Source organism: Pseudomonas sp. X4 (genome assembly GCF_040784925.1).
In the GTDB taxonomy this organism is placed as follows: domain Bacteria; phylum Pseudomonadota; class Gammaproteobacteria; order Pseudomonadales; family Pseudomonadaceae; genus Aquipseudomonas; species Aquipseudomonas putida_Z.
On sequence record NZ_CP160798.1, the window covers coordinates 980,417 to 1,038,087 of the forward strand.

The 57,671-nt window shown below is 62.8% G+C and carries 43 protein-coding genes and 3 rRNA genes (2 of these 46 running past the window's edge); 20 read left to right on the top strand and 26 right to left on the bottom strand.

All coding sequences use genetic code 11. From position 1 onward, the window contains the following. The 3 genes in view from tssK to tagH are tightly spaced (at most 39 nt apart) and all read right to left on the bottom strand, a layout consistent with a single transcriptional unit that may run on beyond the window. Nucleotides 1–908: the 5' portion of a type VI secretion system baseplate subunit TssK gene (gene tssK / locus ABX298_RS04245; protein ID WP_317410306.1), read on the bottom strand. 427 nt of this gene lie to the left of the window's left edge; only the first 908 of its 1,335 coding nucleotides appear in the window; its start codon is at nt 906–908; its stop codon lies off the left edge, out of view. 15 nt (nt 909–923) lie between these two features. Beyond that, nucleotides 924–1,421, bottom strand: a complete 498-nt coding sequence (gene tssJ, locus ABX298_RS04250) for a type VI secretion system lipoprotein TssJ (protein ID WP_317410304.1) — start codon at nt 1,419–1,421, stop codon at nt 924–926. A 39-nt stretch (nt 1,422–1,460) separates the two neighbouring features. Then, nucleotides 1,461–2,807 carry a type VI secretion system-associated FHA domain protein TagH gene (tagH, locus tag ABX298_RS04255; protein ID WP_367394116.1) on the bottom strand — a complete coding sequence of 449 codons (1,347 nt, stop codon included), beginning with the start codon at nt 2,805–2,807 and terminating at the stop codon, nt 1,461–1,463. A 396-nt stretch (nt 2,808–3,203) separates the two neighbouring features. Between tagH and tssA the strand changes: the two genes are divergently transcribed. The 14 genes from tssA to ABX298_RS04325 all read left to right on the top strand — a co-directional run bounded on the left by tssA (nt 3,204) and on the right by ABX298_RS04325 (nt 21,291). Beyond that, on the top strand, nt 3,204–4,241 hold the full coding sequence (gene tssA / locus ABX298_RS04260) for a type VI secretion system protein TssA (protein ID WP_075046096.1): 1,038 nt from the start codon (nt 3,204–3,206) through the stop codon (nt 4,239–4,241). 72 nt (nt 4,242–4,313) lie between these two features. Beyond that, nucleotides 4,314–4,829 (top strand): type VI secretion system contractile sheath small subunit, encoded by a 516-nt coding sequence (tssB, locus tag ABX298_RS04265; RefSeq protein ID WP_025340314.1) that lies wholly within the window; start codon nt 4,314–4,316, stop codon nt 4,827–4,829. A gap of 11 nt (nt 4,830–4,840) precedes the next feature. Further along, nucleotides 4,841–6,337 carry a type VI secretion system contractile sheath large subunit gene (gene tssC / locus ABX298_RS04270; RefSeq protein ID WP_367394117.1) on the top strand — a complete coding sequence of 499 codons (1,497 nt, stop codon included), beginning with the start codon at nt 4,841–4,843 and terminating at the stop codon, nt 6,335–6,337. A gap of 71 nt (nt 6,338–6,408) precedes the next feature. Beyond that, complete coding sequence (locus ABX298_RS04275) at nt 6,409–6,897, top strand: type VI secretion system tube protein Hcp (protein WP_025340316.1); 489 nt, start codon at nt 6,409–6,411, stop codon at nt 6,895–6,897. Nucleotides 6,898–6,967: 70 nt separating this feature from the next. After that, on the top strand, nt 6,968–7,408 hold the full coding sequence (locus ABX298_RS04280; protein ID WP_025340317.1) for a type VI secretion system amidase effector protein Tae4: 441 nt from the start codon (nt 6,968–6,970) through the stop codon (nt 7,406–7,408). Then, entirely contained in the window at nt 7,405–7,845 is a 441-nt protein-coding gene (locus ABX298_RS04285) for a hypothetical protein (protein WP_075046098.1), read from the top strand. The genes ABX298_RS04280 and ABX298_RS04285 overlap by 4 nt, the downstream gene beginning before the upstream one ends. Beyond that, the gene (gene tssE / locus ABX298_RS04290; RefSeq protein WP_286100395.1) at nt 7,839–8,354 is read left to right on the top strand and encodes a type VI secretion system baseplate subunit TssE; all 516 of its coding nucleotides are present in this window, start codon (nt 7,839–7,841) and stop codon (nt 8,352–8,354) included. The genes ABX298_RS04285 and tssE overlap by 7 nt, the downstream gene beginning before the upstream one ends. Further along, complete coding sequence (tssF, locus tag ABX298_RS04295; protein WP_025340320.1) at nt 8,351–10,213, top strand: type VI secretion system baseplate subunit TssF; 1,863 nt, start codon at nt 8,351–8,353, stop codon at nt 10,211–10,213. Before tssE ends, tssF begins: the two co-directional genes overlap by 4 nt. Beyond that, a complete protein-coding gene (tssG, locus tag ABX298_RS04300) occupies nt 10,210–11,226 on the top strand; it encodes a type VI secretion system baseplate subunit TssG (protein WP_085619149.1) in 1,017 nt (338 codons plus the stop codon). The genes tssF and tssG overlap by 4 nt, the downstream gene beginning before the upstream one ends. Beyond that, the gene (tssH, locus tag ABX298_RS04305; RefSeq protein ID WP_367394118.1) at nt 11,219–13,894 is read left to right on the top strand and encodes a type VI secretion system ATPase TssH; all 2,676 of its coding nucleotides are present in this window, start codon (nt 11,219–11,221) and stop codon (nt 13,892–13,894) included. The genes tssG and tssH overlap by 8 nt, the downstream gene beginning before the upstream one ends. Before the next feature lie 11 nt (nt 13,895–13,905). Further along, the gene (locus ABX298_RS04310) at nt 13,906–15,843 is read left to right on the top strand and encodes a type VI secretion system tip protein VgrG (RefSeq protein ID WP_025340323.1); all 1,938 of its coding nucleotides are present in this window, start codon (nt 13,906–13,908) and stop codon (nt 15,841–15,843) included. Between the two features lie 11 nt (nt 15,844–15,854). Then, a complete protein-coding gene (locus tag ABX298_RS04315; RefSeq protein ID WP_367394119.1) occupies nt 15,855–16,289 on the top strand; it encodes a DcrB-related protein in 435 nt (144 codons plus the stop codon). A 9-nt stretch (nt 16,290–16,298) separates the two neighbouring features. Further along, nucleotides 16,299–20,699 carry an RHS repeat-associated core domain-containing protein gene (locus ABX298_RS04320; RefSeq protein ID WP_367394120.1) on the top strand — a complete coding sequence of 1,467 codons (4,401 nt, stop codon included), beginning with the start codon at nt 16,299–16,301 and terminating at the stop codon, nt 20,697–20,699. Between the two features lies 1 nt (nt 20,700). Then, complete coding sequence (locus ABX298_RS04325) at nt 20,701–21,291, top strand: hypothetical protein (RefSeq protein ID WP_204249906.1); 591 nt, start codon at nt 20,701–20,703, stop codon at nt 21,289–21,291. 1 nt (nt 21,292) lies between these two features. On the opposite strand, the gene ABX298_RS04330 is transcribed toward ABX298_RS04325, so the two are convergent. From ABX298_RS04330 to ABX298_RS04385, 12 genes are all read right to left on the bottom strand, one after another. Next, the gene (locus ABX298_RS04330) at nt 21,293–22,189 is read right to left on the bottom strand and encodes a LysR family transcriptional regulator (protein WP_075046102.1); all 897 of its coding nucleotides are present in this window, start codon (nt 22,187–22,189) and stop codon (nt 21,293–21,295) included. 174 nt (nt 22,190–22,363) lie between these two features. Further along, nucleotides 22,364–24,400: a pyridoxamine 5'-phosphate oxidase family protein gene (locus ABX298_RS04335; protein ID WP_367394121.1), complete on the bottom strand. Its 2,037-nt coding sequence runs from the start codon at nt 24,398–24,400 to the stop codon at nt 22,364–22,366. A 27-nt stretch (nt 24,401–24,427) separates the two neighbouring features. Then, a complete protein-coding gene (locus tag ABX298_RS04340; protein ID WP_367394122.1) occupies nt 24,428–25,057 on the bottom strand; it encodes a glutathione S-transferase family protein in 630 nt (209 codons plus the stop codon). 206 nt (nt 25,058–25,263) lie between these two features. Beyond that, on the bottom strand, nt 25,264–25,815 hold the full coding sequence (locus ABX298_RS04345) for a UPF0149 family protein (protein WP_075046105.1): 552 nt from the start codon (nt 25,813–25,815) through the stop codon (nt 25,264–25,266). Nucleotides 25,816–25,906: 91 nt separating this feature from the next. Then, nucleotides 25,907–26,896, bottom strand: coding sequence for an asparaginase (locus tag ABX298_RS04350; protein ID WP_367394123.1), 990 nt, complete (start codon nt 26,894–26,896; stop codon nt 25,907–25,909). Next, nucleotides 26,893–28,047, bottom strand: a complete 1,155-nt coding sequence (locus tag ABX298_RS04355; protein WP_286100401.1) for a hypothetical protein — start codon at nt 28,045–28,047, stop codon at nt 26,893–26,895. The genes ABX298_RS04350 and ABX298_RS04355 overlap by 4 nt, the downstream gene beginning before the upstream one ends. A 10-nt stretch (nt 28,048–28,057) precedes the next feature. Beyond that, the gene (locus tag ABX298_RS04360; protein WP_286100402.1) at nt 28,058–28,954 is read right to left on the bottom strand and encodes a nitrilase family protein; all 897 of its coding nucleotides are present in this window, start codon (nt 28,952–28,954) and stop codon (nt 28,058–28,060) included. 144 nt (nt 28,955–29,098) lie between these two features. After that, nucleotides 29,099–31,036 carry a flavin monoamine oxidase family protein gene (locus ABX298_RS04365; RefSeq protein ID WP_367394124.1) on the bottom strand — a complete coding sequence of 646 codons (1,938 nt, stop codon included), beginning with the start codon at nt 31,034–31,036 and terminating at the stop codon, nt 29,099–29,101. A 144-nt stretch (nt 31,037–31,180) separates the two neighbouring features. After that, on the bottom strand, nt 31,181–32,824 hold the full coding sequence (locus ABX298_RS04370; RefSeq protein ID WP_286100404.1) for an acetolactate synthase large subunit: 1,644 nt from the start codon (nt 32,822–32,824) through the stop codon (nt 31,181–31,183). 372 nt (nt 32,825–33,196) lie between these two features. Further along, nucleotides 33,197–33,312: ribosomal RNA gene (gene rrf / locus ABX298_RS04375) — 5S ribosomal RNA — on the bottom strand. 136 nt (nt 33,313–33,448) lie between these two features. After that, nucleotides 33,449–36,339, bottom strand: a 23S ribosomal RNA gene (locus ABX298_RS04380). A gap of 315 nt (nt 36,340–36,654) precedes the next feature. Further along, a 16S ribosomal RNA gene (locus ABX298_RS04385) occupies nt 36,655–38,191 on the bottom strand. The 16S, 23S and 5S rRNA genes sit together here, the layout of an rRNA operon. A 458-nt stretch (nt 38,192–38,649) precedes the next feature. Here ABX298_RS04385 and ABX298_RS04390 point away from each other — a divergent pair. Then, a complete protein-coding gene (locus ABX298_RS04390; RefSeq protein WP_075046107.1) occupies nt 38,650–39,546 on the top strand; it encodes a formate/nitrite transporter family protein in 897 nt (298 codons plus the stop codon). Nucleotides 39,547–39,549: 3 nt separating this feature from the next. Here the strand turns inward: ABX298_RS04390 and ABX298_RS04395 are convergent, their stop codons facing one another. After that, nucleotides 39,550–40,641, bottom strand: a complete 1,092-nt coding sequence (locus tag ABX298_RS04395; RefSeq protein WP_025340338.1) for an MBL fold metallo-hydrolase — start codon at nt 40,639–40,641, stop codon at nt 39,550–39,552. 130 nt (nt 40,642–40,771) lie between these two features. Between ABX298_RS04395 and ABX298_RS04400 the strand changes: the two genes are divergently transcribed. Together ABX298_RS04400 and ABX298_RS04405 are read left to right on the top strand one after the other, a co-directional pair. Continuing rightward, nucleotides 40,772–41,845, top strand: coding sequence for a diguanylate cyclase (locus tag ABX298_RS04400; protein WP_286101903.1), 1,074 nt, complete (start codon nt 40,772–40,774; stop codon nt 41,843–41,845). Nucleotides 41,846–41,896: 51 nt separating this feature from the next. Continuing rightward, a complete protein-coding gene (locus tag ABX298_RS04405) occupies nt 41,897–44,482 on the top strand; it encodes an EAL domain-containing protein (RefSeq protein WP_075046108.1) in 2,586 nt (861 codons plus the stop codon). Nucleotides 44,483–44,661: 179 nt separating this feature from the next. Here the strand turns inward: ABX298_RS04405 and ABX298_RS04410 are convergent, their stop codons facing one another. Then, the gene (locus ABX298_RS04410; protein ID WP_013973906.1) at nt 44,662–44,997 is read right to left on the bottom strand and encodes a DUF2025 family protein; all 336 of its coding nucleotides are present in this window, start codon (nt 44,995–44,997) and stop codon (nt 44,662–44,664) included. A 121-nt stretch (nt 44,998–45,118) separates the two neighbouring features. Further along, nucleotides 45,119–46,027, bottom strand: a complete 909-nt coding sequence (locus tag ABX298_RS04415) for a LysR family transcriptional regulator (RefSeq protein ID WP_367394125.1) — start codon at nt 46,025–46,027, stop codon at nt 45,119–45,121. A gap of 111 nt (nt 46,028–46,138) precedes the next feature. On the opposite strand from ABX298_RS04415, the gene ABX298_RS04420 reads away from it, so the two are divergent. After that, nucleotides 46,139–46,897 (top strand): SDR family NAD(P)-dependent oxidoreductase, encoded by a 759-nt coding sequence (locus ABX298_RS04420; RefSeq protein ID WP_025340343.1) that lies wholly within the window; start codon nt 46,139–46,141, stop codon nt 46,895–46,897. 202 nt (nt 46,898–47,099) lie between these two features. Here ABX298_RS04420 and ABX298_RS04425 read toward each other — a convergent pair whose 3' ends face one another. From ABX298_RS04425 to ABX298_RS04455, 7 genes are all read right to left on the bottom strand, one after another. Continuing rightward, nucleotides 47,100–47,957 (bottom strand): HlyD family secretion protein, encoded by an 858-nt coding sequence (locus tag ABX298_RS04425; protein WP_075046110.1) that lies wholly within the window; start codon nt 47,955–47,957, stop codon nt 47,100–47,102. A 12-nt stretch (nt 47,958–47,969) separates the two neighbouring features. After that, nucleotides 47,970–48,176, bottom strand: a complete 207-nt coding sequence (locus tag ABX298_RS04430; RefSeq protein ID WP_025340345.1) for a DUF1656 domain-containing protein — start codon at nt 48,174–48,176, stop codon at nt 47,970–47,972. Next, nucleotides 48,163–50,151: an FUSC family protein gene (locus ABX298_RS04435; protein WP_075046111.1), complete on the bottom strand. Its 1,989-nt coding sequence runs from the start codon at nt 50,149–50,151 to the stop codon at nt 48,163–48,165. Before ABX298_RS04435 ends, ABX298_RS04430 begins: the two co-directional genes overlap by 14 nt. A gap of 295 nt (nt 50,152–50,446) precedes the next feature. After that, a complete protein-coding gene (ccoM, locus tag ABX298_RS04440; RefSeq protein WP_025340347.1) occupies nt 50,447–50,563 on the bottom strand; it encodes a cytochrome c oxidase subunit CcoM in 117 nt (38 codons plus the stop codon). Nucleotides 50,564–50,698: 135 nt separating this feature from the next. Beyond that, nucleotides 50,699–50,860 (bottom strand): hypothetical protein, encoded by a 162-nt coding sequence (locus tag ABX298_RS04445; RefSeq protein WP_075046112.1) that lies wholly within the window; start codon nt 50,858–50,860, stop codon nt 50,699–50,701. 67 nt (nt 50,861–50,927) lie between these two features. Then, nucleotides 50,928–51,257 (bottom strand): aspartate-semialdehyde dehydrogenase, encoded by a 330-nt coding sequence (locus ABX298_RS04450; protein WP_075046113.1) that lies wholly within the window; start codon nt 51,255–51,257, stop codon nt 50,928–50,930. 63 nt (nt 51,258–51,320) lie between these two features. After that, nucleotides 51,321–52,016, bottom strand: coding sequence for a M949_RS01915 family surface polysaccharide biosynthesis protein (locus tag ABX298_RS04455; RefSeq protein WP_025340349.1), 696 nt, complete (start codon nt 52,014–52,016; stop codon nt 51,321–51,323). 161 nt (nt 52,017–52,177) lie between these two features. Here ABX298_RS04455 and rapA point away from each other — a divergent pair, with 161 nt between their 5' ends. Together rapA and ABX298_RS04465 are read left to right on the top strand one after the other, a co-directional pair. Then, a complete protein-coding gene (rapA, locus tag ABX298_RS04460) occupies nt 52,178–55,024 on the top strand; it encodes an RNA polymerase-associated protein RapA (RefSeq protein ID WP_367394126.1) in 2,847 nt (948 codons plus the stop codon). A 320-nt stretch (nt 55,025–55,344) separates the two neighbouring features. Then, entirely contained in the window at nt 55,345–57,609 is a 2,265-nt protein-coding gene (locus ABX298_RS04465; protein WP_367394468.1) for a putative bifunctional diguanylate cyclase/phosphodiesterase, read from the top strand. Here the strand turns inward: ABX298_RS04465 and ABX298_RS04470 are convergent. Continuing rightward, nucleotides 57,509–57,671, bottom strand: the 3' portion of a protein-coding gene (locus tag ABX298_RS04470) for an NAD(P)-dependent oxidoreductase (RefSeq protein WP_075046117.1). The gene runs 725 nt beyond the window's last position; only the last 163 of its 888 coding nucleotides appear in the window; its start codon lies off the right edge, out of view; its stop codon occupies nt 57,509–57,511. The two genes, ABX298_RS04465 and ABX298_RS04470, sit on opposite strands and share 101 nt — an antisense overlap.

A 57,671-nucleotide genomic window follows, 5' to 3' on the forward strand; every position in this document is an offset into this window, starting at 1 on the left:
GCCATCACTGGCGCGAAGGTCGCCGCCAGGTCGTCGTGCTGATAGACCGGGAAGCTGTGCGGGCGGCGGCCATCGCGGGTGAAGGTGGCGAACTCGCCAGCCAGGGCCACCAGTTCGCTGTACAGCCGCTCGGGGTGCAGCGGGCTCAGCTGGTTGAGGTGTTCGACCAGCGGCTGGGCGCGGTTGACCAGTTGCAGCAGCATGAAGTCGGCAATCTCCGACGCCCCGCCATTGGCCGAGGCGACCACCCTGCCCGCCAGCGCTTCGCCACGTTGGTGCAGCAGGCCCAGCAGCTCGCCGCAAAAGCCGGACAGTTGCTGGCTGGCCGCCACGTCGAGTACCGGCGGGATGTAGCTGTCATCCATCACCAGCGCGCGGTCGGCGCGCTTTTCGCGGATGCGCAGCATGCCGAGGGCGGCGTAGTCGCTCAGGCCGTCCTCGCTGCGCAGCAGGCGCAGGGCGCGGCTGCCGAGGGCCAGCGGGGCACGGTTTTCGAACGGCGCGTTGTCGTCGCGCACCTCGCTGACACGGCTGACATAGCGGGCGCCAGCGACGGCTTCGCCCTCGTCGACGGTGTCGCGGGCCCCCGCCCGCTTGAGTGGCAGCCCCAGGTGGACAACGCCATCGCGCAGATCGTCGGGTACTTCCAGCGGCGCAGGTGGCAGGTCGTCGCGGGGGATGTCGAACGGCGTGCCGTCGGGCAGCAAGCCGCGAGCGCTGAGAATCGCCACCTTGCCCTGGGCAAGCAGGCCCTGGTCGAGCAGCAGCTCGGAGAAACCCCACGCGGCCACGCTCAGCGGCCGGTTGCGGGCGTCGACCAGGTGTTCGAGGTAGCGATCATGCTGTTGGAAATGCTGGGTCGTGATGAACATGCCTTCCGACCACACCACGCGATTGTTCCAGGACATGGGGACTCCGATTGCCTAGCGGGCAGGTTCAGGTTGTGGGGTGGCCACGGCGCTGCGCACGGCACGCACATCGAGGCTGATCTGATAGTCCCGCGGCGGCACCGGCAGCACGCTGCGCCACTGGGCCTGGTCGATCTCGCGGTAACCGACCACCAGGCCGATGTGGCGAGTGGCAGGGTCGAGCGGACGTTCCAGGCGCAACTGGCCGCCGGGCTGCAACAGCACTTCGTCCTGGTCGATCAGGTCGGCGCCGAGCGTGGCCTGGGCGCGCTCGGCCAGGGCGAAGTAGTCGGCGCGGGCAAATGCGGCGCTGTTCTTCAGCTCGTACAGGCGCACCCGTACCGGCGCAGGCGTGCCGCCAGGGCCCGGGTTCAGCCCCTCGGCGGCACTGAAATACAGGGTCACGGCTGCGCTGTCCGGTGCACTGTCGGCAGCGGGGGCAACCGGCATGTCCTTGCTGCAGGCAGCCAGCAGCACCAGGCTCAGGGCTGCGACCAGTCGTATTGCTTTCATCCTTGTCCTCTTGACGTACCGTGGTCTTCCTGGGTGCGCTCAACTACGTTGCAAACGGCTGCTATGGGCCTCGTAGGCGCGGCTGAATTCGCGGCCGAACAGTTCCTGGAAATCGTCTTCGGCTTCACGGGAGATCTGCCCGTAAAGCTCGGTGAACTGCTGCCAGCAATGGGCCTGGCGCGAGCCACCGAACAACTTGGCCAGCCCCGCCGCAGGTGCCAGGCGCTGCTCCAGGCGCGCCGGCTGGAAACACGCGAGCAGGTGCTTGATTGCGGCCTGCACGCCCGCCATCACCGCCAGCTGGTGGGCGCGCACATCATCGAAGCTTTCGCGCACGGCCTGGTCCGGCGCCATGAACGCCTGGTTACCGTGACGCAGCAACAGCAGCAACGCCTCGTCGGCATTGGGGGCGAACTTCAGCGGGTTGTTCTGCACCGGGGCGATGGTGGTCTGCTGCATGCGGAACTCGCCCTTCAGGCTGCTGCGTGCACGCAACACGTCGATCAGGCCCTCCACCATCAAGCGGTAGCTTTGGCCGATGGCCTCCATTTGCGCGGCGGCGTCGGCGGCGTCGATGCGCAGGTGCTCGATACCGGCGCCGCGCAGGAACGCCTGCAGCAACGCATCGCTGCTTGCAGCTGGCGCAGGTGCGGCGACTGGTGCGCCTGCAGCAGGCTGTACAGGCGCTGCCGGAACGGCTGGCGCAGGCGGCGCAGTCGGGGTCGGGGCCGGGGCCGGGGCCGAGCCGAACAGGTTCCAGTCTTCCGGGATCATCCCCGGCGCAGCCGGTTCGGCGGCCGGGGCAGGCGCCACCACCGGGGTTGGCGGGCGGAAGTCGTGCTGCTGAGCCGGCACATGGTCGGGCTGGCTGACCGGCGGCACGCTCGAGGGGCCGAGGAAGTCGAACAGGTCAGGCAGCGTGTCGTGGTTCGACGCACCTTGCAGGAACGCAGCCGGCGCACCGGAAATCGGGGGAGCGGGAACGACCGGGGCCGCCACCTGGTTGGCCATCAGCGCCTCGAAACTGTGTACCTGGGGTTCGCCCTCCAGGGCGCCAGGCAGGTTCGCGTCGATGCGCGCCTGTATCTCGTATTCCCCAATACGGATAACTTCGCCATCCAGCAACTGCTCACTGTTACCGCGACGCAAGCGAATACCGGCACGAACTAATTCCACACCGTTCGTACTGTCATCGGTCAAAAAATATCGCCCTTCCTTGAACTGGATCACACAATGCCGGGCCGATACCAACCGCTCGGGGTCAGGAAGTACCCAGTCATTTTCCGCCGCACGGCCAAGCGTGATGGCACCGGTTTCCAGTCGCATCTCCGGGCATTGCCCGGGAGTAATCTTGTGGTAACTAGTGATAGTTAGGCAAAGTGCCATCACGCCTCCATGCATCCATTTAAAACATCGATCCATCCATTTGAGTTGTTTTCCCACAACCACTCAAATACAGCTGTACCCCTTGATTCACGGGGGCTTCGTGCAAACAACCGACCGTACGACGGCTATTCAACGCTAATGCCGAGGCTAACCGAATGGAATCGGACGAGTGGTGCTCGGTAACTGCCAACGAATTCACAGCTGGCACTCGGGGGCGCGTAGCTTACCTTGACACTCGCGAATAAATAAACCATAAATGCGCAACTTCGAAGTGCCAAAATAATATCACCATGATATCACCCCGGCACTCTTTGGAAAGTTTGTGCGCCAGTTCACACTTGCAACTTCGCACAACAACACGCCCTCACCAAGGGCCGATATGGAGATCGAATTCTGGTGAACGCATCGCCGCTGCTCGCCGCTGTTTCCGCTGACTTTCCCTGCGGCGATGACCTCGAATATGACGCCGAGTTTCTGCAACTGGAGCGTGACGCCCAGGGCCGCCCCGAGCGCGTCATGGGCGACGCCGTCCAGCCTGCCGAGCCACCACAGTGGCGCGATATCGAGCAGGCAAGCACGACCTTGCTGCAACGCAGCAAGGACCTGCGCATCACCCATTTCCTGCTTCAGGCCAACCTGGCCCTGCACGGCCTCCCAGGGCTTGCCGCCAGCCTGGAACTGATCCGCGATCTGCTCGGCGAGTACTGGCTGCACCTGCACCCACAACTGGACGCCGCCGACGACAACGACCCTACGGTACGGGTCAACGCCCTGGCCGGCCTGGCCTGCGACACCAACATCGCGCTGCTGCGTGACGCCGTGCTGGTGCGCTCCCGTGCCTTTGGCCCGGTCACCCTGCGCGCGGCACTGCACGCCGCAGGCGTGCAGCATTTCGCCAGCGAACAGCTCAGCGCCGAGGAACTGGCCGCCGCCCTGCGTGACGCCGACCCCGACCAGCTGCAGCAATGCCAAGAGGCGCTGCGGCTGGCCCGCGAGGCGGTGGACGCCATCGAGAGCCGGGTCAACGACCAGGTCGGGTCGGCCAGCGGTATCGATTTGTCAGCCTTGCGCCAGCCGCTGCGCCAGGTGCAGCAGGTACTGGCTGACTACTGCCCGGACGGGGCGGGCCCAGCCCCGCAAGCCGATGACACGCCGGCTGCCGAGCGCGATGACGAGCGGCAGGCAACCGCCAGTGCCGCCCCGGGCACACGGCCGGCTGCCCGCCCTGGTGAAGTCAACAGCCGCGAAGACGTGCAGCAGAGCCTTGACCGCCTGCTGCAGTACTACGCCCGCCACGAACCATCAAGCCCGCTGCCGGTACTGCTGCACCGGGCGAAGAAGCTGGTCCATGCCGATTTCGCAACCATTGTGCGCGACCTGATCCCCGATGGCTGGTCGCAATTCGAGAACCTGCGCGGCCCCGAGGACAACTGACGTCCTCGGCCCGCATCAACACCGACGCCCGCAACGAACAGCGCCGCCGTACCGGCGACCAGGAGGAACAACGTGGCGAAAGACAGCTCCCAGAAATTCATCGCGCGCAACCGTGCGCCGCGGGTGCAGATCGAATATGACGTCGAGCTCTACGGCGCCGAAAAGAAAGTCCAATTGCCGTTCGTCATGGGCGTGCTGTCGGACCTTGCCGGCAAGCCAGCCGAGCCGCTGCCAGCGGTGGCCGAGCGCAAGTTCCTGGAAATCGACGTCGACAACTTCGACTCGCGCCTGAAGGCGATGAAGCCACGCGTGGCCTTCAACGTGCCCAACGAACTGACCGGCGAAGGCAACCTGAGCCTGGACATCACCTTCGAGAGCATGGACGACTTCAGCCCGGCCGCCGTGGCGCGCAAGGTCGACGCCCTCAACCAGCTGCTCGAGGCCCGCACCCAATTGGCCAACCTGCTGACCTACATGGACGGCAAGACCGGTGCCGAGGACATCATCCTCAAGGCCATCAAGGACCCGGCCCTGCTGCAAGCCCTGGCCAGCGCACCGAAACCCGTCGACAACGAGCCCAAGGCCTGAGGAGACAGCCCATGAACGATCCATTGCGCGACGCCCAGGCCCAGCCGGGAACTGCCACCCAGGACCCGAGCGAGTTCGCCGCCCTGCTGCTGCAGGAGTTCAAGCCCAAGACCGAACGTGCCAAGGAAGCGGTCGAAAGCGCCGTGCGTACCTTGGCCGAGCAGGCCCTGGCGCAGACCAGCCTGGTGTCCAACGATGCCATTGGCTCGATCGAGCAGATCATTGCCGCCATCGACGCCAAGCTGACCGCACAGGTCAACCAGATCATCCATCACGACGACTTCCAGCAGCTGGAAAGCGCCTGGCGTGGCCTGCACTACCTGGTCAACAACACCGAGAGCGACGAGCAGCTGAAGATCCGCGTGCTCAACGTCTCGAAGACCGAGCTGCACAAGACCTTGAAGAAATTCAAGGGCACTGCCTGGGACCAGAGCCCGGTGTTCAAGAAGCTGTACGAGGAAGAGTACGGCCAGTTCGGCGGCGAACCTTATGGCTGCCTGGTCGGCGACTACTACTTCGACCAGTCGCCACCCGACGTCGAGCTGCTGGGCGAAATGTCGAAGGTCTGCGCCTCGATGCACGCGCCTTTCATTGCCGCCGCCTCGCCGACCGTGATGGGCATGGGCTCCTGGCAGGAGCTGAGCAACCCGCGCGACCTGACCAAGATCTTTACCACCCCGGAATACGCTGGCTGGCGCTCGCTGCGTGAGTCCGAAGACTCGCGCTACATCGGCCTGACCATGCCGCGCTTCCTGGCGCGTCTGCCTTATGGCGCCAAGACCGACCCGGTCGAGGCATTTGCCTTCGAAGAAGACACCGACGGCGCCGACAGCAGCAAGTACACCTGGGCCAACGCCGCCTATGCCATGGCCGTGAACATCAACCGCTCGTTCAAGTACTACGGCTGGTGCTCGCGCATTCGTGGCGTGGAATCGGGTGGCGAAGTGCAGGGCCTGCCGGCGCACACCTTCCCCACCGACGACGGTGGCGTGGATATGAAGTGCCCGACCGAAATCGCCATTTCCGACCGCCGCGAAGCGGAGCTGGCCAAGAACGGGTTCATGCCGCTGTTGCACAAGAAGAACACCGACTTCGCTGCCTTCATTGGTGCCCAGTCGCTGCAGAAGCCGGCCGAGTACGACGACCCGGACGCCACCGCCAACGCCAACCTGGCCGCGCGCCTGCCGTACCTGTTCGCCACCTGCCGCTTCGCTCACTACCTCAAGTGCATCGTTCGCGACAAGATCGGCTCGTTCAAGGAGAAGGACGAGATGCAGCGCTGGCTGCAGGACTGGATCCTCAACTACGTCGACGGCGACCCGGCGCACTCCACCGAGACCACCAAGGCCCAGCACCCGCTGGCAGCCGCCGAGGTTGTGGTCGAGGACGTCGAAGGCAACCCGGGTTATTACAACTCGCGCTTCTACCTGCGCCCGCACTACCAGCTCGAAGGGCTGACCGTGTCGCTGCGCCTGGTATCGAAGCTGCCTTCGGCCAAAGGGGCCTGACAGCCCCGGGGGCTGCCTGACAGCCCCAACTGCACCCAACCGCCAACCTGACGCGTAATACCGAGGACACCATGGCTGTAGATATTTTCATCAAGATCGGCGACATCAAGGGCGAGTCCCACGACAAGGCCCACAAGGACGAAATCGACGTGCTCAACTGGAGCTGGGGCATGTCCCAGTCCGGCAACATGCACATGGGCAGCGGCGGCGGCTCGGGCAAGGTCAACATCCAGGACCTGTCGATCACCAAGTACATCGACAAGGCCAGCCCCAACCTGATGGCCCACTGCTCCAGCGGCAAGCACATCGACAAGGTCAAGCTGACCGTGCGCAAGGCCGGGGGCGAGAGCCAGGTCGAGTACCTGATCATCAACCTTGAAGAAGTCATCATCAGCTCGCTGAGCACTGGTGGCTCGGGCAGCGACGACCGCCTGACCGAGCACGTAACCCTGAACTTCGCCAAGGTCACCGTCGACTATCAGCCGCAGAAAGCCGACGGCACCAAGGAAGGCGGCCCGATCAAGTACGGCTGGAACATCCGCTCCAACGTCAAGATCTGACCGACCGCGCCCGCGCCGCCTTGGCTGGCGCGGGCGCCTTCCCCCACCTCACCCGCTCACGGTGAACTCCATGGCCAAGCCTTCTTTCATCAACCTCTGGAATGCCTACCCGACCGACTCCTCGCCTTGCGACGGCGGCTGGGACAACCAGTGCGCCATCCGCATGAGTATCGCGCTCAACGGCGAGCACACCATCAAGGTGAACGCCGGTACCTACAGCGAACCACGTTGTGCCCATGGCCATGCCCGGGGTGCCGAATCGCTGGCCAACTGGCTGTGGAAGCACCATCTCGGCGCCCCGCTGCAACTGAGCGGCAGCGCAAGCGACCGCCTCAAGCTCGGCGAAAAGCGCGGCATCATCTTCTTCAAGGACTGCTTCGCCCGTGCCGGGCAGGCATTCGAAAACCGTACTGGCGATCACATCGATTTGTGGGATAGAGGCCGGGTCACGGGCTATTTCGCCGACCAGGCCCATCGTTCCAAGGCCGTCTGGTTCTGGGAGCTGAAATGAAACGTGCACCCAAAGCCATGCCGGCCCTGCTGGTCGCGTTCGCCCTGAATGCCTGTGCACAGCCCCCCGCTCCGTCGTCGAACGCGGCGCCTGAGGTCAGCCTTGCCGGGAAAAAGCTCGTGCTGGTGAACCACGAAGGCCGCTGCGCGCTGCGCAAGGCCGATGCCTCGCTGTTGCAGCTGGAGATGCCCTGGCCCTGCCAGCTCAGCCCGGAGCGAGATGGCGGCAAGCCTCGCGTGGAGCAGTTCAATGGCGCGCAGATCATCATTGTCAGCCATGTGCAGCCAGACCCGTCACAACCCGGCCGTTGCGAAAGCCAGTACCAGGCTGTTCGCCAGCTGGGCGAGCGCCTGGAGCCTTCCATCCTGGCACGTGGCGCCAGCTGCTCGAACGGCCCTGTAGACCAGAAGAACTTCGTGGGGCTGTTCGAGTGGTAGCCGAAATCGCCGCCCGCGACCGTCTGCAGCCCTCGCTGCTGGACCGCCTGACCGACGACGACCCGGGCAACCCGCAGGAAGCGCCGGACAAGCGCGTGCTCAGCCTGCACCAGCTCAAGGCCTCGGTACTGCGCGACCTCGCCTGGTTGCTCAACACCACTTCGCTGCTCGACAGCGCCGCGACCCTGAGCACCCCGGCCGGGGCTTCGGTGATCAACTACGGCCTGCCGGCCCTGGCCGGCAACAGCGCCTCGAACATCGACCTGGCCGCCCTGGAGCGCATCATCCACCAGGCCATCGCCACCTACGAGCCACGCATCCTCGCCCATACCCTGAAGGTGCGTGCCCAGGCCGCACCCGGCGAGATGAATGCCAACGCCCTGAGTTTCGAAATCGAAGGTGACCTGTGGGCCCAGCCGGCGGCCTTGCCGTTGCTGCTGCAGACCGAGGTGGACCTTGAGTCCGGCCATGTGCGCGTGGCCCCTGCCGAACGCCGGAGGCGTGCATGAACCCGCGCCTGCTCGAGCTGTACAACCAGGAGCTGCAGCACATCCGCGAAAGTGCGGCGGAGTTCGCCCGGGAATACCCGAAGATCGCCGGGCGCCTGACGCTGTCCGGGATCGAGTGTGCCGACCCCTATGTCGAGCGCCTGCTGGAAGGCTTCGCCTACCTCACCGCGCGGGTGCAACTGAAGCTGGATGCCGAGTACCCGACCTTCACCCATAACCTGCTGGAGATCGCCTACCCGCACTACCTGGCGCCGACCCCGTCGATGACCGTGGTGCAACTGCAGACCGACCCCGACGAGGGCTCACTGGCCGCCGGGTTCCGCCTGCCGCGTGACAGCGTGCTGCGCGCCAACCTGGGGCGCAACTCGCAAACCCCGTGCGAGTTCCGCAGCACCCAGGACGTCACCCTCTGGCCCTTGCAGGTAGCCCGCGCCGAGTACTTCGGCAACCCTGGCGCGGTGCTCGGGCGCCTGGCCAGCAGCGTGCCGCAAGCCCGCGCCGGCCTGCGCCTGACCCTGCGCAGTGGCGCCGAGGTGCCGTTCGCCAGCTTGCCGCTCAGCCATCTGCCGCTGTACCTCAACGGCGCCGACGAAACCCCGTTCCGCCTCTACGAGCAACTGCTGGGCAGCGCCTGTGCGGTGTTCGTGCGCCAACCCGGCGCCGATTGGGTGGAACGTATTCCGGTCGAACAGGCCCTGCGCCCGTGTGGCTTCGATGACCGTGAAGCGGCGTTGCCGGTGGTGCCCCAGGCCTTCCAGGGCTACCGCCTGTTGCAGGAGTACTTCGCCCTGCCGCAGCGCTTCCTGTTCGTCGATTTTGCCGGGCTGGAGCAGGCCGTACAGCGCTGCACCGGCCAGACGCTGGAAGTGCTGGTATTGTTCGAACGCTTCGACCAGAGCCTGGAGAGCAGCGTCGGCGCGAGCCAGTTCGTGCCGTTCTGCACCCCGGCGATCAACCTGTTCCCGCGCCGTGTCGACCGCCTGCACCTTTCCGATCGGGTGCATGAGCACCACGTGATCGCCGACCGCACCCGGCCCACCGATTTCGAGATCCATTCCCTGCAGCGGGTCACCGGCCACGGCACCGGGCCGGATCAGGAATTCCTGCCGTTCTACGCGGTGCGCGACCCGTCCCGCTACGGCCGCGACCAGGCCTACTACATCGTGCGCCGGGAGCCGCGGGTGCTGTCCAGCGACCAGCGACGCAATGGCACCCGCTCCAGCTACATGGGCAGCGAAACGTTCATCAGCCTGGTCGACGGCCAGCAGGCACCCTACCGCCACGACCTGCGCCAGCTGGGTATCAGCGCCCTGTGCAGCAACCGCGACCTGCCACTGTTCATGAGTGTTGGCGACGGGCGCAGCGACTTCAGCCTGGCCGACAGCGCACCGGTTGCCGGCGTGCGCTGCCTGGCCGGCCCGAGCCGGCCCAAGGCCAGCCATGCCCACGACAACCGCGCCTGGCGCCTGATCAGCCAGCTGTCGCTGAACTACCTGTCGTTGGCCGAGCACGGCCAGGGCGCCGCCGCCCTGCGCGAATTGCTGCGCCTGTATGGCGACCCGCAGGACAGCGCCCTGAACCTGCAGATCGACGGCCTGCGCGACGTCAGCAGCAAGCCCTGCACCCGACGCCTGCCGATGCCCGGGCCGATCGTTTTCGGGCGTGGCCTGGAGATCACCCTGACCTTCGACGAAAACGCCTTCCGCGGGACCGGCGTGTTCCTGCTCGGCGCGGTGTTCGAGCGTTTCCTGACCCGCTACGTGTCGATCAACAGCTTCACCGAAACGGTACTGCGCACCAGCGAACGCGGCGAGATCATGCGCTGGTCGGCCAAACCGGGGCGCAGGCCGACCTTATGAACACCTTGCAGGCCATGCAGGACGAGCCCTGGGCGTACGACTTCTTCCAGGCGCTGCGCCGCCTCGAAGCGCAATACCCCGAGCTGCCACGCTTCGGTCATTCCCTGCGCCTGGCCGACGAGCCTGTGCGCCTGGGCCAGCGCCTGGACTGCGGGTTCGCACCGTCGACCCTGGCATCGGTCAGCGCCGACGGCAACCAGCCGGCGCGCCTGGAGCAGTTTTTCTTCGGCCTCGGAGGCCCCAACGGGCCGCTACCACTGCACCTGACCGAATACATGCGCGAGCGCCAGCGCAACCATGCCGACTCGACCAGCAAGGCGTTCCTCGACGTCTTCCATCACCGCCTGCTGAGCCTGTTCTACCGTGCCTGGGCCGAAGCCCGACCGACCGTCAGCCACGATCGCCCGGGGGATGACTACTGGGCCGCGCGCCTGGCGGCGCTCAGTGGCCGTGGCCAGCCCGAACTGCAAGGCCAGGGCGCGCTGGCCGACACCGCCAAACTGCACTGGTCCGGCCACCTGAGCGCGCAAACGCGCTACCCGGACGGCCTGTGCAGCATCCTCAGCGGGTATTTCGGCGTGCCTGTGACGCTGGAAGAATATGTCGGCCAGTGGCTTGAGCTGCCCGAACGCAGCCAGCTCGGCGTGCGCGCCAACCGCCTGGGCATGGACCTTTGCCTGGGCCGCTACGCCTGGGACCGCCAGCACAAGTTCCGGCTGTGCCTCGGCCCGCTCAGCCTCGACCAGTACCACGCCCTGCTGCCTGGCGGACAGGCCTTCGTCGAACTGGCGGCATGGGTCGCCGAATACCTGGGCCAGGAACTGGACTGGGACCTCAACCTGATCCTCGCGCAGGACCAGGTGCCTGCGCTGCAACTCAATGCCGGCCAACGCCTGGGCTTCGATACCTGGCTCGGCCGCCCTCCGCACGATGCACGCGACCTGAAGCTGGCCCGGTACTACGCCGACCAGCCGGCCGCCGCCCACCATACAAGGAACCAGGACCATGGGTGAAATCAGCCGCGCCGCGCTGTTCGGCAAACTCAACAGCGTCGCCTACAAGGCCATCGAGGCCGCAACGGTGTTCTGCAAGCTGCGGGGCAACCCCTATGTCGAACTGGTGCACTGGCTGCACCAGTTGCTGCAACTGCAGGACAGCGACCTGCACCGTATCGTGCGCCAGTTCGATATCGAGCCGGCGCGCCTGGCCCGCGACCTGACCGATGCGCTGGACCGGCTGCCACGCGGTTCGACCTCGATCACCGACCTTTCCTCGCAGGTGGAAGAAGCCGTCGAGCGCGGCTGGGTATACGGCAGCCTGATGTTCGGCGAGAGCCAGGTGCGCAGCGGCTACCTGCTGGTCGGCATCCTCAAGACACCTGGCCTGCGCCATGCCCTGCTGGGGCTGTCGAACGAGTTCGCCAAGCTGAAGATCGAGGCGTTGAGCGAACGCTTCGACGAGTACGTGGGAGACTCACCGGAAAACCACCTGGCCGCCACCGACGGCTTCAGCGCTGCGCAGCCTGGCGAGGCCAGCGGCGCCGTGGCGCCTGCGGCGATGGGCAAGCAGGAGGCGCTCAAGCGCTTTACCGTCGACCTTACCGAACAGGCCCGAAGCGGCAAGCTCGACCCTATCGTCGGCCGTGACGAAGAGATCCGCCAGCTGGTCGATATCCTCATGCGACGCCGGCAAAACAACCCGATCCTTACCGGTGAAGCCGGTGTCGGCAAGACCGCCGTGGTCGAAGGGTTCGCCTTGCGCATCGTCGCTGGCGACGTGCCGCCGGCGCTCAAGGACGTCGAGCTGCGCAGCCTGGACGTCGGCCTGCTGCAGGCCGGCGCCAGCATGAAAGGCGAATTCGAACAGCGCCTGCGCCAGGTGATCGAGGATGTGCAGGCCTCGCCCAAACCGATCATTCTGTTCATCGATGAAGCCCATACCCTGGTCGGTGCCGGTGGCGCCGCCGGCACCGGCGATGCCGCCAACCTGCTCAAGCCGGCACTGGCCCGTGGCAGCCTGCGCACGGTGGCGGCTACCACCTGGGCCGAGTACAAGAAGCACATCGAGAAGGACCCGGCCCTGACCCGCCGCTTCCAGGTGGTGCAGGTGGACGAGCCGAGCGAAGCCAAGGCGCTGCTGATGATGCGTGGGGTGGCATCGACCATGGAGCAGCACCACCAGGTGCAGATCCTCGACGAAGCACTCGAAGCCGCGGTCAAGCTGTCGCACCGCTACATCCCGGCGCGCCAGCTGCCGGACAAATCGGTGAGCCTGCTCGATACCGCCTGCGCGCGCGTGGCCATCAGCCTGCACGCGGTGCCGGCCGAGGTCGACGACAGCCGCCGGCGTATCGAGGCGCTGGAGGTCGAGCTGGCGATCATCGCCCGTGAAGCCGCCATCGGTGTGCCTACCGGGCAGCGCCAGGCCCAGGCCGACACCCTGCTGGCCGAAGAGCGCCAACGCCTGGCCACGCTGGAAAGCCGCTGGGCCGAAGAAAAGGCCCTGGTCGACCAATTGCTGGCCACCCGCGCCCAGCTGCGCGACCAGGCCGGGGTGGTCGACCAGGACGCGCAGGTGCCAGGCAACCCTGAACTGCGCGAAACGCTGGCCGACCTGCAACGGCGCCTGAGCGCCCTGCAAGGCGAGAGCCCGTTGATCCTGCCGACCGTGGATTACCAGGCAGTCGCCTCGGTGGTGGCCGACTGGACCGGGATTCCGGTGGGACGGATGGCGCGCAACGAGATCGAGACCGTGCTCAACCTCGACAGCCTGCTGGCCAGGCGCATCATTGGCCAGGACCACGCGCTTGAAATGATCGCCAAGCGCATCCAGACCTCCCGCGCCGGCCTCGACAACCCGAACAAGCCGATTGGCGTGTTCATGCTTGCTGGCACCTCTGGCGTGGGCAAGACCGAGACCGCACTGGCCCTGGCCGAGGCGCTGTACGGCGGTGAACAGAACCTGATCACCATCAACATGAGCGAGTTCCAGGAGGCCCATACCGTCTCGACCCTCAAGGGCGCCCCGCCTGGCTACGTCGGCTACGGCGAAGGCGGCGTGCTGACCGAGGCCGTGCGCCGCCGGCCGTACAGCGTGGTGCTGCTGGACGAGGTGGAAAAGGCCCACCCGGACGTGCACGAGATCTTCTTCCAGGTGTTCGACAAGGGCGTGATGGAGGACGGCGAAGGCCGCCAGATCGATTTCCGCAACACGCTGATTCTGCTCACCACCAACGCCGGTACCGAGCTCATTGCGCGCACTTGCAGCGACCCACAGGCCCTGCCCGACCCGGACGCGGTGGCCAGCCAGCTGCGCAAGCCGCTGCTGGAAATCTTCCCGCCGGCGCTGCTCGGCCGCCTGGTGACCATCCCCTACTACCCGCTCAGCGACGCCATGCTCAAGGCCATCACCCGCCTGCAACTGGAGCGCATCCGCAAGCGCGTCGAAGGCACGCACAAGGTCGGCTTCGCCTACGACGAAGGGGTGGTGGAGCTGATCGTCTCGCGCTGTACCGAAACCGAAAGCGGTGGCCGCATGATCGACGCCATCCTCACCAACGGCCTGCTGCCGGACATGAGCCGCGAGTTCCTCACCCGCATGCTCGAAGGCAAGCCGCTGGCGAGCGTGCGCATCAGCCGCCGCGACAACGACTTGCACTATGACTTCGGCGCAGCCGACTGACAGGACGGACCATGCTGTTCACGCAGTTCACGCGCCTGGCGCAGATCAACAGCCCGTTGGGGCCGGACAAGCTGATCCTGGCCGAAATGGGTGGCAGCGACGAGCTCGGCCGCCTGTTCGACTATGAGCTGCAGCTGACCAGCGACGACCCGGCCATCGACCTAAATGCCCTGCTGGGCAAGCCGATGAGCCTGAGCGTGCAGCAGGGCCTCGGCACGTCACGTTACTTCCATGGCATCGTCGCCCGCTGCAGCCAGTCGGTGGACCAGGGCCAGTTCGCCAGCTACCGGGTCACCCTGCGCCCGTGGCTGTGGCTGCTGACCCGCACCAGCGACTGCCGCATCTTCCAGCACCTGAGCGCGCCACAGATCATCAAGCAGGTGTTTCGCGACCTGGGCTTTTCCGACTTCGAGGATGCCCTGAGCCGCAGCTACCGCGAACGCGAATACTGCGTGCAGTACCGCGAGACCAGCTTCGACTTCGTCAGCCGGTTGATGGAAGAGGAAGGCATCTACTACTTCTTCCGCCACGAAGCGCAGCGCCACGTGCTGGTGCTGGCCGACGCCTATGGCGCGCACCCGCAGGTGCCTGGCTACGAAAGCGTGCCCTTCTACCCGCCGGACGGGCAGCACCGCGAGCGTGACCACATCAACGACTGGCACCTGGCCCAGGAAGTCCAGCCAGGTTCCCTGGAGCTCAACGACTACGACTTCCAGCGCCCCAGCGCGCGCATCGACGTGCGCTCGGCCATGCCACGCCCGCACCAGGCCGGTGACTACCCACTGTACGACTACCCCGGCGCCTACCAGCAAAGCCAGGATGGCGAACACTATGCGCGTACTCGCCTGGAGTCGCTGCAGAGCCAGCACGAGCGGGTCGAGCTGCGCGGCAACGCCCGCGGCCTGGGCAGTGGCCACCTGTTCAGCCTCAGCGGTTTCACCCGCCAGGACCAGAACCGCGAGTACCTGATCGTCGGCGCACGCTACTACGTGCATCAGGAGCGCCTGGAAAGCGGCACCGGCAGCAGCGCAGCGCAGTTCGAAAGCAACCTCAGCTGCATCGACGCACAGCAGAGCTTCCGCCCGCAGGGCAGCACCGTGCGGCCGATCGTCAAGGGCCCGCAAACCGCCGTGGTGGTCGGGCCCGCTGGCGAGGAAATCTGGACCGACCAATATGGCCGGGTGAAGGTGCACTTCCACTGGGACCGCCACGACCAGTCCAACGAGAACAGCTCCTGCTGGATCCGGGTATCGCAGGCCTGGGCCGGCAAGAACTGGGGCTCGATGCAGATCCCGCGCATCGGCCAGGAGGTGATCGTCAGCTTCCTCGAAGGCGACCCCGACCGGCCCATCATCACTGGCCGCGTCTACAACGCCGAACAGAGCGTGCCCTACGACTTGCCCGCCAATGCTACGCAAAGCGGCATGAAGAGCCGCTCGAGCAAAGGCGGCAGCCCGGCCAATTTCAATGAAATCCGCATGGAGGACAAAAAGGGCGCCGAGCAGATCTACGTGCATGCCGAGCGCAACATGGACACCGTGGTCGAGCAGAGCGAGACGCTGGCAGTCGGCATCAACCGTACCCAGACGGTGGGCATGCTGGAAACCATCACCATCGGCCAGGACCGCATCCGCGCCGTGCGCCGTGACGACATGTTGCTGGTCGGCGCCAGCAAGACCGATAGCGTCAGCACCAGCTACCTGATCGAAGTGGGCGAAAACCTGCGCCTGGTGTGCGGCAAGAGTGTGATCGAGCTCAACGCCAGCGGCCAGATCAATATCAGCTGCGAGCAGTTCAGCTTCCATGCCAGGCAGAACGGCGAGATCAACACCGACGGCACCCTCGACTTGAACGTCGGCAGCGGTGCGCAGACCGCGCCCGACAACCAGGGTGTGAAAAAGACCATCGACGACTCGGTGAAGGCGATCTTCTCCGGCTCCGACCAGTAACGAGACCTGTCATGAGTTATCGCGTCAACGAATTCCGCCTGGCCCTGCCCGATGCCGCCGTGCAGGACAGCAGTATCAACATCCTGCGCTTCGAGGCGCTGGCCACCTCGCTGATCATCAGCCGCAGCCTGCTGGCCGAAAGCGAGACCTTGCAGAGCAATTTCGACGGCCAGTTGCAGCGCCTGCAGCAGCAGGTCAAGGACCTGCGCATGCAGCCCGCCCAGGCGGTGCAGGTAGGCGCCGGGCAGGCGATCGCCGCCATCGAGCTGACCAGCCAGTTCAGCAAGGGCCAGGAGAAGGTCTATCAGTACCAGCTGGCCCTGGTGCTGCCTGGCACGCGCAAGATGTTTGCCCTGAGCTACGTCAAGGCCAGCCCGCTGGGCGCGGCCGAAGCGGCGCACTGGGCAAGCATCAAGCAGTCGCTCGACTTCGACAGCCTGGGCTGATCGCGCACCATGTCCGACGCACTGTGGGCCGCCCGCGAAGGCGACGCGCTGATGCACACCTCGATGCTGGCCGACATCGTCGGGGGTGTGCTGGAAATCGCCGCCACGGTGGCCATCGGCGCCCTGGCCACTGCCGCAGTGGCGGCGGCATTCGGCCTGACCGTGGCCACTGGCGGCCTTGGCTGCTTCGTGCTGGGCGCGGTGGTCGGCCTGGTGGTTGGTGTGGTCATGGCCAAGACCGGCGCCGATACAGGCCTGAGCCGATTATGCGAGGGCATCGGCAATTTCCTGTTCCCGCCGTCGGTGCAGGCCAACATCATCAGTGGCTCGTCGAACACTCGCACCAACGGCAAGCGCGCGGCACGTGCTGCCGGCGTCGTCACCGGCCCGCCGGCACCGTTGGCGCAGGCCGGGGCCGAGGCTGGCGAGGCGAAGGAAGAAACTTTCCTCGACATGGCCAAGGGCTTTTTCTCGCAAATGTGGCGGCCGACCGTGGCCACGCCCGCCGCCAATACCTTGCCGGCCCCGGACGACAAGGTGCTGTGCAGCAAGCACCCGCCGATGCCACCGCAGTACCTGGCCGAGGGGTCCAGCAAGGTGCTGATCAATGGCCACCCGGCCTGCCGCAGTGGTGACCGCAGCACCTGCGAAGCGGTGATCGTCGATGGCGGCCTGGTGTCGAACAACGTGCGCATCGGCGGCGAGCCGATCGTGGTGCGCGAGATTCGCAGCGGCAAGACGCCGGGCATCGGCCTGGCAGTGACCGCGTTGATGCTGCTACGCGGGCGTGGCGGCAAGTTCTACAGCAAGTTCGGCTGCATGCTGCTGGGTGGGGTGAGCAGTTTCGTCTCCGGGCAGGTTACCAATGCCATCGTTCAGGCAACGTCCGGCTCACCCAACCCGGTGCACGCGTCTACCGGGGCAAAGATCCTGTGCGGGCCCGACGAGCTGGATTTCAGCCTGCAGGCGCTGCTGCCCCTGGACTGGCAACGGCTCTACAACAGCCGCGACGAGCGCCGTGAAGGGCTGTTCGGCGCAGGTTGGAGCATCGAGTACGAGGTGTTCGTGCAACTGCACCTGGACGCCGATGGCAGCGAGCGCTTGTCGTTTACCGATGAACAGGCTCGAGTCATCGACATGGGCTACATTGCCCGCGCCGATGCCGTGTTCAGCGCCGGTGAAGGGTTGAGCGTACGCCGCTCGCAACAGGACGAAATCCTGATCGAGGATATCGACAAAGGGCTGTACCGCCTGTTCCAGCCCTCCCCTGGAAAACCGGGCCACTGGCGCCTGAGCGTCATGGGTGACCGCAACGACAACCGCATCTATCTGGACTATGACGAAAGCGGGCGCCTGATCCGGCTGCGTGACACGTTCGACCTTGTACAGGTCGAGTTGCACTATGCGCCACAGTGGCCACAACGGGTCGCCCGCCTGGAACGTCGCCATGCCGATGGCGACCTGCAGTTGCTGGTCAGTTACCAGTACGACGCCTGTGGCGACCTGGCGGCAGTGTACGACAGCCAGGGCAGGCTGCGCCGCCGCTTTGTCTACGACGAACAACGGCGCCTGGTCGAGCATGAGAACGCTGCTGGTCTGCGCTGCTTCTACGAATGGGCATTGACCGAAGACGACTGGCGGGTGGTGCATTACAGGAGCAGTGGCGGTGATGAGTACCAGTTCGAGTACGACATCTCTGCGCGCACGACCCGGATCACCGATGGCTTGCAACGTGTCAGCACGCGACGCTGGAATGCCCAGTACCAGATCACCGAATACATTGATGCAGTCGGCGCGACCTGGCAGTTTGAATGGGACGACGAGCGTCAGTTGCTCGCAGCGGTCGATCCGATGGAAGGGCGCTGGCAATACTTTTACGATGCTTCGGGCAACCTGACCCAGACCGTCGACCCGCTGGGGCGCAGCGAATCGACGCAGTGGCTGGAGCATTGGTCGCTGCCGCGCTCGACGATGGACCCGGCCGGCAACAGCTGGCAGTACCGCTATGATCCGCGCGGCAACTGTATCGGCGAAACCGACCCGCAAGGTAACGTCACGCAGTACCGCTACGACCACCGTGGCCAGCCGACCGAGATCATCGACCCCGCAGGGCATTCGCGAACCCTGCGCTGGAGCGACCTGGGACTGCTTCTGCAGGAAACCGACTGCTCCGGCCACATCACACGCTATCGTTATGACCGCAACGGCCATTTGCTGTCAGTGACCGATGCGTTGAGCGAACGTACCGAGTTCGAGTACGACAGCGATGGCCTTCTGCTTGGCGTGACACGGCCAGACGGTACCCGTGAAGGTTATCGCTACGATGAGGCAGGAAGGCTGACGCAAGCGATCGACCCCGCTGGTGGTATCACCGCGTACCGCTTCGATGCCCGTGGTGTCCTGCTCCAGTCCAGCGACCCGCAAGGACGCACGCTTGGCTACCAGGTCGACCCCTACGGTCGACTGCTGTCGCTGACCAACGAAAACGGCGAGCACTTTTACTTCCGGTGGGATGCCGCCAATCGCCTGGTCCGCGAGCAGTTTCTCGATGGAACCGCCAGGGAGTACCGTCACGACCCGTTGCACAATGTGGTGCAGGTGGCCTACATCCCGACGCCCGGTAACAGCTCGGTCGAGCCGATCGTCCACCGCCTGGAACGTGATGCCCTGGGTCGTCTGATTACCAAGACGACCGCGGATGGCGTTACCACCTATGGCTACGATGAGCTCGACAACCTTACCGAGGTTCATTTCGACGATGCTGCCGGCAACAGCGAAACCCTGCAATTGTGCTTTGACGCGCTGGGACAGCTGGTCGAGGAGCACAGTGGCAACGGCGTACTGCGCCATCGCTACGATGAGTTGGGCAACCTGTGCCGCACCCAGTTGTTCGATGGCCGCTGGATCAACCGCATGTTCTACGGAAGCGGCCACCTGCACCAGATCAACCTGGACGGACATGTCATCAACGACTACGAACGCGATCGCCTGCACCGGGAAGTGCAGCGTACCCAGGGCGCTCTGCTCACACACCAGGAATATGACCGCAACGGACGTTTGCGCACCCGCAGATGCAGGCCCGCCAGCCAACCCGTGCAATTACCCGCACCTTTCCAGCAACGCTTCGAATACGACCCGCGCGATGACCTGAACCGGCGCGTGCGGCAGGTAGCCGGCCGGGTGCAGCATGACCAGATCATCCAGCTTGATGCGGGTGGGCGCCTGATGGGCAGTCATGACATTGCCAACGGCAATCATGAAACCTACCGCTACGATGCCGCCGGCAACCTGCTGGATGCCACGGCCAATGCGCCAGTTCTGCACGACAGGTTGCTGGCGTACCAGGACAAGCGCTACCGCTACGACGCCTTTGGCCGCCTGGTGGAAAAGCGCAGCAGCCGGCGCGGCATACAGCATTTCAGCTACGACGCAGAGCACCGCCTGGTAGAGGTACGCACTCGCCAGGCAGGGCGGGAACGCAGTGTACGCATGCGTTACGATCCGCTCGGGCGGCGGGTGGAAAAAAGCGAACATGATGGTGCCGGGCAGCTGCTCGGCCAGACGCGCTTTGCCTGGGACGGATTACGCCTGTTGCAGGAACAGCGCCATGGCCAGGTAAGCCTGTACCTGTACGAGGGTGACGGCTATGAGCCGCTGGCACGCATCGACGGCAGCGGGCCGAACCAGCAGGTGCTGCACTTCCATAATGACCTCGGGGGGCTCCCGGAGTGGCTGACCGATGAACAGGGACGCGTGGTATGGCAGGCCAGCTATCTGGGCTGGGGTTCTACCCTCGATGAGTCCCGCCAGGCCAGTTGCCTGCAGGAACAGAATCTGCGCTTCCAGGGGCAATACCTGGATCGGGAGACCGGGTTGCATTACAACACCTTCAGGTTCTATGACCCGGAGGTAGGCCGCTTTACCCAGCCTGACCCGATTGGCCTGTCTGGTGGTCACCAACTGTACCGGTATGCACCAAACCCGGTGACATGGGTCGATCCACTAGGTTGGCTGACCTTGACCGGTTATACCAAGGGCGGTATCAAGCGAACCACCGAAGCCTGGCGCAGCAGGCATGGTCCGGCGTCAATGCGTGACCATCACATGATCCCGCAAGAAATGTGGCGAGAAGACCGCGATTTCCGTAACCAGATGAAAGCTGCCGGAATTCGCAACCCCAAACGCTACATCGACCAGCAGATCTCGCGCATTCCGAATGCATTCCACGCCGACATTCACGCCAAAGGTTGGAACGAGGACTGGAAGAAGTGGTTCAACAACAACGCGAACTTCACCAAGAAGGACCTGCAAAAGCAGATCAAGGTGATGATGCGCCAATACAATGTGCCCAAGGCGACGAGGAACCATGTGCGTCGCTACGGCAAGAATGGCAAGGGCTGCGGAGGCTGACATGAACATCTATCACTTGGACAACGCGCCGACTCCCTGGGGAGACTGGGGCGCGGTACTGCTCCAGGGCATGATCGCCTGGGACGAAGATACCGATGTAGACAGCATCGAGCGGGCCGGCCCGTACACCCCGGCCGCCTACATACGTTCGGGTTCGCTGGTGCTCACCCAGCCGGTCAAGGAAGCCCTGGAAAAAAGCGGCCTGAAGGGGATCGGGCGTTACGAGCATCTGGAGAAGACCCATATCGTTCACATCGACTGGCTGCACTGGGACACCAGCAAGCCCATTACCGATTACCTCGATCTGGAAGGCGGGCCGAGCTCGATCATCGACTCCCTGCCGCATGACCCTGAGCTTGCCGCGCGTATGCCGGAGTACTGGCAGGCATTCGTGCTGGGCAAGCTCAACCTGCTCAAGGACCCGCAGCATGACCCTGCCGACCTCGGCCAGTATCTCAAGGTGCTCAAGGCCGACGAGCAAGCCGATTTCTTCAAAGGGGATGTCTATCGTGGGTACTTCCTGAGCGAACGGGCCAAGCAGTGGCTGGAACAGCAGTGCCCAGGTTGCTTTACATTCACCCTGCTCGGTTGAATCAGTCCAGCTGCCGAGCCCTCAGCGCCTGCGCCAGCATGTCAATGAAGGCGCGGACCTTGGCCGAACCGTACTTGCTCTCCCGGTGCAGTATATGGATTGGCCACGGCGCCTCTTCGTATTCGGCAAGGATCACCTGCAACTGCCCACTGGCCACCTCATCGGCGACCTGATACGACAGCAGGCGGGCAATCCCGAGTCCGCCACTGGCAGCGGCGATTGCCCCGTCATTGCTGGTCACCGTCAAGCGAGGCTTCATGCGCACCAGAGTCGGCTCATCGGTTACTCCGAAACGCCAGCCGGCTCGCGGCGACAGGTTGGTGGTGCCGATCACCGCATGCTCCGCCAGGTCGGACGGGTGCTTCGGCACGCCGTGGCGCGCCAGGTACTCGGGAGAGGCGCACAGCATGCGCCGGACCCTGCCCACCCGCAGTGCTTTGAGCCCGGAGTCGGGCAAGGGGCCGATACGAACGGCCACGTCCATGCCCTCCTCGACCATGTTGACGATGCGGTCGAGGAAGTAGGCAGAAACGTCAACCTCGGGGTACTGCTGCAGGTAGTGGACGATGCACGGCATGACGAACTTCTTGCCGAACAGGATGGGCGCAGTGACGGCCAGGTCGCCCTTGGGCGTGGCGTTGATGCCAGCGGCGGCTTCGTTGGCCTCGTGGATGCTGGCGAGGATATGCCGGGTGTCTTCCAGGTAGCGGCCCCCGGCTTCGGTCAGGCGTACGCTACGGGTGGTGCGCAGCAGCAGCTTGACCCCCAGCTGATCTTCCAGGGCGCTGACGGCACGGGTGACCGCGGCTGGAGAGATGTCCAGGCGGCGGGCAGCAGCGGCGAAGCTTTCCAGCTCGCCTACGGCGACGAACACCTTCATCAGGTGGATCTGGTCCATGCGGGCTCCTGAGGTCCATGAGGTGCGGGGATTATCTTTCATCCGAGCGTTTTGTGTTGTCTGTGCCGGCCTTTTCGCGGGCTTGCCCGCTCCCACAGGTTATTCACCATCCCTGAGGGAAGTGAAGTACCTGTGGGAGCGGGCGAGCCCGCGAAAGGTCCGGGACAAGCTACCTTACAGATCCAGCACCAACGCCTGCGCGCCCTCCTCCGGCCGGGCCGGCACGGCACAACAGATCAGCACCGACCCCGCCTCCGGCAGCTCGGCCGGCGGATTCGGGTAATGTACCTGACCACTGACCAAGCGGGTCTTGCAGGTACCACACGACCCACCTCGGCAACTGAACTCCGGCGACAATCCGCGAGCCTCGGCCAGCTCCAGCAGCGTCCCGCCACCCGGCGCCCAGCGCGCCTCCTTGGCTGAAGCCGCAAAGTACACCGGCACCGGCTCGCTGGCAGCGGGTGGCTGTTGCAGGGTGGGCTGGTCATCGTCGGTGTGCCGCCGGAGCGTCGACGGGCCAAAGGCTTCGGCATGGATCCGCGCATCCGGCACATGCACCCCGCGCAGCCCTTCATACAGGTCCTGGGTAAAACTGCCCGGGCCGCACAGATAGAAATCGTAGTCGTCCAGCGCCAGCGTGGCCTTGACCTGCTCGATACCCAGCCGACCGGCAAACTCGTAATCACGCCCCGCCAGCGCATGCGTTTCCGGCTGGCTCAGGGCGCGGTGCACGTGCAGCAGGCCGCCGGCCTGTTGCCGCAAGCTTGCCAGCTCCTCACGGAACGGCAGATCGGCCAGGCTGCGTGCACCATGGAACAGATGAATGCGCCGTGCCTGCCCCTTGCTCAACTGCTCGCGCAGCATGGCCAGTAACGGCGTGATACCCACACCCGCGCCAATCAGCACCAGCGGCCGTGTGCTCTGCTGGTCCAGCGTGAAGCTGCCCATTGGCGGGCGCACGTTCAGCACATCGCCTGCCACGACGCGCTCATGCAGGTGCCGCGAGGCCGGGCCCTGAGCTTTGACGCTGATGCGCAGGTAACCGTCGGAAGGCGCGCTGGACAGGCTGAAGGTGCGGATCAGCGCCGCCTCACCGTCGAGCTGGACTTGCACCGGAACATGCTGCCCCGGCGCGAAGGCCATCGCACTGCCAGCAGGAGGCTCAAGGTAGAACGAGCGGATATCACGGCTTTCCTGCTCCACCCGCAGCACACGCCAGGCTTGCCATTGGCGCTGCCGCTGGCGTTGCTGCAAGCGTATGTCGGCCTCGGCCCAGGTGCCGGTCATCAGGCTGGTCGGCGCGTACTCCTTGAAGGCCCAACGCAGGGAAACGGCAGCCGGGCGCCACACCACCTGCTCGACCTCCAGCGTCCACAAGCGCTCGGCACCTTCGAACGCCTGGATGGCGGGGCTGTCCAGCAGCAACTCGACATGCCCGTATAGCTGCAACACGTTGCCGTTGCTGAAGTCGATGAACAGCAACCCTGCTTGCGGGTTCACCAGCAGGTTGCCCAAGGTGTTGAAGTGCAGGTTGCCAGCGTAGTCGGGAATGGTAAGGCGGTTGCCTTCGACCTTGACGAACCCGGGCCGCCCGCCACGGTGGGAGACATCCACCGAGCGCTGGCCGTCGTCATGCTCGACATAGCTGGCGACAAAGAAGGTGTCGGCTGCCTGGATCATGCTGACAGCCGAGGCATCGAGTGTCGTCGCATCGACACGCCCTTGGGCGGGTTCCGCGACGCGGGTGTAGTCACGCAGCTGGATGTACTGCGGGCAGTTGCCGAACGACTGCTCCACAGTCACCTGCAGTTGCCCGTCGCCGGCCTGGTGGATCTGGCCGTTGAGGCGGTTGCGCCGGCGGGTGTGCAGTTCAATCCCCAGCAGGCCGACCGCCTGCCCGGCAGCCAGCCCCGGGGTGGCGGGATCGTCTGCTGGCAGTTGAGTGTCGATCGTCAGCTGGCGCGGGTCCGGCGAGCTGACGAAACCTTCCGGCCCTTCCAACAGCGTTGCCCAGGGCCGCCCCAGTGCGTCCACGCTGGCGGCGACCATGAACGGCAACTGGTGATAGAAAATGCGATGCTGGTCGGGCATGTAGTCACGAATGACCTTCTGCCCGAACGCCTCCATGCGCTCCGCGACACCGGCTTTTTCCTGCAGGGTCTTCTCCCCCGCATGCCAGGGCGAGGAGTGGCGGTCCGGGTTCTGTTGCATGGCGGCGTTCCTCGCAGTGGCGGGATGTCAGGCGCTGGTCTGCAGGCCGATCACGGTGCGTGGCATGGGCACGAAGCCCTGCAGCGCCTCGATCCGCGCCAGCCAGCTGCGTACGTTGGCATAGGGCTCCAGCGACACATTGCCCTCCGGTGCGTGGGCGATGTAGGAGTAGTTGGCGATATCCGCGATGGTGGGTGTGCTACCGGCCAGGAAGGGCGTGTTGGCCAGCTCGGCGTCGATCACCTTCAGCAGGGTATGGGCGCGGGTAATCACTTCGTCGGTGTTGAACGAGGCACCGAACACCGTGACCAGACGCGCGGCAGCAGGGCCGAAGGCCAACGGGCCGGCAGCGACTGACAGCCAGCGCTGGACGCGGGCGGCGGCAGCGGGTTCCTCGGGGAGCCAGGTGCCGTTGTCGTACTTCTTGGCCAGGTACACCAGAATGGCGTTGGAGTCGGCGACCACCGTGCCGTTGTCGTCGATGACCGGGACCTGGCCGAACGGGTTGAGGGCCAGGAAGTCCGGCTGCTTGTGTGCACCTTTGGCCAGGTCGACGAACACCAGCTCGGTGGGCAGGTTCAGCAGCGAAAGCATCAGCTCGATGCGATGGGCGTGGCCGGACTTGGGGAAGTTGTAAAGCTTGATCGGGTTCGACATGGGCTTGGCTCCTGGTCAGCACCGGGGTGGGCTGGTGGAGCACATGCTGCACCGGTTCGGCTGGCAGCAGAATCCGTGTGGCGGGGAAACCATAATTTCGCGGGGCGGAATAATGGAAATATCCAGATCCGCGTATCCCCTGTGTTAGGAGCGGCCTTGCGGCCCGATCGCGACACAAGGCCGCTCCTACAAAGGCAGGTGCAAGATCAGTGCAGCTTGTTGAAATACCGGAACAACCCACGCGCAGCCTCGATCACCTGTGGCACACAAGCCTGGATGTCCTCTTCGCTCATCTGGTCCAGCAACTCGAAGTTGTCCTCGAGCCCATGCAGCGAAATGGCCTTGAGCAGTTGGTCCTGCTCCGGCGGCAGCTCGGCCCAACCAGCGACCTGAGTGCCGCGCATGTAGCCAAAGCACCACTCCTCCATGATGATCACACTGCCCTCTTCGCCTTCGCTTTCTTCGAACAGCGGCTCAAAGTGGTCGACATCGTCGCCCAACTCCTCCGCCACCTGGCTGGCATAGCGCAGCATCAATGCCGTATACGCCTCTTCATGTGCCGGCTTCTTGAATTTCGGCACCTTGCCACCAGCCACCGCGGGCAGCCACTGTTCCGGAGTGACAGTGGTCGGTGAGCTGGCCAGTGCAGTGAAAAAGCCATTGAGCTCGGCCAGGTTAAGTACCGAGTAGTCATTGCCGTAGGTGATCAGCAGGTCTTCGAGGCGGTCGAGTTCTTTTTCGCTGAGTGCGGGGAGCATGGGTGAACATCCTGGGAAGCAAAAGTGTGTGCACCCTAGCACAGCAACGCCCGAAGGGCTGCCCGCGCTTACAGCTTTGCGGGCAGATTGCTTAACGTGGCAACCAGCCATGCAGCTGCTGCTGCCTGCCGATACCGATCAACAGCCATAACAGAATGCGACACTTGCGCGGACACAACTGCCCCGCCATGTGTACCCCCTTGCTCTGCAGATCGATCTCGGCACCGGCAAATCCGTAAGAGGCCGTGGCTGTTGGGCCACTGCCTGTGCGGGTAGCAACAATCACCGGCAATGTGGGCGTGAGATGACCAAGCACTTCGGACCAGCTACCGGAAACGTGGCCTGCACCAAAACCGGCGATGACCAGCCCCTCGTAGCCCAGTGTCGCTGTAGCCTTCAACAACGCCGTATCTGCGTCCAGGCACGCTTCCAGCATTGCAACCCGATGCTCGGTGCGATGCGGTAACGGCAGCACCTCCCGTGGGCCAGGCGGCTGACGATACATCACGGTACCTTCCACAACATCACCCAGCGCTCCGTACCCGGGTGATTCAAATGCAGCCATTGCAAGGCTTGCCGTCTTGCGAACCCTTGCAGCACAGTGAACCTGATCATTCATCAGCACCAAAACGCCGCGCCCACGGCTGCCCGACGCCAGTGCAACCTGCGCCGCAGCCAGCAGGTTGGCCGGGCCGTCATTGCCCGGCTGGCTGGCCGCGCGCATGGCACCGGTCATTACCAATGGCGCATCGAACGGCCAGAGCAGATCGAGGAAATACGCCGTTTCCTCGAGGCTGTCGGTACCTTGGGTCAGTATCACCGCGTGTGCTCCGCGAGACACTTCGCCCCGGGCCCAGGCCAGCACCTCGAGCATCGCCGCAAAGCCCAGCGAGGCACTAGGGAGCAGACCCAGAGTGGCAGCTTCAAGATTGGCCATCTCACGCAGTTGTGGCAACTCAGCCAGTTGCTCAGCGCAGTCAACCTTGGGCATCACCCCGCATTCGCTTGCACTTGCCCGCATGCTCACCGTCCCTCCCAGGCTGGCGATCGACAACCTGGGCAGGTTTGCATGCGCTTTCATACGCCACCTCCAGCAAGCAGCCCGACCAGTGGAACGATCGCCAGTGTGCTGATGGCCATCGACACTACATTGCCGATGTAACCATGCATGCAGGTCGGCAAGCGCTGACTGATGGCCACCGCCAACGGTGGCGCTACCAGCGCGCCCAGCACTGCACTGGCTACGACCACTTGCCAGCCTCCACCGTGGGTGAGCACAGCGGCAGGTACGATAGAGACGATGGGAATGTAAGTGGGGTACCAGCCTCGCGCCTGCCATTGACGACGCCAGAGCACGACTCCCACCAGTGATGCCAGCGCCTGCCCGGCAACCATCGGTATCAGCAGCAGCGAACCGTAGACTGGCGCAGCGGGGGCCAGCATGTATGCCAGGAACACCCCCAACAGCAGCCCTAGGCTGGCCAGTTCATTACCAAAGAATGGCGCTTCGCTGAAATCGGCCAGTACACGCCGCAAGGTCCAGGCCACACCGTAATCGGCTTGGGCCGCAACGGGCTCAGGTGCGGCGGGCGGTTGGCTGGGCCGTACCCATGATGGAAAACGCCAGCACAGCATGAACGCCACCACGCTTGCCAGCGCCATGCCGCTTACGTTGCCGACTACCACCGGCAACTGCAGGGGGTAGCACAGGTAATTGACCATGAACAGGCTGGCTGGCGTTACCAACAGCGCTCCCAGCAGTGCGCCGCTGATGGTCACCTGCCAACCCGCACCAAAAAACAGCACCATGGCTGCTGGCAACGATACGAAAGCAACGAAGGTTGGTTGCCAGGTGCCACTGGCCAAGGTCCATCCCCACAACGCGTGACTGAGCAACAAGCCCAGCAGCGAACTGGTGAACACCCACGGCCATAATCCGCTGCCGTAGCAGATGGCAAAGCCGTGCCAGCGATACCCATGCACATGGGCCCAGTGCGCCAGGCAAGCTCCCAGCAGCAAGCCCAGGGCGGGCAACTCATGCTTGTAGAAGGCCACTTCGCTGATATCACCAACTATCCAGCGCAGGCGGCTTAACGGTTGATCGAGCGTCGCGGCCAGTTGCGTGTAGTCCGGCCATTGGCCCTGTACGAGGCTGGCTGCCAGCAGCACCAGCAGGCAGGCAAGGATCAACACCGACGAACGCTGCCGGTTGGGGAAGAGTAGCGTTTTCATGTGCAACTCCTCAGCGGGGCATAGGTGCATGAAGGCGATAGCCAAGCGTCGCATCGTAAAGGTCGGTGCGCCTGTCTCGCGGCAAGTCGTTGAGGCTGTTCCAGATCGGCGCAGAGCGGGCGCTGCTGAGGTCGACATCGGCGTAGAGAATGCCCTCCTCGTCTGCACTGGCCACCTCGCCAATGGGCCAGCCATTGGTACCGGCAATCAGTGAACAGCCCAGGAAGCGACCGCCCCGCTCGCTACCTATGCGATTGGCGGCAGCGATGTAGACGTTGTTGGTGTGTGCCGCCGTCATGGTCAGGTACGACGCCATGCAGCGCCCTGTTTCATCGAACAGTGGTGGTGGCGTCCATACCCAGTTGTTCAGGCTGCAGATGATGTCGGCGCCTTGCGCAGCCATCAGCCGCGGCACTTCCGGGAACCAGATATCCCAGCAGATCATCAGGCCGATACGGCCGATCGGTGTCTCGAACACAGGGAAGCCCAGGTCGCCAGGGGTGAACCAGAGCTTTTCCTGGTTCCACAGATGGGCCTTGCGGTAATGCCCGAGCAAGCCCTGCGGACCGAACAGAACGGCACTGTCGAAAAGTTTCAGTCCCTCGCGTTCGGCAAAACCCGCAGCCAGATATACCTGGTACTCCTTGGCGAAATCCGCCCAGGCTTTCAGGCTGCGCCCCTCCTCCAGCGTTTCGGCGTGGGCATAGGCCTCTGCACGCGTGTGGAAGGTGTAGCCGGTGTTGGCCAGCTCGGGTAGCACGATCAGGTTGGCGCCTTCACGCGCCGCGCACCGGGCCAATGCCAGGCCCTTGCTCAGGTTGCCATCGCAATGCTCCAGCCCGACCTGAGGGTCGTACTGGATGACAGCGATACGTACGGGGCTGACGGGCGTGCAGTGATCAGACATGGCGGCTTCCTTTTATGGTTGTTTTGGAAGGGCGCCAGTAAAGCGGGGTTGGGCGGGGGAGTGACAGTCGGGGAGTTCCTATGGGATCGAAGGACAAGAGAAGTGTTCCAGTAGGAAATTCCCCACAAAAACTCCCGGATGCAGCTATTTCCCAGCTTGATAATGTGGGTAGTGGTTCAGGTTAAAGCCCCCATTGAACGATGCCGATGTTCTGTTGCACAGGTTGATGACCACATCAAGCGCCGTGCGTAAACACGGCTCGGTCCAGCCGGCGTCAACAGAGAAGGACTCTCCAGCCAGATACAACCCTGAACTGGCACTCAGATCACGGTTGTACTTCATCAGGCTCACTGCATCGTAATAGGTCCCAGCCCGATACAACTTTGCGCAGCCAAGCGCGTTTCGATCAGTCATCCAACGCTGTATGCGAATGTTTCGGGTATCGATATAAGGCGATATGGGTTCAGCCACGTTGCTGCAGCGAAGGAGGATCCGATCGAGTTCCTTCACGCACTTGTCACCCAGTTCTTCATCTGAGAACGCGGCCAGTTTCGTTGCATCGTCTTCCCAGGTGTAACTGAGCAGGATGCAGTCATCAGCGTAATGGTCGTTGTAGCGATAGGCATAGACATCGTGAACGAAACTGTCAGTGACCAGGATTTGCGGAAAAGCTGGGTTGCGATCCAGGAAGCTCTTATTCAGCGGGGCATAGACCTTGCAGCTTGTCTCCCAATGAGCATGCTTCCAGGCATCCATGATCGTCTGCGGCAATATCTGACGGCTGAAACCGTCGAGGCGGATGTTGGTTTCGATCAGCCAGGAAGGGATGGTCAAGATCACGCTGTCGAAGTCTTCGTATTGGACGTTCCCCTGCACCGGATCACTGCAATGCCAACGGTATCCGACCCGTACGCGACCATCCTCCAGCTTTTGTAGGGAACAGACTGAAGTGTCAGTCAGTAACCCATCATCTCGTTGCAGCAGGTGGTCATACAGCGAGGAACCGCCCATCCCGGCGTCCAGAAACATGAGGCTTTCGTCCATCGCCGCAAGCCCGATATAGGCTGGCCCCTGAAACATCAATCCTTTACTGTCAGGGACGCTGCTGGCTTCAAGATGGGGCGCAGCGTAAGGCACACCGTCCTGGTCAACACGCCCATGCACCAACTGCAAGTGACTGCTGAAGCCAAAGATTGCTGTACGCAGCGGGTAAAGGCAGCAGACGTCATAAAACGCTCCCCAGCTACCATCTCCAATACCGATTGCATAGAAGATGGCCGACTCGTCGCCACTCATGCCTAGCCCGCCAAAATCACCAGGGTTTGCAGGGTCCCAAGCCGTAACAGCGGATAAATGCACCAGATCTCTAAACGATAATCGATGATAGCGCTCGACGATCGCCGACCACATCGACTCCCAACCATAAGTGCCATAAACCGCAGCAATACGCTCGGCGAACTGCTCCGCGAAATGGCGCCATTTATCGTAGACCTGCTGAAGCATCGCAGTAGGTGGTGGTGTCTTTCCTTCGGGATTGCGCCAGATCAACAGCGCAGGGTCTCCGTCACCCGCTAATTGCCCGTCACGAAGATATATTCCAGTGGCATTCACCCAAGGTGTCCCGGGATTTGGAAAATCGGAAATTCTTAGCTCGAACAGCTTGGCGTAATAGGCCATAAGCGAACGCCCATCTTTTGGGGGCTCACCAGTCCTGTTGAAGAACGGCATGCGCATGGCCCCCATTTCAAAAGGGGTTACAGGCTGCTTGTGATTGCCTGCGTTATTCACCAGCGTAAGGTGACGCCCACCCACTCGTCGGGACTGCTCGATCAAGGTGATACGGGTAAAGCCGCAACGTAGCAATTCTCGGGCTGCAGTTAGCCCGGTAACACCAGCACCGACAATACAGATCCGGTGATCCGGCTGAGTGGCGTATGCAACTCCGCCCTCTTGTTCGAGTAGACGGCGATAATCAAAGCAAAGATCAGGAGGGTTAGGGTAACGCGCAGCCCACGGCTTTACGGACAGGGATGGCACGATAGCCAGATCAGCAGGATGGTTGTGTGTTGAGCCGATGGTCATGGTCTCGTGTTCTCAATGAGTTGGGAACATGAGAATGATCAATCAAGAGATGCGTGAGGAGGTTGTTAATTAGCACCAACCGGCCACCACAGGATCGTGAGATATCTATGGTGGCCGCGTTGATGTCAATAAAGCCGTTACGCCTTACACCGCCAGCGCGCGCTCACGCAGCTCGCTGTTGAGGATGCGGTCGTTCTCGCTGTAATCGACCGGGCAGTCGATCACGTGCACGCCCGGGGTCTTGATGCAGTGCTCGAGCAGCGGCAGCAGGCCTTCGGCGCTTTCCACGCGGTGGCCGTTGGCACCGTAGGCTTCGGCGTACTTGACGAAGTCCGGGTTGCCGTAGTCCAGGCCGAAATCGGTGAAGCCCATGTTGGCCTGCTTCCAGCGGATCATGCCGTAGCCGTCGTCACGCAGGATCACCACGGTGATGTGCATGCCCAGGCGTACCGCAGTTTCCAGCTCCTGGCTGTTCATCATGAAGCCGCCGTCGCCGCAAACCGAAATGACCGGGCGGTCCGGGTGCACCAGGTGCGCGGCCATGGCCGATGGCAGGCCGGCGCCCATGGTCGCCAGGGCGTTGTCCAGCAGTACGGTGTTCGGCTTGTGCGCCTTGTAGTTGCGGGCGAACCAGATCTTGTAGATGCCGTTGTCCAGGGCAACGATGCCTTCGGACGGCAGCACGCGACGGATGTCGGCGACCATGCGCTGCGGGTAGACCGGGAAGCGGTTGTCGTCGGCACCTTCGGCGATCTGCGCTTCGTTGGCTTCACGGATCGCCATCAGGCGGGTGAAGTCCCAGTGCGAAGTGTCGTTCAGCGCTTCGCTGATCTGCCACACGGCGTTGGCGATGTCGCCGATCACTTCCACCTGCGGGAAGTACACGGCATCGACTTCGGCAGAGCGGAAGTTGATGTGGATGACTTCGGTGCCGCCACGGACCATGAAGAACGGTGGCTTCTCGATCACGTCGTGGCCGATGTTGACGATCAGGTCGGCGGCTTCGACGGCGCGGTGCACGAAGTCACCCGACGACAGCGCAGCGTTGCCCAGGAAGCGCGGGTGACGCTCGTCGACCACACCTTTGCCCATCTGGGTGGTGATGAACGGGATGCCAGTCTTGTCGATCAGCTGCTTGAGGACCTTGGCGGTCATCTTGCGATTGGCACCGGCGCCGATCACCAAGATCGGGCTGCGAGCTTTCTGTAGTTTTTCCACGGCGGCTTCGATGGCCTTGTGCTCGGCCAGCGGGCGGCGGCTCAGGCTAGGCGGAATCGGCAGGCTTTCGGTCTGCTCGGCAGCGATGTCTTCCGGCAGTTCCAGGTGCACGGCACCTGGCTTCTCTTCTTCGGCCAGGCGGAAGGCTTCGCGCATACGGGCCGGGATGTTGTCGGCCGAGGCGAACTGGTGGGTGTACTTGGTGATGGGGTCCATCATGCCGCACACGTCGATGATCTGGAAACGGCCCTGCTTGGACTTCTTGATCGGCTTCTGGCCGGTGATCATCATCATCGGCATGCCGCCCAGGTAGGCATAGGCGCTGGCGGTGACCAGGTTGGTGGCGCCAGGGCCGAGGGTCGACAGGCTGACGCCAGTCTTGCCGGTCAGGCGGCCGTAGGTGGCGGCCATGAAACCTGCGGACTGCTCGTGACGGGTCAGTACCAGCTTGATCTTCGACTTGCGCAGGGATTCGAGCAGGTCGAGGTTTTCTTCACCGGGAATACCGAATACATACTCGACACCTTCGTTTTCCAGGCATTGCACAACGACATCGGCGGCCTTGGCCATCTTGCTTGCTACCTCAAGTGATGGGACGGTGGAAGTCCGGAAATGCGCAGCACGGTACGCTGGCATCGCTCAGCCCGGGGCCAGGAATGCCCCGAACCAAAGTCTTGACGTAGGGTGGGCGCGGGAAAGTCACGTGAATGTGACGGGAATAGTGTCGCAGCCTGGGTATTGCGCGCTCAGAGTGGGAGTTGTGGGAGCGGGCGAGTCGAGGCGTCGAACCGCCGCGAAACAGGCGACGCGGTGAATGGCACCGGCTTTGCCGGTGTTCGCGGGCGCGCCCGCTCCCACAGGGGCTGCGTATGCCCGGGAATTTTTGCACCACAAAGACAAAACCCCTACCTGCATGCGCAGATAGGGGTTTTGCGAAATGAATCTTGACGATGACCTACTCTCACATGGGGAAACCCCACACTACCATCGGCGATGCATCGTTTCACTGCTGAGTTCGGGATGGGATCAGGTGGTTCCAATGCTCTATGGTCGTCAAGAAATTCTGTTGCCAGAATGTCCAGATGGACAGCCCAGCGAATTCGGATATGCGATATTTGTGATGTTGCGAACTTTCGGTTATTTCGTCTTCACCACCACAATTTGGCTTTCGTGCACAAATTGCTTGGGTGTTATATGGTCAAGCCTCACGGGCAATTAGTATTGGTTAGCTCAACGCCTCACAGCGCTTACACACCCAACCTATCAACGTCGTAGTCTTCGACGGCCCTTCAGGGGATTCAAGATCCCAGTGAGATCTCATCTTGAGGCAAGTTTCCCGCTTAGATGCTTTCAGCGGTTATCTCTTCCGAACATAGCTACCCGGCAATGCCACTGGCGTGACAACCGGAACACCAGAGGTTCGTCCACTCCGGTCCTCTCGTACTAGGAGCAGCCCCTCTCAAATCTCAAACGTCCACGGCAGATAGGGACCGAACTGTCTCACGACGTTCTAAACCCAGCTCGCGTACCACTTTAAATGGCGAACAGCCATACCCTTGGGACCGGCTTCAGCCCCAGGATGTGATGAGCCGACATCGAGGTGCCAAACACCGCCGTCGATATGAACTCTTGGGCGGTATCAGCCTGTTATCCCCGGAGTACCTTTTATCCGTTGAGCGATGGCCCTTCCATACAGAACCACCGGATCACTAAGACCTACTTTCGTACCTGCTCGACGTGTTTGTCTCGCAGTCAAGCGCGCTTTTGCCTTTATACTCTACGACCGATTTCCGACCGGTCTGAGCGCACCTTCGTACTCCTCCGTTACTCTTTGGGAGGAGACCGCCCCAGTCAAACTACCCACCATACACTGTCCTCGATCCGGATAACGGACCTGAGTTAGAACCTCAAAGTTGCCAGGGTGGTATTTCAAGGATGGCTCCATGAGAACTGGCGTCCCCACTTCAAAGCCTCCCACCTATCCTACACAAGCAAATTCAAAGTCCAGTGCAAAGCTATAGTAAAGGTTCACGGGGTCTTTCCGTCTAGCCGCGGATACACTGCATCTTCACAGCGATTTCAATTTCACTGAGTCTCGGGTGGAGACAGCGCCGCCATCGTTACGCCATTCGTGCAGGTCGGAACTTACCCGACAAGGAATTTCGCTACCTTAGGACCGTTATAGTTACGGCCGCCGTTTACCGGGGCTTCGATCAAGAGCTTCGCTTGCGCTAACCCCATCAATTAACCTTCCGGCACCGGGCAGGCGTCACACCCTATACGTCCACTTTCGTGTTTGCAGAGTGCTGTGTTTTTAATAAACAGTCGCAGCGGCCTGGTATCTTCGACCGGCATGGGCTTACGTAGCAAGTCCTTCACCCTCGCCGGCGCACCTTCTCCCGAAGTTACGGTGCCATTTTGCCTAGTTCCTTCACCCGAGTTCTCTCAAGCGCCTTGGTATTCTCTACCTAACCACCTGTGTCGGTTTGGGGTACGGTTCCCAGTTATCTGAAGCTTAGGAGCTTTTCTTGGAAGCATGGTATCAACCACTTCGTCGCCTAAAGGCAACTCGTCATCAGCTCTCGGCCTTGAAATCCCGGATTTGCCTAAGATTTCAGCCTACCACCTTAAACCTGGACAACCAACGCCAGGCTGGCCTAACCTTCTCCGTCCCTCCATCGCAATAACTGGAAGTACAGGAATATTAACCTGTTTTCCATCGACTACGCTTTTCAGCCTCGCCTTAGGGACCGACTAACCCTGCGTCGATTAACGTTGCGCAGGAAACCTTGGTCTTTCGGCGTGCGAGTTTTTCACTCGCATTGTCGTTACTCATGTCAGCATTCGCACTTCTGATACCTCCAGCAAGCTTCTCAACTCACCTTCACAGGCTTACAGAACGCTCCTCTACCGCGTCATCAAAGATGACACCCGTAGCTTCGGTGCATGGTTTGAGCCCCGTTACATCTTCCGCGCAGGCCGACTCGACTAGTGAGCTATTACGCTTTCTTTAAAGGGTGGCTGCTTCTAAGCCAACCTCCTAGCTGTCTAAGCCTTCCCACATCGTTTCCCACTTAACCATGACTTTGGGACCTTAGCTGACGGTCTGGGTTGTTTCCCTTTTCACGACGGACGTTAGCACCCGCCGTGTGTCTCCCATGCTCGGCACTTCCAGGTATTCGGAGTTTGCATCGGTTTGGTAAGTCGGGATGACCCCCTAGCCGAAACAGTGCTCTACCCCTGGAGTGATACATGAGGCGCTACCTAAATAGCTTTCGAGGAGAACCAGCTATCTCCGAGCTTGATTAGCCTTTCACTCCGATCCACAGGTCATCCGCTAACTTTTCAACGGTAGTCGGTTCGGTCCTCCAGTCAGTGTTACCTAACCTTCAACCTGCCCATGGATAGATCGCCCGGTTTCGGGTCTATACCCAGCGACTAAACGCCCTATTAAGACTCGCTTTCGCTACGCCTCCCCTATTCGGTTAAGCTCGCCACTGAATATAAGTCGCTGACCCATTATACAAAAGGTACGCAGTCACCTAACAAAGTAGGCTCCCACTGCTTGTACGCATACGGTTTCAGGTTCTATTTCACTCCCCTCTCCGGGGTTCTTTTCGCCTTTCCCTCACGGTACTGGTTCACTATCGGTCAGTCAGTAGTATTTAGCCTTGGAGGATGGTCCCCCCATATTCAGACAAAGTTTCTCGTGCTCCGTCCTACTCGATTTCATTGACAAGAGATTTTCGTGTACGGGGCTATCACCCACTATGGCCGCACTTTCCAGAGCGTTCCACTAATCTCAAATCAACTTAAGGGCTGGTCCCCGTTCGCTCGCCACTACTAAGGGAATCTCGGTTGATTTCTTTTCCTCAGGGTACTTAGATGTTTCAGTTCCCCTGGTTCGCCTCTTGCACCTATGTATTCAGTACAAGATACTCAGCTTATGCTGAGTGGGTTCCCCCATTCAGAGATCTCTGGATCACAGTCTGTTTGCCGACTCCCCAAAGCTTATCGCAGGCTACCACGTCTTTCATCGCCTCTGACTGCCAAGGCATCCACCGTATGCGCTTCTTCACTTGACCATATAACCCCAAGCAATCTGGTTATACTGTGAAGACGACATTCGCCGAAAATTCGCATGTTGCTCTTTCGAGCAGAACTCACAAATTTTACCTTAGCCTGATTTCCAGCAGTGAAACTGGTCATCAGTCTATATCTATCACATATCCGAATTTTTAAAGAACGATCTGACAAAAGTCAGAAATCAACATTCGAAGCGAATGCTCATTTCTAAGTTCTGATCAGGAACAACATTCGACCCATGCAGGGTCTGATCGCCTTCAACCATGAATCAAGCAATTCGTGTGGGAGCTCATCAGCAGGCTGATGTCGTCGATTAAGGAGGTGATCCAGCCGCAGGTTCCCCTACGGCTACCTTGTTACGACTTCACCCCAGTCATGAATCACACCGTGGTAACCGTCCTCCCGAAGGTTAGACTAGCTACTTCTGGTGCAACCCACTCCCATGGTGTGACGGGCGGTGTGTACAAGGCCCGGGAACGTATTCACCGCGACATTCTGATTCGCGATTACTAGCGATTCCGACTTCACGCAGTCGAGTTGCAGACTGCGATCCGGACTACGATCGGTTTTGTGAGATTAGCTCCACCTCGCGGCTTGGCAACCCTCTGTACCGACCATTGTAGCACGTGTGTAGCCCAGGCCGTAAGGGCCATGATGACTTGACGTCATCCCCACCTTCCTCCGGTTTGTCACCGGCAGTCTCCTTAGAGTGCCCACCATAACGTGCTGGTAACTAAGGACAAGGGTTGCGCTCGTTACGGGACTTAACCCAACATCTCACGACACGAGCTGACGACAGCCATGCAGCACCTGTGTCAGAGTTCCCGAAGGCACCAATCCATCTCTGGAAAGTTCTCTGCATGTCAAGGCCTGGTAAGGTTCTTCGCGTTGCTTCGAATTAAACCACATGCTCCACCGCTTGTGCGGGCCCCCGTCAATTCATTTGAGTTTTAACCTTGCGGCCGTACTCCCCAGGCGGTCAACTTAATGCGTTAGCTGCGCCACTAAAATCTCAAGGATTCCAACGGCTAGTTGACATCGTTTACGGCGTGGACTACCAGGGTATCTAATCCTGTTTGCTCCCCACGCTTTCGCACCTCAGTGTCAGTATCAGTCCAGGTGGTCGCCTTCGCCACTGGTGTTCCTTCCTATATCTACGCATTTCACCGCTACACAGGAAATTCCACCACCCTCTACCGTACTCTAGCTCGCCAGTTTTGGATGCAGTTCCCAGGTTGAGCCCGGGGCTTTCACATCCAACTTAACGAACCACCTACGCGCGCTTTACGCCCAGTAATTCCGATTAACGCTTGCACCCTCTGTATTACCGCGGCTGCTGGCACAGAGTTAGCCGGTGCTTATTCTGTCGGTAACGTCAAAACAGCAAGGTATTAACTTACTGCCCTTCCTCCCAACTTAAAGTGCTTTACAATCCGAAGACCTTCTTCACACACGCGGCATGGCTGGATCAGGCTTTCGCCCATTGTCCAATATTCCCCACTGCTGCCTCCCGTAGGAGTCTGGACCGTGTCTCAGTTCCAGTGTGACTGATCATCCTCTCAGACCAGTTACGGATCGTCGCCTTGGTGAGCCATTACCCCACCAACTAGCTAATCCGACCTAGGCTCATCTGATAGCGCAAGGCCCGAAGGTCCCCTGCTTTCTCCCGTAGGACGTATGCGGTATTAGCGTTCCTTTCGAAACGTTGCCCCCCACTACCAGGCAGATTCCTAGGCATTACTCACCCGTCCGCCGCTGAATCAAGGAGCAAGCTCCCGTCATCCGCTCGACTTGCATGTGTTAGGCCTGCCGCCAGCGTTCAATCTGAGCCATGATCAAACTCTTCAGTTCAATACTGCTTGGGTTTTTAAGAAACCCTAAACTTGGCTCAGCAATCTCAAATGACTATGTGATTTCTCGCATGGCCACTTGTGATGCTGATAATCTTTGTGACTATCAGTCCGTACTCACAAGCACCCACACGAATTGCTTGATTCGATTTGTTAAAGAGCGTTTGGTTAAGAGCCTTTCGTCTCAACCGAGGCGCGCATTCTACGCTTTCCTCATTTGCTGTCAAGCGTTTATTTTGAAGTTTTTTACAGCTGGTTTCTTTCGAAACCCTTCAACCTCAACAACTTACCGCTTGCCTCGAAGCGTTCATCGCTGCGAGGAGGCGAATAATACGCGCTTTGAAATCAGAGTCAACACCTTGATCTGAAAAAACTTTCTGCCGTCGTTTGTCTCCTCGCCGGCAACTAATGAAAGCGCCGCGAATCTGTAGAGAAACACCCCCACGGAGCGTAGCGGCCATGAGCGATGCGCAAAGCGAGAAAACCCCGGGCCTGTCGGCGGACGAGGAGCAGGAAGTCAGCCTTAGCCAGCCGCCCCGCGCGGCAGTACTGCACGAGATCATTCGTTACCAGGGCGACCAGGAACTGGAACGTACACTCGCCGCACTATGGTGGTCGGCACTGGCCGCAGGCTTGTCCATGGGGCTGTCGCTCATGGCCATGGGCCTGTTCTACGCTCGCCTGCCGGAGGGGGACAGTGCCCAGGTGGTCGCCAGCATCGGCTACAGCGCTGGCTTCCTTGCAGTGATACTGGCGCGTCAGCAGTTGTTCACCGAAAACACCCTGACCGCCGTGTTGCCGGTAATGACCGCCCCCACCCTGGCCAACTTCGGGCGCCTGCTGCGCCTTTGGAGCGTTGTACTGCTTGGCAACCTCGCCGGCACCTTGCTGGTGGCCTGGGTAATGCTGGAACTGCCGATCTTCGACAGCAAGACCGACGTGGCCTTCCTGGAAGTGGGCCGCAAGGTCATGAAGAACGATATCAGCCAGATGTTCGCCAAAGGCATCGTATCGGGGTGGATGATCGCCACGATGGTCTGGATGATCCCATCGATGGAACACGCCAAGATCTGGATCATCCTGATGATCACCTACCTGATGGCCCTGGGCGACTTCACCCATATCGTGGTCGGCTCGGTCGAGGTGTCCTATCTGGTCTGGGCTGGCGATGAAACCTGGCGCAGCTTCTGGCTGGAGTTCGCCCTGCCGACACTGGCGGGCAACATCATCGGCGGCAGCTTCATCTTCGGCTTGATCAGCCATGCACAGGTGCGCAGCGACAGCGGCAGACCGCCCTCACGGCTACTGAAAGAGGACCAGCCACCCTCCCCGCGCCGCAACAACGGCAACAAATGAACTTCAGCGTGCCGCCACCACGCGCTCGTTCGCCTGGCCGCGCTGACGCACGGGCCGCGGCTGCCACCAGTTCTGCCCAGCGTGCGGAGAGTCAAGGCTGACCCGCTCCCCCATCTGCGGCGTGCTCAGACGCACCTGCGCCTGGTTGGCCAACGCCAGGATGCGCTCGAACGGCTCCTGCCAGCCATGCATGGACAGGTCGAAGGTGCCGTTGTGAATCGGCAACAGCCAGCGCCCGCGTAGATCCAGATGGGCCTGCAGGCTCTGCTCCGGCTGCATGTGCACATCGGGCCAGGCGACGTTGTAGGCCCCGGTCTCGATCAGGGTCAGGTCGAACGGCCCGAAGCGCTCGCCAATCTGCTTGAACCCATCGAAGTAGCCGGTATCGCCACTGAAGAATACCCGCACATCCTCGTCGACGATCACCCACGACGCCCACAAGGTCCGGTTGCTGTCCAGCAGCCCACGCCCGGAAAAGTGCTGAGCCGGGGTGGCGACAAAGCGCACACCCTCGACCTCGCTTTCCTGCCACCAGTCCAGCTGCCGCACCTTTGCCGGTGCTACGCCCCAGGTCATCAGCAGGTTGCCTACGCCCAGCGGCGCCAGGAACACACTGGTGCGCGATGCCAGTTGGCGAATCGCCTGTTCGTCAAGATGATCGAAGTGATCGTGGGACAGTACCACCGCAGCCAACGGCGGCAACTGGTCCAGCGCCAGGGGCGGCGCATGGAAGCGCAGTGGGCCGGCCCACTGCACCGGCGAGGCGCGCTCGGCGAATACCGGGTCGGTAATAAAGAAGCGCCCGCGCAGCTTGAGCAATACCGTGGAATGGCCCAGGCGCCAAAGACTGCGGTCGGGCGCATCGAGCACCTGCTGGCGGGTCATGGGCTGGAGGCTGACCGGTGTGGCCGGCCGGGTTTCCGGTGGTTTGCGCAGGAACAGGTACTTGAGCCCGATGCGCAGTTTCTTCAATACGCCATCCTGTGGCAACGACGCCTGATTGTGAAAGCGCCCTTCCCGCTGAGGCGCCGGCTCGCCGGCAGGGTTGGCCAAAGGGACCATCAGCAACACTCCGAGCAACAGGAAAGCCTTCATGTTACCCCACAGTGATCGGATCAACCGTGAATTGGCTTGTAAGGTCATTTTTCGTCGATGAAACACTGTTCAACAATATTCATGCGAGTTATGCGATAAACGGTGCTCCAGCAGAAGAACGATGACCAAGATGGATAAACGCAGCGGCAAAGGACTTTCATTCGCCAAACGCATCTACCTGCCGCGGGTCATCGGCCTGGGGATCGGCCTGTTCAGCGTCATGGCCGCCATTGCGCCGCTGTCACCGCCCACATGGGCATGGCTGCTGCTACTGTTCAACGGTTTGTTGTGGCCGCATGTGGCCTACCTGTGGGCCGCCCGTTCGGCCATGCCCTACCAGGCAGAACAGCGCAACCTGGTGCTGGACTCCCTGATGGGAGGGTTCTGGACCGCCGCCATGCATTTCAATCCATTGCCCAGCGTGACCGTGCTGTCGATGATGACCATGAACAACGTCGCCGCCGGCGGCAAACGCATGGTCGTTCGCGGGGTGCTGGCCCAGCTGGCGGGCATGCTCGTCGCCATCCTGCTGCTGGGCCCCGGCCTGCAACTGAATGCGACGCCCATGCAGATCTATGCCTGCCTGCCGATGTTGACCCTCTACCCGCTGGCGCTGGGCTGGGTCTGCTACCAGTTGGCGATCAAGCTGGCCGACCACAAGCGCCGGCTGAGCACCCTGAGCCTTACCGACAGCCTGACCGGGCTGCTCAACCACGGCGCCTGGAAAGACCTGCTGCTGCTGAAGTTCCAGGCTTGCCAGCAGCAACAGGGGCACGCGGTGATTGCCCTGATCGACATCGACCACTTCAAGACCATCAACGACACCTTCGGCCACGTGGTCGGCGACTGTGTGCTGCGCCAGCTCGGCGCCGAACTGCGGCGCAATCTGCGCGAAGGCGACCAGGCCGGGCGTTACGGTGGTGACGAATTCTGCGTGATCCTGCCGGACACCAGCGAGGCCCAAGCCTGCCAGGCCATGGAGCGCCTGCGCGAGCAGGTCGCCAGCTACCGTAACCCGCAGTTGCCGCACCTGCGCATCAGCCTGAGCATCGGCCTTTCGGCATTCGAGGCCGACCTGGAGTCACCCGAACACTGGCTCGAACAGGCGGACAAGGCGCTGTACACCGCCAAGCATGCCGGGCGCGACCAGGTCAATTTTGCCCACAGAGACGCTGCGGCGCTCAGGCTGGCCTATCCTGATTGAACCTCCTTCCTGACCAACTGGCGGGAGGCTGCCTGAAGGAGCCGCTCGCGCATGGCCAGGACCGCCAACCTTCCACCCGCCAGCCCCACACCACGCTTCCAGGTGCGTCGCCTGATTGCCGGCTTCAGCGCAGTTTTCGGACTGGCCTGCCTGATCATCCTCGGCGCCCTGTTCAATATCGCGGGTACTCTTGACCATCAGGAACGCCAGCGCAGCGCCTCGCAGGCAACCAAGGCGCTGGAACAACGGCTGCTCGCCTCGCGCCAGTTCCTGTCCAGCTATGCCGTGTGGGATGCTGCCTTCGAACACCTGGCGGGCCAGGCCGACTGGAAATGGGCCTACGAAGAAAAGAACGTGGGCGAGTCGCTGTACAGCGCCAGCGGCTATGAAGGGGTGTTCGTGGTGGAGGACGCTCGCACCACCTACGGTTTGTTCAAAGGCCAGCCTACCCAGGCAGCGGCCAATACCTATATTGATGCAGCGCTGCAGCCAATCATCGACCAGGCTCGGGCGGCGGCTATCCCACGTGAACAGATCACCCGTTTCGTCCTGTTCAACGGCTGGCCGGCAGTGCTCAGTGCCGCGGCGGTGCGCCCGGACCGGGATGTCACCGATAGCGAGGTGCGCCAGGCGCCGGTGATGCTGTTCGTCGACCAGCTCACCGAGGAAAAGCTGGCACAGCTGAGCAGCGGTGCCGGCCTGACCGACATGCACGTGGAAAACGATGATGTGGGGGAGCACGGGCACCTGCGCATCGACCTCGGCGATACCGGCTACCACCTGTCCTGGAGCAGCCCGCTGCCAGGGCAGCAGTTGCTGCGCGCGGTGTTGCCGCCGCTGGCGGGTGCCTTGCTGATACTCGGCCTGGTCATGCTGTACCTGTTCCGCCATGCCTTGCGCAGTTCGCGGGCGATCGACCTCACGCTCGCCGATCTGCAGCAGAGCAACCAGGCCCTGGAGGCCAGCGAGCAGCGTTTTCGCGCGGTGGCCGAGTCGGCCTCCGACTGGATCTGGGAAACCGATCGGCAACAACGCCTGACCTACCTTTCGCAACGCTTCGTCAATGTCACCGGCTACCCGGTGGACGACTGGCTCGGCCACCCGCTCAATCAGTTGCTGGCCTGCGATACCACGCCGCTCTCGCCGTGGCTGGATGCCCTGGCCGCGGTCGACCCGCAACAACTGGCCAACCTGCGCTGCACCTACCGCGACCAGAATGGCCAGAACCGCTACTGCCGGATATCGGCCCGCGCCATCTGGTACGACGGCAAGCCCGTCGGTTTTCGCGGCACCGCCAGCGACATCACCGACGAAGTCGACGCTCATGCGCGCATCCAGCACCTGTCGCTGCACGACCCGCTGACCGGGCTGGCCAACCGCAACAAGCTCGCCCGGCACCTCGAGCAGGCCTTGTTGCGCGGCAGTGATTCGCCGCCACTGACCTTGCTGCTGCTGGACCTGGACAACTTCAAGCCGATCAACGACTCCCTCGGCCATGCCGCCGGTGACGCCGTGCTGCAGGAGGTAGCAACACGCCTGCGCGACAGCACCCGCGATGGCGACCTGGTCGCGCGCCTGGGCGGCGACGAGTTCCTCCTGGTGCTCGGCGGCATGGACAACCGCAGCGAGATCGACCGCTTCTGTGCGCGCCTGATCAGCCTGCTGCAGCAACCGATCATCTTCGATAACCAGCCCCTGCACGTTGGCGCCAGTATCGGTGTCGCCCAGACCCGTACCCAAGGCTTCGATGCCGGCGAGCTGATCCGCTGCGCCGATATCGCCCTGTACCAGGCCAAGGCCGACGGCAAGTGCACCTGGCGCTATTTCGCTGCCGAAATGAACCAGCAGATCCAGTACCGCCGCCAACTGGAGAACGACATGCGGCGGGCCCTGCGCAACCAGGAATTCGAGCTGCACTACCAGCCGCGCTATCGCCTCAGCGACCTGCGCATCGTCGCGGTCGAGGCTTTGCTGCGCTGGCAGCATCCGCAGGAGGGGTTGCTGGGGCCGGACACCTTCATTCCGTTGGCCGAACAGAGTGACATCATTGTTGCGCTGGGCCGCTGGGTGCTGCGCGAAGCCTGCCGCACCGCCCATGACTGGCCCGCCGATGTACTGGTTTCCGTGAACCTGTCACCGGCGCAGTTCCTGCGCAGCGATGTGGTGGCCGATGTACGCGAGATCCTGCTGGAAACCGCCTTCCCTGCCCAGCGCCTGGAGCTGGAAATTACCGAGAACGTGATGCTCAATGACATCGAAGGCGCGCTGGGCACCATGCTGTCGCTCAAGGAGCTGGGCGTGCGCCTGAACATGGACGACTTCGGCACCGGCTACTCGTCGTTGGGCTACCTGCGCACCTACCCGTTCGACAGCATCAAGATCGACAAACGCTTCATCGGCGGGCTGAACAACACCGCTGGCAGCGACCGCGCCGTGGTCCAGGCCATCATCAACCTGGGCGAAGCGATGGGGCTGACGGTGACGGCCGAAGGGGTGGAGAGCGAGCAGCAGCTCAGGGCACTGCAGAAGGACCGCTGCCATGAAGTGCAGGGCTATTACCTGAGCAGGCCGCTGGACAGTGCGGGGCTCGAGGCGTTGTTGCAGCAGGCATCCCAGCGGTCGGCGCCCTACCTGTAGCGCGCGGACGTAACTGTCTTGTGCAGGTTTGATACTTGCACATCCCCTGTGGGAGCGGGTTCACCCGCGAAAAATGCAACTCGGTATATGGCACCGGCTTCGCCGGTGTTCGCGGGTGAACCCGCTCCCACAGTGATGGTGCAGGTTTTCGGTATTCGAGCGAGGCAGTTACTCCGCTATTACAGAGCGGAATCCCGCTGCAAGCTGCGCTCTGCCACGATTTCCGGCAGGTCGCGCCGGCGCAGGTAGGTGCGCAGCGGTTCACCGATGTTCAAACGGTCATCCACATGCTGCTCCAGCAACAGCGCCAGCCGTTCGCGGCACAGGGCCATGCGCTGCCCTTGCTCGGGCCGCCAGACAAACTCGCTGCAGGGCGTGATGCTGGCGTCGGCCACGTCCATGCCGAACGAATCTTCGGAAAAACGCACGATGTGCACACCGCGCTTGCCATGAAAACCGACGAAGCCCTTGAGCTGGTCGGCAGCGTTGCAGATGTCCTGGGAAGTGATGGCCATGACGTAACCTCGCAATGAAATCGGAAGATACGCACGCCAGGCGGGATGGTTGCCTCTGCCGGGCAACTCGTGACTGGCAGCCTAACGCAAGCCGTCGCACAGGCGCCACGCTTTTCATCGATCAGCGGCCACCGTCGACCTGCGAATGCAGCAACTCGCCCAGCCACTGCATGAAGGCCTGCACCCGGCGTGGCACGTGCCGTTGCCGGGCATACAGCAGTGACACGGGCATGGCCGGGGCCTGCCAGCCTTCCAGTACCGAAACCAGCTCACCGCGCTGCAGGTGCTCGGCCACGCCCACCGCCGGCACCTGGATCAACCCCAGCCCGGCCAGGCAGGCCGCCGAGTAGGCCTCGGCATTGTTGACCGTGACCACTCCGGCCATGGCCTGGAAGTGCAGTTCACCGCCCTGCAGGTATTCGAAACCGGCACTGCGCCCCCCAAGGGTGCGCACGTAATGCACCAGGTGGTGCTCGGCCAGGTCCTGCAGCGTGCGCGGCACGCCATGGCGGGCCAGGTAGGCAGGGCTGGCACAGTTGCGCATGCTCAGTTGCCCGACCGGGCGCGCCACCACGTCCAGGTCATGCAGGGCACCAATGCGCATCACACAATCGAAGCCTTCACGCAGCAGGTCGACCTGGCGGTCGGTGCAACTGAGCTCCACCTCCAGGCGCGGGAAGCGCTGCAGAAACTGCGGCAGCGCCGGGATGATGACCCGTCGGGCCATCATGGTCGGCAGGTCGACCCGCAGGCGCCCGGCCAGCTCGGCATCGTCGGCGCAGAACAGGCTCTCGATCTCGTCCATGCCCGACAGCAGGTCCTTGCTGCGCTCGTACAGCAAGGCGCCATCCTGGGTTGCCTGCACCCGGCGGGTGGTGCGGTTGAACAGCTGCGTCCCCAGCAAACGCTCCAGCGCCCTGACCTGCTCCGACACGGTCGAACGGGGCAGCCCCAGGCTCTCGGCAGCCAGGGTGAAACTGCTGACCTCGCTCACCCGCACAAAGGTGCGCAACAACTCCAGCTTGTTCACTTGAACCTCGTCTATCCGGTTTTACCGAACAGTATTTCCATATTTGCTGGATTTAACAGCACAACACCGACCAATAACCTGTGCTCATCAGCCCACCATGAGGTTTTCACCATGACCCGCAAGATTGCCCTGATCACTGGCGCCAGCCGCGGCCTGGGCCGCAACACCGCCGAACACCTGGCCGCACGCGGCATCGATGTCATCGGCACTTACCACAGCAAGGCCGAGGAAGCCCAGGCCGTGGCCGTGCGGCTGGAGCAGGCCGGGGTCAAGGCCGCCATGTTGCAACTGGACGTCAGCGACAGCGCCAGCTTTGCCGGCTTCGCCGAACGCCTGGGGGCAACCTTGCAGCAACACTTCGGTCGCGAGCGTTTCGACTTTCTGGTGAACAATGCCGGGATCGGCTTGAACGTGCCATACACCGAAACCAGCGAGGCGCAGTTCGACCAGTTGCTGAACATCCAGCTGAAAGGGCCGTTCTTCCTCACCCAGCGCCTGCTGCCGCTGCTGGTCGACAATGGCCGCATCGTCAACATTTCCACTGGCCTGGCGCGCTTTGCGCTGCCGGGGTATGCCGCCTATGCCGCGATGAAGGGGGCGATGGAGGTGCTGACCCGCTACCAGGCCAAGGAACTGGGCGCGCGTGGTATTCGCGTGAACATTCTGGCGCCGGGGGCGATCGAGACGGACTTTGGCGGCGGCGTGGTGCGGGACAACCGCCAGGTGAATGAATACATTGCCGGCAACACGGCGCTGGGGCGGGTGGGCTTGCCGGATGATATCGGGGCAGCGATTGCGCTGTTGCTGGAAGATGGCAATGGCTGGATCAACGGGCAACGGCTGGAGGTTTCAGGCGGGATGTTCCTCTGAGGTCAGGTTTTCTGGGGCCGCTTTGCGGCCCATCGCCGGCAAGCCAGCTCCCACCTCGACTGCATCGACCTCAAGCATTGTGCAGTACCTGTGGGAGCTGACTTGCCGGCGATGAGGCCAGGACAGGCAACACAGGACAGTTGCTCCCACCACCGCATGAGCCTGGGTTGCCAGCGATCGGGCCACAGAGTAGCCACCTGCCTCATTGCTCATGCACCTGCACACTGGCCGTCATCCCCGCACTCAGGGTCACCCCCTCCGGCACCTGGTCCAGGCGGATCCTCACCGGTATCCGCTGCGCCAGGCGTACCCAGTTGAAGGTCGGCTCAACCTCCGGCAGCAACTGGCTGTCGGGGTTACTGTTGCGGTCGGTGATACCACGGCTGATGCTCTCCACATGCCCTTGCATCGGCTCGCCCGCGCCCATCAGCCAGACCTTCACCGCATCCCCCACACGAATGCGTGGCAGCTTGGTTTCCTCGAAATAGGCCTGGATATAGAAGGTTGAATCGTCCACCAGGGCCATCACCGATTCCCCGGTGTTCACATAGTTGCCCTCGGCCAGGCGCAGGTTGGTGATATGCCCGCTGCGCGGTGCCCGCACTTCACTGCGCGCCAGGTTGATTCTGGCAACCTGCAACTGTGCCTCGGCCTCATGCAGCTCACCACGGGCGATAGCCGCATTGATCTGGGCGTTTTCCCGCAATTCGGCACTGATCGCCTCCGGCCCAAGGGCGGTACGCCGGGCCGCTTCACGCTCGCGCAGGCGCAGTTGCTGGCTGCGGGTCTCGGTTACCGCGCTGGCCTGGTCGAAGGCCGCCTGGAAGCGTTCGCGGTCGATGCTCATCAGCAGGTCGCCGGCCTTGACCTGCTGGTTGTCACGGGCCTTCAGCTCGCGCACCCAGCCGGACACATCAGGGGCGATCACCACCACATCGGCGCGCACACGGGCATCGCGGGTCCAGGGGGTGAGCATGTAGTACTGCCACAGCTGATAGCCGGCGAACACGGCAAGGGCCACCACACACAAGGTGACCAGGGTACGTACGGCCGCACGCATCGAAACACTCCTTTATAAAGCTCCCAGCAGTCGCACCACCAGGAACAACACACAAACGAACAACGCCGCGTCGAACAGCGCTTCATGCCAGATCCAGCGCCCCAACGGCGTGGCCTGCACCACCAGACGCAACAACCCGGTAAGCACCAGCGCCAGCAACACATAAACAAGGAAGGGGCTGAACAGCACGCCGCCCACTTCCCACTCACGCAACCCCATGGGCTTCCTCCTGCCAGCGGCACCACTTGCCCCAGCTTTTCTGCAGTTGCAGCACCGCCCCTTCGGCCAACCGCAGCGGATCGCTGGAGGGTAGACGGCGCAAGGCGCCAATGAACTGTTCGCTGGCGGCATCCAGGCGCTGACCACGCCCGGGCGCCGGCCCCTTGGCCAGCACGGCCTCTACCTGCTGCAGGTAATCGCGCTCGGCCCGCCCCAACGGGGCCTGGGCAACCGCCAGGCACATGCGCAGGTGCACCAGTTCGTCGCCGATATCCAGGCCGTGCAGGCCGTCGTCCCAGCGCTTGCGTTCGCTCTCGGGCAGTTCGCCGGCATGCCGCGCCAGTTGCATCAGGCGGTCGGCCATGCGCCCGCCAAACCAGCTGTCGGCCCCGCGCAGGTCGCGCCGGGTCAGGCGCACCAGGTCGTTCTGGGTCGCCGCACGCAGGCGCCGGCCCAGCCAGGCTGGGTGGCGGAACACCAACAAACGGAAGGCCATCACCGCTGCCGACACACCCACGAGCATGGCCAAGGCACTGTTGAGCATGGTGGCCACGCCGAACTGCATGGCGTTGAGCGGCGACACCAGCACGATGAAATGCAGGCAATAGGAGGTGGCCGTGGCCCCGGTCCGCGGGTGAGCCATGCCCAGCGCACCAAGAAACAGCGGCACGCCCATGCCCAGGCAGAGCATGGCGAAGCTGCTCCATTGCGGCAGCAGAATCTGCCCGACCAGAAACGCCGCAGGTATCGCCAGGAAAATCCCACGCAGGAAGCTCAGGCCGATCTGCGCGCCGTTCTCGCGGCTGGCGAACAGGCTGCAGACCACGCAGGTCAGCACCAGGCCACCTGGTGCCGAAGGCCAGGCGGTGGCCAGCCAGAAGCCACTCATTACCAGAAAGGCCAGCGCACTGCGTGAGCCGAACAGCAAAGCCAGCGACCAATCGCGGTGCGCGGCCAGGCCTTGGGACACATCCTTGGGCGCCCTGCCCGCCTCCACATCGTCCAGCGCCTGACTGGCAGCCATGGCGTAATCCAGCAGCAGCGCCATGCGCGCCAGGCAGAAGTGCTCCGCCGGGCTGATCTGTTCATCGTGGGCAGCATCCCAGATGCGCTGGCGCAGCAACAACAGGCTCGGCTGGTCGGGCTTGCCCAGCAGTGCACGCACTTCCTCCAGCCAGTGTGCCAGGCGTTCGGCCTCGCGCTCATCAAGTTGCCGCCACTGCCGGCGCACCGAACGGGAAATGCGCAACAGCACCATCAGTTTCTGGCTCAGGCCACGAATGGCACGAGCGCGCTGGCGCCCGCGGTTGCCTTCGAACCAGGCGTGTTCGCGTTGGCTGTCGATGGCAACGATACGCCCCAGGCTTTCCAGCAGGCCTTTGCGCGCCTCGTCTTCGCCGCCCAGCATGGCACTGGCGGCCTGCAGGCCGTTCTGCCAGGCCTGGCGGGCCTGCCCGCCCAGTTGCTGCTCTACCCGCATGGGCCAGAGCAAGGCACTGCTGGCGGTGGCACAGAAGATACCCAGGCAGATCTCGGTGCAGCGCGCCACGGCCTGGTCGAACACCTGCAACGGGTGGTCGATGGCCGGCAGGGCAATGATCGCCGCGGTGTAGCCTGCCAGCACGAAGGCATAGGCCCAGGCGCTGCGCAGTTGGGTGGAGGCGGCGGTGCACAGGGCCAGCCACAGGGCCAAGGTGAGCAGGAACAGCCATGGGGTCTGGGCAAACAGGCCGATGAACAGCACCGACGCAAACGTGCCGACCAAGGTACCGGCCAACCGCGCCAGGCCCTTCTGCACCACCATGCCCGACAACGGCTGGGCGACGATGAAAGCGGTCATCAGTGCCCAGGACGGTTGCTCCAGGCCCCAGCGCATCGCCAGCCACAGCGCCAGGCCGCCACCGAGCAGGGTCTTGATGGCGAACTTGAGGGCGAGGCTGCTGGGGGCGAACAGGGCCTGGAGGGTGATGGGCACGAGACGGACCTTGCGAAGATGGTCTTGTAGAAAGATAGACAATGGTGGGAAGGATAAAGCGGAAACGATTAATTAGCTAGCTAATCATCTTTGTTATGAACAGGCTCTCCTGTGCTGCCTTCTTCGCGGGCACGCCCGCTCCTACATGGGACCGCGCACAGTCCAATCCTGTGAAGTCATTGTGGGAGCGGGTTTACCCGCGAAGAGGCCGGCACAGGCAACACAAAAATTGCAGGCAAAAAAATGGGCGACCGAAGTCGCCCTAAATGCCTTGCGTGCTCGTGTACCCGGAAGGTCAGCGCGGCTTGCGCTTGTTCGAGTCCTTCCAGATGAAAATGCCCAGACCGGCAAAGAAGACGACCATCAACCCGACCGTTACCACTCCGGCGATAACCACGTTGTCGAAGAACATGCTGGCCTCCCCATTCGTTTGCCGTTGTCCGATGGGTGCAAGTTAACCAATGTGGGGGCGGGGAAAATTGATCGGTGTCAATGGTGCCCGGGGCCGGGCACGCGAGGCGGGTGCAGGGTTGACCTGCGTCAAGTTTCAGCGCTTCTTCGGCTTGCCCTTGGGCTTCTTTTTCTTGGCGGTGTTCAACGGCAGGGCCTGCTCGAACGCATTGCGCATCTCGTTCAGGCGCTTTTCCTTGAGGTCGTGGACGCGCTTGGCGCGTTCGGCATCGAAATCGATGAGGTTGTCTTGGCTCATGGGTGGGCTCGACGATCAACTGAGACTTGCATGATGAAGCCAGGCGCTGGCGCTGACCAGCCCCATGTCAGACTTCGATGTCCACCAGCAGCCCCTGGCGTACATGCTCGCCCATCAACGGCGCCACCGGCACGGTGTTGTCGGCGTTGACCTCGTCACCGGGCATCGCACTGTAGCGTTCGTCGTCGCCCTTGTGCCGGCGTTGCTGCTGGCGGCGCTGCTCGTCGCGCAGCAGCAGCGCCTGCTCCTGCGGGTCACGCTGGTGCTTGAGGTCGATGGCACTTTCACCGGATGCAGGCTGCGTCGGCACCACCGGCTTGATGTCGGGTGTCGGCTTGACCGGGTCCTGTTGCGAGGTCACCGGCGCGGCACTGAGCGGAATGATCGGTGGCAGCATGGACGTTCTCCTATGCCCCCTGTATCGGCAGGCGCGGGCTTACCTTGATGGCAGACACAACACTTATTCGGCTTCGTCGTCAGGGTCGTCGTCGCTTGGCGGGCTGGCCTCGCTCCAGGGCCGCTTGTACACCTGCTGCCAGACCGCGTCCATGTGCTCGCGCAGCACCTGCGGCGCGGCCTTGAGCGAAGCGCTGTCCTCACGCTCACCGCCGATCGGCTCTTCACCCGCCGGGGTGATCAGCGACTGGCCGGTGATGCTGTAGCTGGCCTGCCCTTCGCGCATCTCGATGGCGATGTCGTGCGGGTCGATGCCACCGCCGCAGAAGGCGTGGCTGGCGACCGTCACCTCAGCGACGCCGTCCTTGTTCAGGTCGCCGACATCGCTTACGTCGTTATAGAAGTCCACGTCCAGGTCCAGGCCGGGGCAGGTGGTTTCCTGTTCGATCTGCCAGCGCGCCTTGAACGCGTCGTTTTCGGCGGTGCGCCCGTACAGCGTGGCCTTGAGTACCACCTTGTCCACTTCCTGCTCGCTTTCCGGGTCGCTGGCCTGGCCATCGCTGCGGCTCAATACCAGCAGGCCTTCACCGTCGCGGTCACGAAAGTGCACGCTCTTGATCGGTGTCTGCACGCCCAGTACCTCGAGCTGCTCGATCGGGATGGCGGGCAAGGTCTCGAAGTTTTTCTGCTCGCAGGCGGCCAGCAGCAACAGGCTGCCCACGGCCATCGAAGTGCTGATCCAGCGGTGCTTGGCAGACATGTTGATCCGGGGCCCTCGTCGGCAGCACGGTGGGGGGCGATGAAGCGGCTAGACTGTTGCTACCTATCGCACTTCGGCACCTTTCGATGCGCTCGGCACTTTGGTCTGACCGGCCGATCCGTTAACATAACCGGCTTTTTCATCGCGGGAGTTCAGGCAGTATGGCGCAGCAGTATCAACCGGGGCAACGCTGGATCAGCGACAGCGAAGCCGAGCTCGGCCTGGGTACCATCCTGGCGCAGGATGGCCGCCTGTTGACCGTGCTCTACCCGGCCACTGGCGACACCCGCCAGTATTCCCTGCGCAATGCGCCGCTGACCCGCGTGCGCTTCTCGCCAGGTGACCAGATCACCCACTTCGAAGGCTGGAAGCTGACCGTGCGCGAGGTCGAGGACATCGACGGGCTGATGGTCTACCACGGCCTGGACGGGCAGAACCAGCCGCGCACCCTGCCGGAAACCCAGTTGTCGAACTTCATCCAGTTCCGCCTGGCCAGCGACCGCCTGTTCGCCGGGCAGATCGACCCGCTGTCGTGGTTCAGCCTGCGCTACAACACCCTGCAGCACACCAGCAAGCAGATGCAGTCGGCGCTGTGGGGCCTGGGCGGCTGCCGTGCCCAACCCATCGCCCACCAGTTGCACATCGCCCGCGAAGTCGCCGACCGCAGCGCGCCGCGCGTCTTGCTGGCCGACGAAGTGGGCCTGGGCAAAACCATCGAAGCCGGCCTGGTGATCCACCGCCAGCTGCTGTCGGGCCGCGCCAGCCGCGTTCTGATCCTGGTACCAGAAAACCTCCAGCACCAGTGGCTGGTGGAAATGCGCCGCCGCTTCAACCTGCAGGTGGCCCTGTTCGACGCCGAGCGTTTCATCGAAAGCGACGCCAGCAACCCGTTCGAGGATGCCCAGCTGGCGCTGGTGGCCCTGGAGTGGCTGGTCGACGACGAAAAGGCCCAGGACGCGCTGTTCGCCGCCGGCTGGGACCTGATGGTGGTGGACGAAGCCCACCACCTGGTCTGGCACGAAGACCAGGTCAGCGCCGAATATGGCCTGGTCGAACAGCTGGCCCAGGTGATCCCGGGCGTGCTGCTGCTCACCGCCACCCCCGAGCAGCTCGGCCAGGACAGCCACTTCGCCCGCCTGCGCCTGCTCGACCCCAACCGTTTCCACGACCTGGCGGCCTTCCGCGCCGAGAGCGAGCACTATCGCCCGGTGGCTGAAGCCGTACAGGAACTGCTCGACGAAGGCCGCCTGTCGCCCAAGGCCCACGCCACCATCCAGGGCTTCCTGGGTGCCGAAGGCGAAGCCCTGCTGGCCGCGGTCAGCGACGGCGATACCCAGGCCAGCGCGCGCCTGATCCGTGAGCTGCTCGACCGCCACGGCACCGGCCGCGTGCTGTTCCGTAACACCCGCGCGGCGATCCAGGGCTTCCCTGAGCGCCAGCTGCACCCTTACCCACTGGCCACGCCTGAGCAGTACCGCGACCTGCCAGCCGGCGAACATGCCGAGCTGTACCCGGAAGTCGCCTTCCAGGCCCAGGGCGAGGTGGCCGATGACGAGCGCTGGTGGCGTTTCGACCCGCGCGTCGACTGGCTGATCGACACCCTGAAGATGCTCAAGCGCACCAAGGTGCTGGTGATCTGCGCCCATGCCGAAACCGCGATGGACCTGGAAGACGCCCTGCGCGTGCGCTCCGGCATCCCGGCCTCGGTGTTCCATGAAGGCATGAGCATCCTCGAACGCGACCGCGCCGCCGCCTACTTCGCCGACGAAGAGTTCGGCGCGCAGGTGCTGATCTGCTCCGAGATCGGCAGCGAAGGCCGCAACTTCCAGTTTGCCCACCATCTGGTTATGTTCGACCTGCCGGCGCATCCCGACCTGCTAGAACAGCGCATCGGCCGCCTCGACCGTATCGGCCAGAAGCACACCATCCAGCTGCATATCCCGTACCTGCAGGACAGCCCGCAAGAGCGTCTGTTCCAGTGGTACCACGAAGGCCTCAACGCCTTCCTCAACACCTGCCCTACCGGCAACGCCCTGCAGCACCAGTTCGGCCCACGCCTGCTGCCGCTGCTCGAAGGTGGCGAAAGCAAGGCCTGGGAAGCCCTGGTGGCCGATGCCCGCAGCGAGCGCGAACGCCTGGAAGCCGAACTGCATACCGGCCGTGACCGCCTGCTGGAGCTCAACTCCGGCGGTGCCGGCGAAGGCCAGGCGCTGGTCGAGGACATTCTCGAACAGGACGATCAGTTCGCCCTGCCGATCTACATGGAAACCCTGTTCGACGCCTTCGGCATCGACAGCGAAGACCATTCCGAGAACGCCCTGATCCTCAAGCCGAGCGAGAAGATGCTCGACGCCAGCTTCCCGCTGGGCGACGACGAAGGCGTGACCATCACCTACGACCGTGGCCAGGCGCTGTCGCGCGAGGACATGCAGTTCCTCACCTGGGAGCACCCGATGGTGCAAGGCGGCATGGACCTGGTGCTGTCCGGCTCGATGGGCAACACCGCTGTGGCGCTGATCAAGAACAAGGCGCTCAAACCCGGCACCGTGCTGCTTGAACTGCTGTTCGTCAGCGAGGTGGTGGCACCGCGCAGCCTGCAACTGGGCCGTTATCTGCCACCGGCGGCATTGCGCTGCCTGCTCGACGCCAACGGCAACGACCTGGCGTCCCGCGTGGCCTTCGAAACCCTCAACGACCAACTGGAAAGCGTGCCGCGCGCCAGCGCCAACAAGTTCGTCCAGGCCCAGCGCGACGTGCTTGCCCAGCGCATCAGCAGTGGCGAGGCCAAGGTCATGCCGGCCCACATCGAGCGCGTGGCCGAGGCCCAGCGTCGCCTCACAGCTGAAGCCGACGAAGAACTGGCTCGTCTGGTCGCGCTGCAAGCGGTCAACCCGAGCGTGCGCGACAGCGAGATCGAAGCGCTGCGCAAGCAGCGCGAAGAGGGCCTGGCGATGCTGGAAAAGGCCGCCCTGCGCCTGGAAGCCATTCGCGTGCTGGTGGCTGGCTAATACAGGTCAGACACCGCCGCCTTTGTGGGAGCGGCCTTGTGTCGCGAAAGGGCCGCAACGCGGCCCCAGGATTGACGCGCAATAGTTGAAATTGCTGGGGCTGCTTTGCAGCCCTTTCGCGACACAAGGCCGCTCCCACAGGGGGGCCAATTTCCAGAACCCATGTAGATATTCCTGGCTGCGATCAGGCTCATAACCAAATCGTAGGAATCAATATGCCATTAGTCAGGAAGGGTTAAACACCTCTTCCTATACTGCCTCTGGACAGTCTGCACAGGGTTGTAGCGCAGACGAGTGAAAACTCGATCATGAGGCATTCCATGGAATGGCTGGGGCTGCAACTGTTCGCCGATCTGCCGGCAACCGGGCGCATCGTCATTGATTGCCGGCATGAACCGTTCCTGGTTCTGCTCGCCTACTTCGTCGCCTGTGCGGCCTGCTTCGCCACCCTGGACATGGCCGAGCGCCAATCCCACAGCGAAGACCCCACCGCCCACCGACAATGGAATATGCTCGGTGCCTGCTGCCTTGCTGGTGGCATCTGGGCCATGCACTTCATCAGCATGCTGGCCTTCCAGGCGCCAGTTGAAGTGCATTACGACGCGTCCCTGACCATCCTTTCGCTGCTCATCGCCCTGGCCGTCGCCTGGCTGGCCATGCACAGCCTCGACCGCAGCCAGATGCAAACACACCATTACCTGCAAAGTGCGGTACTGATCGGCCTGGGTATCATCGTGATGCATTTCGTAGGCATGGCCGCCCTGGAAACCGGCGCCCGCCAGTACTACCAGTCCGGCCTGCTGCTGGCCTCGGCCACCATTGCCCTGCTCACCAGCCTGACCGCGCTGTACCTGGCCCGCTACTTCCGGCATGGCAGCGGTACCCTGCACCAGGCCATGAAGTACGGCGCCAGCCTGCTGATGGCCGGCGGTATCGTCGCCACCCACTTCACCGCGATGTCGGCCATGACCCTGGTCATCCCGGCAGACACCGCCCTGCGCCTGCCCTCTGGTGACAACAGCCTGCAACTGGCGCTGGGCATCGGCTTCATCACCCTGCTGATCAGTGCTGCCAGCATCAGTACCGCGCTGGCCGACAAGAAGCTGCAAAGCAAGGAGCACGACCTGCGCCGGGTCAGCGTGCTGCTCAGCCAGCTCGACCAGGCCCGCGCGTCGTTGCAGCAGGCCGCGCACTACGATGCCCTGACCAGCCTGGTAAACCGCCGCGGTTTCAACCAGGTGTTCGCCGAACGCCTGGCCGAACACCAGGCCACGGAAAGCCACCTGGCAGTGATGTTCCTCGACATCGACCATTTCAAGCGCATCAACGACAGCCTCGGTCACGACGCCGGCGACGAACTGCTCAAGGTGATCGCCAGCCACATCAAGGCCGCCACCCGCAACCACGACCTGGTCGCACGCTTTGGCGGCGACGAGTTCTGCGTGGTCACCAGCCTCAACAACCGCGACGAAGCCCGCCACCTGGCCCAGCGCATCATGCAGAGGATGAAAGAGCCCATCAACCTGGGCGGCCGGCGCATGGTCATGACCACCAGCATCGGTATCAGCATCTTCCCCGACGACGGCACCACCGCCGAAGAGCTGCTCAAGCATGCAGACCTCGCCCTGTACCAGTCCAAGGGCAACGGGCGCAACAGCCTGAACTTCTTCAACGACAGCCTGAAGACCCAGGCCTCGATTGCCCTGCAACTGGAAGAGGAACTGCGGGTGGCCCTGCTCGAGGAGCATGGGCTGTGCGTGCACTACCAGCCGATCTTCGACCTGCACAGCAGGCAAGTGGCCAAACTGGAGGCCCTGGTGCGCTGGCGACACCCGCAACACGGCCTGCTCGGGCCCGATCGTTTTGTCGCCATCGCCGAAGCCAACGGGCTGATCATCGACCTCGACCTGTGGGTGCTGCGCCACGCTTGCGCCGACCTGGCCTACCTGCAGCGCCACGGCCATGGCAACCTCAAGGTCACGGTCAATTGCTCGGCCGTCACCCTCAGCCACGACGAACTGCCCAACGAAGTGGAAAAGGCGCTGTTCCACGCCGGGCTCGCACCCCGGCAGCTGGAACTGGAAGTGACCGAGAACGCCCTGATGGGTGACATCCAGCGCACGGTCAACCTGCTCAAGCGCGTGCGCGCCCTGGGCGTGGCGCTTTCGATCGATGACTTCGGCACCGGCTACTCGTCACTGGCCTACCTCAAGCGCCTGCCGCTGGACGTGCTGAAGATCGACCGCAGCTTCCTGCAGGATGTGCCGGGCAGCCAGAAGGACCGCGAGATCGTCCAGGCGATCATCGTCATGGCGCATACCCTGCATCTGCAGGTGGTCAGCGAGGGCGTGGAAACCGCCGAACAGCTGGCGTTTCTCGAAGCCCACGGCTGCGACTACCTGCAGGGCTACCTGCTGGGCCGCCCGGAGCCGCTTGCCGAACTGCGCTCGCTGCTGGAGCGGCTGCAGCACCAGGGCGGCGTGTTCAGCCCTTGCTGCGATACAGCTCAACCAGGGTCGCCGGATCTTTTTGCAGGTAACCCTGGCTTGCGTGCAGGCGCATCAATTGTGCGGCAAGGCCACTGAGCGGCGTCGCCGAGCCTTGCTCGCGGGAAAACTTGACCGCGCCATCGAGGTCCTTGAGCAGC

Excerpts from the sequence above, each read along its gene's own strand:
- tssJ (WP_317410304.1), bottom strand. The coding sequence starts at position 1,421 with ATGAAAGCAATACGACTGGTCGCAGCCCTGAGCCTGGTGCTGCTGGCT.
- tagH (WP_367394116.1), bottom strand. The coding sequence starts at position 2,807 with ATGGCACTTTGCCTAACTATCACTAGTTACCACAAGATTACTCCCGGG.
- tssC (WP_367394117.1), top strand. The coding sequence starts at position 4,841 with ATGAACGATCCATTGCGCGACGCCCAGGCCCAGCCGGGAACTGCCACC.
- ABX298_RS04275 (WP_025340316.1), top strand. The coding sequence starts at position 6,409 with ATGGCTGTAGATATTTTCATCAAGATCGGCGACATCAAGGGCGAGTCC.
- ABX298_RS04280 (WP_025340317.1), top strand. The coding sequence starts at position 6,968 with ATGGCCAAGCCTTCTTTCATCAACCTCTGGAATGCCTACCCGACCGAC.
- ABX298_RS04285 (WP_075046098.1), top strand. The coding sequence starts at position 7,405 with ATGAAACGTGCACCCAAAGCCATGCCGGCCCTGCTGGTCGCGTTCGCC.
- tssF (WP_025340320.1), top strand. The coding sequence starts at position 8,351 with ATGAACCCGCGCCTGCTCGAGCTGTACAACCAGGAGCTGCAGCACATC.
- tssG (WP_085619149.1), top strand. The coding sequence starts at position 10,210 with ATGAACACCTTGCAGGCCATGCAGGACGAGCCCTGGGCGTACGACTTC.
- tssH (WP_367394118.1), top strand. The coding sequence starts at position 11,219 with ATGGGTGAAATCAGCCGCGCCGCGCTGTTCGGCAAACTCAACAGCGTC.
- ABX298_RS04310 (WP_025340323.1), top strand. The coding sequence starts at position 13,906 with ATGCTGTTCACGCAGTTCACGCGCCTGGCGCAGATCAACAGCCCGTTG.
- ABX298_RS04315 (WP_367394119.1), top strand. The coding sequence starts at position 15,855 with ATGAGTTATCGCGTCAACGAATTCCGCCTGGCCCTGCCCGATGCCGCC.
- ABX298_RS04320 (WP_367394120.1), top strand. The coding sequence starts at position 16,299 with ATGTCCGACGCACTGTGGGCCGCCCGCGAAGGCGACGCGCTGATGCAC.
- ABX298_RS04325 (WP_204249906.1), top strand. The coding sequence starts at position 20,701 with ATGAACATCTATCACTTGGACAACGCGCCGACTCCCTGGGGAGACTGG.
- ABX298_RS04330 (WP_075046102.1), bottom strand. The coding sequence starts at position 22,189 with ATGGACCAGATCCACCTGATGAAGGTGTTCGTCGCCGTAGGCGAGCTG.
- ABX298_RS04335 (WP_367394121.1), bottom strand. The coding sequence starts at position 24,400 with ATGCAACAGAACCCGGACCGCCACTCCTCGCCCTGGCATGCGGGGGAG.
- ABX298_RS04340 (WP_367394122.1), bottom strand. The coding sequence starts at position 25,057 with ATGTCGAACCCGATCAAGCTTTACAACTTCCCCAAGTCCGGCCACGCC.
- ABX298_RS04345 (WP_075046105.1), bottom strand. The coding sequence starts at position 25,815 with ATGCTCCCCGCACTCAGCGAAAAAGAACTCGACCGCCTCGAAGACCTG.
- ABX298_RS04350 (WP_367394123.1), bottom strand. The coding sequence starts at position 26,896 with ATGAAAGCGCATGCAAACCTGCCCAGGTTGTCGATCGCCAGCCTGGGA.
- ABX298_RS04355 (WP_286100401.1), bottom strand. The coding sequence starts at position 28,047 with ATGAAAACGCTACTCTTCCCCAACCGGCAGCGTTCGTCGGTGTTGATC.
- ABX298_RS04360 (WP_286100402.1), bottom strand. The coding sequence starts at position 28,954 with ATGTCTGATCACTGCACGCCCGTCAGCCCCGTACGTATCGCTGTCATC.
- ABX298_RS04365 (WP_367394124.1), bottom strand. The coding sequence starts at position 31,036 with ATGACCATCGGCTCAACACACAACCATCCTGCTGATCTGGCTATCGTG.
- ABX298_RS04370 (WP_286100404.1), bottom strand. The coding sequence starts at position 32,824 with ATGGCCAAGGCCGCCGATGTCGTTGTGCAATGCCTGGAAAACGAAGGT.
- ABX298_RS04390 (WP_075046107.1), top strand. The coding sequence starts at position 38,650 with ATGAGCGATGCGCAAAGCGAGAAAACCCCGGGCCTGTCGGCGGACGAG.
- ABX298_RS04395 (WP_025340338.1), bottom strand. The coding sequence starts at position 40,641 with ATGAAGGCTTTCCTGTTGCTCGGAGTGTTGCTGATGGTCCCTTTGGCC.
- ABX298_RS04400 (WP_286101903.1), top strand. The coding sequence starts at position 40,772 with ATGGATAAACGCAGCGGCAAAGGACTTTCATTCGCCAAACGCATCTAC.
- ABX298_RS04405 (WP_075046108.1), top strand. The coding sequence starts at position 41,897 with ATGGCCAGGACCGCCAACCTTCCACCCGCCAGCCCCACACCACGCTTC.
- ABX298_RS04410 (WP_013973906.1), bottom strand. The coding sequence starts at position 44,997 with ATGGCCATCACTTCCCAGGACATCTGCAACGCTGCCGACCAGCTCAAG.
- ABX298_RS04420 (WP_025340343.1), top strand. The coding sequence starts at position 46,139 with ATGACCCGCAAGATTGCCCTGATCACTGGCGCCAGCCGCGGCCTGGGC.
- ABX298_RS04425 (WP_075046110.1), bottom strand. The coding sequence starts at position 47,957 with ATGCGTGCGGCCGTACGTACCCTGGTCACCTTGTGTGTGGTGGCCCTT.
- ABX298_RS04430 (WP_025340345.1), bottom strand. The coding sequence starts at position 48,176 with ATGGGGTTGCGTGAGTGGGAAGTGGGCGGCGTGCTGTTCAGCCCCTTC.
- ccoM (WP_025340347.1), bottom strand. The coding sequence starts at position 50,563 with ATGTTCTTCGACAACGTGGTTATCGCCGGAGTGGTAACGGTCGGGTTG.
- ABX298_RS04445 (WP_075046112.1), bottom strand. The coding sequence starts at position 50,860 with ATGAGCCAAGACAACCTCATCGATTTCGATGCCGAACGCGCCAAGCGC.
- ABX298_RS04450 (WP_075046113.1), bottom strand. The coding sequence starts at position 51,257 with ATGCTGCCACCGATCATTCCGCTCAGTGCCGCGCCGGTGACCTCGCAA.
- ABX298_RS04455 (WP_025340349.1), bottom strand. The coding sequence starts at position 52,016 with ATGTCTGCCAAGCACCGCTGGATCAGCACTTCGATGGCCGTGGGCAGC.
- rapA (WP_367394126.1), top strand. The coding sequence starts at position 52,178 with ATGGCGCAGCAGTATCAACCGGGGCAACGCTGGATCAGCGACAGCGAA.
- ABX298_RS04465 (WP_367394468.1), top strand. The coding sequence starts at position 55,345 with ATGGAATGGCTGGGGCTGCAACTGTTCGCCGATCTGCCGGCAACCGGG.